We start from the raw sequence: 56,338 nt of genomic DNA on the forward strand, positions 1-56,338 counted from the left end.
GGTGAGCGTGATGACCCGCACGTCCATCACGGCGGCGACCGCGTCGCGTGTGCCGATGGTCTCCGGGAAGTGGTAGCCGGTGTCGAGGAACACCACGTCCACGCCGGGCATGGCGCGTGCGGCGAGGTGCGCGACCACGGCGTCCTCCATCGAGGAGGTCACGCAGAAACGGCCGCCGAAGGTGCCGGCCGCCCACTGGAGGATCTCCAGGGCCGGGGCCTCCTCCAGTTCGCGGCCCGCCCGCTCGGCGAGCGCGGCCAGTTGGAGGGGTGTCGTGGTCGCGGATATCGGGGTGATGGTGGTCATGAGAGCTGATCCCCTTCGCCGTCGTGGCGCTGAAGTCCCCGGGCGAGCAGCCCGAGGAACTTCAGTTGGAAGGCGCGATTGCAGGCCGCGCATTCCCAGCAGCCGTGCCCCTGCTCGCCGGGCCGCAGGTCCTCGTCCCCGCAGTAAGGGCAGTAGAAGGGCGCCGCACGCTCGCTCACGAGGCGGCCCTTTTCCGGTAGGGGGTGGTCCGGGTCACGACAGCGCCTCCGCGTCCGCGCGGGCGGCCCAGGTCGCGAAGCGTTCGCCGTCCTCGCGGTCCGCCTGGAAGCGGCGCAGTACGCGCTCGACGTAGTCCGGCAGTTGCTCCGAGGTGACCTTCAGCCCGCGGACCTTGCGGCCGAAGCCGGCCTGGAGACCGAGCGCGCCGCCCAGGTGGACCTGGAAGCCCTCGACCTGCCGGCCCTCCTCGTCCACGACGAGCTGGCCCTTGAGGCCGATGTCGGCGACCTGGATGCGGGCGCAGGCGTTCGGGCAGCCGTTGAGGTTGATGGTGACCGGCTCGTCGAAGTCCGGCAGCCTGCGCTCCAGTTCGTCGACGAGCGAGGCGCCGCGCGCCTTCGTCTCGACGATCGCGATCTTGCAATACTCGATCCCCGTGCAGGCCATCGTGCCGCGCCGGAAGGGCGAGGGGTGGACGACGAGGTCCAGCGCCTCCAGGCCCGCCACGAGCGAGTCGACCCGGTCCTCGGCGATGTCCAGCACCAGCATCTTCTGCTCGACGGTGGTGCGCAGCCGCCCCGAGCCGTGCTCCGCCGCCAGTTCGGCGATCTTGGTGAGGACGGTGCCGTCGACCCGGCCCACGCGCGGGGCGAAGCCCACGTAGAACAGGCCGTCCTTCTGGCGGTGCACCCCGACGTGGTCGCGCCAGCGCTCCACCGGCTCCGCCGGGGCCGGGCCGTCCACCAGCGCGCGGTGCAGGTACTCCTCCTCCAGCACCCGCCGGAACTTCTCCGCGCCCCAGTCGGCGACCAGGAACTTCAGCCGGGCCCGGGTGCGCAGCCGCCGGTAGCCGTAGTCGCGGAAGATCGACAGCACGCCCACGTGCACGTCCCCGACCTCCTCCAGCGGCACCCAGGCGCCCAGCCGTACGCCGATCTTCGGGTTGGTCGACAGGCCGCCGCCCACCCACAGGTCGAAACCCGGTCCGTGCTCGGGGTGTTCGACACCGACGAAGGCGACGTCGTTGATCTCGTGCGCCACGTCCAGCAGCGGGGAGCCCGAGACCGCCGTCTTGAACTTGCGCGGCAGGTTCGAGAACTCCGGGTTGCCGACGACCCGGCGGTGGATCTCCTCGATCGCCGGGGTGCCGTCGATGATCTCGTCCTCGGCGATGCCCGCGACCGGGGAGCCGAGCACGACGCGCGGAGTGTCCCCGCACGCCTCGGTCGTGGAGAGGCCCACGGCCTCCAGCCGCCGCCAGATCTCCGGGACGTCCTCGATCCTGATCCAGTGGTACTGGATGTTCTGCCGGTCCGTCAGGTCCGCGGTGCCGCGCGCGAACTCCTGCGACACCTCGCCGATCACCCGCAGCTGCTCGGTCGTCAGCCGTCCGCCGTCGATCCGCACCCGGAGCATGAAGTACTTGTCGTCCAGCTCCTCCGGCTCCAGCACGGCCGTCTTGCCGCCGTCGATGCCGGGCCGGCGCTGCGTGTAGAGCCCCCACCAGCGCATCCGGCCGCGCAGGTCGTTCGGGTCGATCGAGTCGAAGCCCGCCTTGGAGTAGATCGTCTCAATACGTGTCCGTACGTTGAGACCGTCGTCGTCCTTCTTGAACTGTTCGTTGCCGTTGAGCGGGGTGAAGTGTCCTACGGCCCACTGTCCTTCGCCGCGATGACGGCCGGTCTTGCGTCGAGGTGCGGCTGCGGGGGGCGTGGGGGCGTCGGCCATGGCGATACGTCCTTCGAGACGGCAGGCGGGCGGCTCCGGCCTTGCGCGTACGGGCACGCGTGCGCGGCGCTGCGCAGGCGATGACGGGGAGAGGCGGCTCGGGAAGCGGCGGGAGGAGGCGGGGCGGTGGGCGGTTCTCGCGGCGGAACCGGGACCGTCAGCGCGCCCGACAGATGGCGCTGGACATGCGGCCGAGATCGACGTGCCGTCGACTCACCAAGGCGATTCCAGCTGAAGACATGACGGAAGCGTGGCACGAGGGTCTCGGGCCAGTCCACCATTATCCGGAATGTGGACGAACGCGTCCCGTATGCCGAGACGACTGGATGGGGGAGGTGGGGCGGGAGCGACTGAGCGGGTTGGTACGGATGCGGATGCGGATGCGGCGGCGGGAGGGGAAGGGGCGTCGACGGAGCCGGGCGTTCGGGGAGCGGGGGCGCGGAGGCTGCGGGTGCCGGCCGCGGGTATGCCGCCCAGCGGCGCCCGTCCGCGCCCGCCCGTCCGTACCCGCCTGCTCGTCCGCGCCCGTCCGCCCGCCTCTGCCCCACCCCGCTCGCGCGGCCCGCTCGCGCGGCCTCGCCCGCCGGTTCCCGCCCCCGTGTCCCCGCCCCGCCGTGCTCAGAGCGCCGCGCCCGGCCAGGGGCCCGGGGTGGGGAGCGCCGGCTCCTCCTCGGTGTGGGTGCCGAAGACCGTGAAGCCCCGGCGCCGGTAGTTCTCCAGGGCGTGCGGACCGTCCTTGCTGCACGTGTGCAGCCACACCCGCCTGGTCGCCTCGCGCCCGGGATGGCGCAGCGCGAGGTCCCACGCGCGCGCGGTCGCGTACGACAGGAGGTGGCCGCCGATCCCGCGCCCCCGGAAGGCCGGGAGCAGCCCGAAGTAGACGATCTCCACGGCGCCTTCGTCCTGCCCGGCCAGTTCCGCGTAGCCGGCGGGTGTTCCCCGGTCGTACGCCACCCAGGTCTCCGTGCCCGGCCGCTCCAGCAGCTCCCGCCACTCTCGGTGGGTCCACGACAGCCGGTCGGTCCAGGTCACGTCCTGCCCCACCGCCGTGTAGAGGAAACGGCTGAACTCGGGGGAGAGGACCTCCGCTCTGGCCACCCGGACCGTGTCGGGGGCGCCCCCGGTCGAGCGCAGTTGGCCCGGGGAGGTCTGCTCAAGGGACCACGTGGTCACGGTGACGCTGCTCATGACGCCAGCGAACCACGCCGGTCCGGCCGCCCTCACTCCGCCCCCGGTTCCTCCCCGCGCGCCCGCCGCACCAGCGGGGCCACCGAGTGCGGCAGCAGGGCCGCCGGATCGCGCGGGGCGACCACCTCCACCTCGTAGCTCTCCCGGAAGCGGTACGGCCGGTGGTCGAGCACCCCGCGCAGGGTCCGCCGCACCCGGGACAGCTCCGCGCGCACCGTCACCGTCCTGCTGGGGTCGCCGAACAGGTCCACCGCGAGCTGCGCCGCCGAGCGGCCCTCCCGGCGCACCGCGAGCGCGTACAGCAGTTCGGCGTGGCGCGGGCTGAGGTCCCGGGTCCAGGAACCCGCGGACCCCGACACCGTCACGGTCGCGCGACGGGCCGCGCTCAGGTCGAGGACGACCCGCCCCGGCTCCCCGCCGCCCACCAGCTCGTCCTCCGCGAGGGCCCGCAACAGCCAGCCGCCCGGGAGTGGTTCGACCGCGCACAGGCCCAGCGAGGGCACCTGGACGCGGTCCGGCGCCGCCCCCGCGGTCAGCGAGCCGGGCAGCTGGAGCCGGTCGCACGGGGCGAGCCCGGTGACCCCGGCCACCCAGCCGTCCGGGTCGACCGCGACCGCCCGGCCGCCCACCGACCACAGGACGGGTGCCGCGACCGAACGCAGCCGCTCGACGGCCTCCAGGTGGTGGACCCGCAGCGTGGACTCCGCGAGCCGGGCCACCGAGTCCACCAGCGCGAGCGCCGCCGGGTGGAAGGTCGACCGGGGGCCGCTCAGGTCGACCACCCCCAGCAGCTCGCCGTCGCGCGGATCGTGCACGGGGGAGGCGGCGCAGGTCCAGCGGTGCAGGCGCCGCACGTAGTGCTCGCGGGCGTGCACCTGGACGGCACAGCCCGTCGCGAGCGCCGTGCCGATCGCGTTGGTCCCGGTCGCCTCCTCCGCCCACGCGGTGCCCTCCGCGAGGTGGATGCCCTGCGCGAGCCGCAGTGCCCGGTGGCTGCCGGAACGCCACAGGACACGGCCCTCGGCGTCCGTCACGACCATGACCTGCCCCGCCGTCTCGGACACGGCGGGGGCCAGGCCGCGCCCCAGCACCGGCAACACCTCCCGCATCCGCGAGGCGCGCCTGCGCCACTCCAGCGCCTCCGCCTCCAGCGGGGCGCCCTCCAGGTCCTGGCGCGGATCGAGGCCGCCGCGCCGCGCCCGGCGCCAGGACGCGTCGATGACCGGGCGGGCCGGGCCGTCCGGCCGGGGCTGCGTGGTCTGCACGGGAGGCTCCCGGGACTCGTGCCGCCGGCGCGGCCGACGGGGGTGGTGCCGGCGTGCCCGCCGACGGGAGTGCACCCCCATCCTTGCGGTGCGCGCCCTCTCGCCGCCGGGAATCGGCCACCTGATTGCAACCCTTTGCAACTCTCGCGGCCGGGGCCCGCTCCGGCCGATGCTGGGCGCGGCGTCGCTCGACGGCGCCGCGCACCCCTCACCGGGTGCGGTGAGCGGGGGTGGTGCCGTGTCGGCGCAGCATCACCCCCGTCCCCGTCCCGGCCCTCCCCCCTGTGGGCGCACCGCACAGACGGCCGGGTTCAGGACGGGAGTTCGACCCGGGCGCGTTCCACGATCGCCCCGGTCGGCAGCGGATGCGCGAGCGTCCCGAAGGCCCGGCCCCAGTCCCCGGCGAGCCGCGAGCCGCAGAACGCGTCGGCGACCTCCAAAGGCGCGTAACGCACCAGCAGCGAGCCCTGGAGCACGAGCGCCATGCGTTCCACCAGCCGCCGCGCCCGCGTCTCGATCCCCTCCAGGTCCGCCAGTTCGTGCAGCAGGTCCTTGACGGCGGCGTCCAGCCGGTGGTCGGCGCCCCTCGCCCGGCCGACCTCCGTGAGGAAGGCGTTCAGCGCCTGCGGCTCCCGGTTCAGGGCCCGCAGCACGTCGAGGGCCTGCACGTTGCCCGAGCCCTCCCACAGCGAGTTCAGCGGCGCCTCGCGCAGCAGCCTCGGCATGCCGGACTCCTCGACGTAGCCGTTGCCGCCCAGGCACTCCAGCGCCTCCGCCGCGAGCGGGGTGCAGCGTTTGGTCACCCAGTACTTGGCGACGGGCACCGCGAGCCGCAGCAGCGCCCGCTCCCGCTCGTCACCGGCCGCGGCCGCGTCGTAGGCCGCCGCGAGCCGCAGGCCGAGCGTCGTGGCCGCCTCCGACTCCAGGGCGAGGTCGGCCAGAACATTGCGCATCAGCGGCTTGTCCACGAGCGGTCCGCCGAACGCCTCCCGGTAGGTGGCGTGGTGCACGGCCTGCGCGACGGCCTGCCGCATGACCGCAGCCGAGCCGAGCACGCAGTCCAGCCGGGTCGCGGCGACCATCTCGATGATCGTGCGCACCCCCCGCCCCTCTTCGCCGACCCGTCGCGCCCAGGTCCCGTCGAACTCGACCTCGCTCGACGCGTTCGACTTGTTGCCGAGCTTGTCCTTGAGCCGCTGGATCGCGAACACGTTGCGCTCCCCGTCGGCCAGGACCCGGGGCACGAGGAAGCAGGTGAGACCGTCCGGCGCCTGCGCGAGCACCAGGAAACCGTCCGACATCGGGGCGGAGCAGAACCACTTGTGGCCGGTCAGCGCGTACTCGCCCGCGCCGGACAGCGCGCGGGCGAGCGTCGTGTTGGCGCGGACGTCGCTGCCGCCCTGTTTCTCCGTCATGCCCATCCCGAACAGCGCCCCGGCCTTGAGCGCGGCCGGCCGCAGCCCCTCCTCGTACACCCGGGAGGTCAGCAGCGGCTCCCACTGCGCGGCGAGCGCAGGTTCGGCGCGCAGCGCGGGGACGGCCGCGTGCGTCATCGACAGCGGGCAGCCGTGCCCCGCCTCCGCCTGGGTCCACACGAGGAAGCCGGCGGCCCGGCGCACATGCCCGCCCGGCCGGTTCCAGGCGCCCGTCAGGCCGGCGGACACGGCGTGTCCGAGCAGCCGGTGCCAGGCCGGATGGAAGTCCACCTCGTCGATCCGGTGGCCGTAGCGGTCGTGGGTGCGCAGCGTCGGCGGGTTCTCGTTCGCCTGCGCCCCCCATTCCTGTGCCTGGGCGGAACCGGCCGAGCGGCCCAGCTCCGTCAGCTCGGTGCGGGCCTCGTCGAGCAACGCCGGGTCCAGGTGCCGTTCGACGGCCTCCGTGAGGGCCCGGTCGGAGCCGTAGACGTCGTACCCGACCAGGGGCGGAGGCTGGTTGGTCACTGTGTGGGTGCTGGCTGCCATACGGATACGGTAAGGAGGTGCACCAGGCAAAAGAAACAGCTGCGCGGCGACGTCCCGGGCGGCTCAGGCGCGTCCGTGCGCTCTACCGCAACGTCTCCAAGCGCAGGACCGCCTGGCTGCTGATCAAGGACACCGTCAACTCCTGCATGGAGTACCGCATCCTCGGCCTCGCCGCCGAGGCCGCGTTCTTCACCCTGCTGTCCGTTCCGCCGCTGCTGCTGTGCCTGCTGGGACTGCTCGGTTACGTCGACGCGTGGACCGGCGCGGACACCATCGCGAGCGTCGAGCGCAACATCCTCGACGCCTCCCGCACGGTCCTGTCGGACCAGGGCGTGCGCGAGATCGCCGAGCCGGTCTTCGAGGACGTGACCCGGGGCAGGATCGACATCATCTCCCTCGGCTTCGTCTTCGCGTTGTGGTCCGGCTCGCGCGCCGTGAGCGTCTTCATCGACACGATCACCGTGATGTACGGACTCGACGGGGTGCGCGGCATCGTCACGACCCGGCTGCTGTCCTTCGGCCTGTTCGTCGTGGGCCTCGCGATCGGCTCGGTCGCCCTGCCGCTGCTGGTCGCCGGCCCCGACACGGTGGTCAACGTGCTGCCGTGGAGCGAGACGGCCGTCCAGGTCCTGTACTGGCCCGTCGTCATCCTCCTGTCCGTCATCTTCCTGACGACGCTCTACCACGTGTCCGTGCCGGTGCGCTCCCCGTGGATCGAGGACGTCCCCGGCTCCTTCGTCGCCCTCGCGATGTGGGTCGTGTGCAGCTTCCTGCTGCGCATCTACCTCACCTCCACCATCGAGGGCCCCACCATCTACGGTTCGCTCGCCGCGCCGGTCGCCGTCCTCCTGTGGATCGGCGTCTCGGCCTTCGCCGTCCTCGTCGGCGCCGCCGTCAACGCGGCCATCGACCGCGTGTGGCCCTCCGTGGCGACCGCCGCGGGCCGCGCCGCCAACGAACGGGCCCGCGAGGCCGAGGCCGCCGAGGTGATCGCGCGCGCCGCCGCCGTCCGGGCCGCCCGCCCCGAGGACTCCGAAGACCCCGACATGCCCTCCGAGTACCCCGAACGCTGGTCCCGCTTCCTGCCCCCGGAGGACGTCGGCTCCCGCCTGCGCACCCACGTCAAACACGCCCCGAAACACGCGAAACGGCCGCCGGGGGAGTAGGGCGCCCGCCCGTGGCACCCGGAGGGGCCGTGCCCGGATGCCACCATGGCCTCGTGGACGAAGCGAGCACCCCCTGGCCCGGCGGCGGCCCCCCGTGACCTACCGCGAACGCCCCGCCGCGCTGCCCGGGGCCGTCCTGTGGACCCGGGAGGCCGGTGGGACGCCCGCGTCCGCCCCGGCCTGCCCGGTGCTGCCGGACGGCTGCATGGATCTGCTGTGGAGCGAGGAGAGCGGGCTGCTCGTCGCGGGTCCCGACGTGCGCGCCCAGCACCCCGCCGGTACGGCCGGGGCCGCCGGTACGGCCGTGCGCTGGGCCGGTCTGCGATTCGCGCCGGGGACCGCGCCGGTTCTGCTCGGGGTGCCCGCGCGCGAACTGCTGGGGCGGCGGGTGCCGCTCGCCGAGCTGTGGCCGGCGCGCCGGGCCGCACGGCTGCGGGACCGGGTGGCGCGTGCCGGGGGGCCGGCCGCCGGGCTGGAGGCGGCCGGGCTGGAACTGGCGGCCGGTCCGGGGGTGGCCGATCCGCTGGTGGCGGCGCTCCTGGCCGGGGCGCGGGCGGGCCGGCCGCTCGACCGGATCGCCGAACGCACGGGTACCGGGCCACGGCTCCTGCACCGCAGGGCCGTCGCCGCCTTCGGCTACGGGCCGCGCACGCTCACCCGCGTCCTGCGCCTCCAGCGCGTCCTGCCCCTCCTGGACGCGGGTCTGCCCCTCGCCGAGGCCGCCGTCCGCGCCGGTTACGCCGACCAGCCCCACCTCGGCCGCGAGGTGAAGGCCCTCACCGGGTTCACCCCGGCCCAACTGCGAACCCTGCGACGGCCCGTGGCGGCCGAGCACGCATGATGGGCTTATGAGAAGACCCGCCTTGCCCGCCGCCCGCGCGGCCGCCGCCGTCCTGCTGCCCGCCGCCCTGCTCCTGCTCACCGCCTGCGGGAGCGAGCAGACCGGCGCAGGCGGGCGGGTGGAGGTGGAGCGGGCCGGGGGAGGGGCCGGCGGGGCGAGCGGGTCCGGTGCGTCCGCGGGGCCGGGCGCGGACGCCTCGCCCACCGACTCGCCCAGCGCATCCCCGGCCCCCGGTGCGGACGTCCTCGCGGCCCGTGCCGCGACCGCGCAGGTGCCTTTGGAGAAGGTCTACGTCGCCGAGGTGCCGGGGTTCCGGCTCGCCGTGCAGTCCGTGGGCCCCGTGGACGAGGACGGCTTCCAGAGTTCCGCGACCGACGCGCACGGCGCGGTCCTGCGGCTGACCGTCGACGACTTCGCCCCGCTCACCGCGGGCACCTGCTCCGCCGTGCCCCTCGGGGACGGCGCGGGCGCCGTCCGCTGCACCCCCGAGGACGGCGGCCTGTGGTACCTCACGGCGGGCGGGCAGCACGCCTACGTACGGCAACAGGGCGCCCTGCGCGTCGCCCTGGCCGCGCCCGCCCGAGCCGTGTCCCGCGCGAAACTGCGGGACGCCGTCCGCGCCGCGCACCGCGCGGACCCGGCCGAACTCGACCGGACCCTGCCCGGCGCCACGGCCTTCCCCTCGCCCGTGGAACGCGGGGACCTCCCGCCCGTCGGCGACGGCGCCCCGCTCAACGAGGTCGGCGCCTCGGGCTGAGGGACGCCGGAGGCCGCTCCGCGCTCAGGAGCCGAGCACCTCGCGTACGAAGGTGTTCGAGAAGCAGCCCTCCGGGTCCAGCTCCGCGACCAGGGCGGCGAAGTCGGGCATCCGGGGCCACAGCGCGCCCAGCGCCGAGGGGGCGATCGTGCTCACCTTGCCCCAGTGCGGCCGGGCCCCGAACGGCGCGAGCGCCTGCTCCAGCCGCCCCAGGACGGGGGCGAGCGCGGCGCCGTCCGGGAGCCACGTGAAGTGCAGGCCCACCGTGTCCCTCCCGTACGCGGGGCTCAGCCACAGCCGGTCCGCGGCCATGGTGCGCACCTCGCACACCTGGAGGACGGGCACCAGGGCCTCGCGTATCGCGGCCACCGCGCGCAGCGCCCCGGGCGCCGCCGAGCGCGGCACCAGATACTCCGACTGGAGCTCGGCGCCGTTGCTCGGGGTGAACTCGGGCCGGAAGTGCGGCAGTCGCTCGAACCACGGACCCGGCGCCCCGAACTGCGGGGTGCAGTTCTCCGCCGGCATCCCCGGCACCGGGTGCATCGCGACCTCGGCCGGGCGCGCCCACGGGAAGCGGGGCGCGCCGGTCTCCGTCCGCTTCAGCCACACCTGATCGAAGCCCGCGTGCTGCCAGCCGGTGAACAGGCTCACGCTGTGGCCCGCCCCCGTGATCGCGTCGAACTCCGCCTCCAGCACATCGAGTGCGAGCCCGCGGAACACGTCCTGCCGGACCTCGAAGGCGGGCACCAGATCGAGGGTGAGCGCGGTGGTGACACCGAGCGCGCCGAGCGAGACGACGGCGCCCTCGAAGCGCTCCCCGTCCTTGTCCCGCGACAGGGACAGCCCCTCGCCCGAGGCCGTGACCAGTTCGACGCCGCGCACGTGCGTCGCGAGGGAACCGAGCCCGTTCCCCGAACCGTGCGTCCCGGTGGCCACCGAACCGGCCACCGAGATGTGCGGCAGCGAGGCCATGTTGGGCAGCGCCAGCCCGTGCGTGTGCACGACGCGCGCCAGTTCGGCGTAGCGGACGCCGCCCCCCACGCGTACCGTCCGCGCCGCCTCGTCCACCTCGATCAGCGAGGGGAGACCGGCCAGCGACACGAGGAGGCCGTCGCGGTCGTCCGGGTCGGCGATCCGGTTGAAGGAGTGGCCGCTGCCCAGCACCCGCACCCGCCGGGCGTCCGCGACCAGCCCGCTCAGCTCGTCCACCGAGGCCGGGCGGTGCAGGACGGAAGGGGTGAAGGTGATGTTCCCCGCCCAGTTGCGCACGGGTCCGGCCACGCTGCGGGGAGCGCCGCTCACGCTGTCACTGTCGCTGCTCATACGGTGGATCATCTCACCGGCCCGCACGCCCGGCCGGGGCCTGCTCCGGTGCGGGGCCCCGGCACCCCGCGCGGGTCCGGTGGCGCCCGCGCGACCCGCCGCCCGGTTACCGTGGCCCCGCGCGGCCGCTGACCGTCGGCGCCGTACGCCGGTCCCCCGAGCCGACGGCCCGGGGCGGCCGCGCAGGACGCGGGAGGACACACGATGACCCAGCCGGCCATGGACCTCAACTCGGACCTCGCGGAGAGCTTCGGGCGCTGGCAGCTCGGCGACGACGCCGCGCTGCTCGCGATCGTCACGAGCGCCAACATCGCGTGCGGCTACCACGCGGGTGACGCCACGGTGATCCGCCGGGCCTGCGCCGACGCCGCCCGGCACGAGGTGGTGGTCGGCGCCCAGGTCGGCTACCGCGACCTCGCCGGCTTCGGGCGCCGCTTCATCGACGTACCGCCCGCCGAACTCACCGACGACGTCCTCTACCAGATCGCGGCACTCGACGGACTGGCCCGGATCTCCGGGACCCGGGTGCGCTACGTCAAACCGCACGGCGCGCTGTACAACGCGATCGTGCACCACGAGGCCCAGGCCGCCGCCGTCGTCGAGGCGGTCCGCACCTGGGACCCGGACTGCGCGGTGCTCGGCCTGCCCGGCTCCCAGTGGCTGCGCCGGGCCGCGGAGGCGGGACTGCGCACGCACCGCGAAGCCTTCGCCGACCGCGCCTACACCCCCGAGGGCACGCTCGTCTCCCGCCGCGAGCCCGGAGCTCTCCTGCACGATCCGCAGGAGATCGCCGAGCGCTGCGTGCGCATCGCGCGCGGGGAGCCCATCACCGCCGTCGACGGCTCCGAACTGCTCGTCGAGGCCGACTCCCTGTGCGTGCACGGGGACAGCCCCGGCGCGGTCCGGATCGCCGAGACGGTACGGGACCGGCTGCGCGCCGAGGGCATCGCGCTGCGCCCCTTCACGGGCGGCGCCCCTCGCGAGGGGACCCCCGCGCGCCTGCCGTAGGGACCTGATGCCGTACGCCCCCGCGCCGTAGGGGCCCGGCGCGCACCGTCGGCACCACCGGACACCGCTGGACAGGACAAGACAAGACAGGGCAAGAAAGGACATTGCCTTATGTACCCGACGCCCGCCGTGCCGCGACCGCCCTCGGCGTCCGCGCCGCCCGTCCCGCGCGTCCTGCCCTGCGCGGACCACGGACTGCTGCTCGAACTGCCGGACCTGGACGCCGTGCAGGCCCTGTACGGCGCGCTGCGCGCCGATCCGCCGCCGGGCGTGCGCGACCTCGTGCCCGCCGCCCGCACCCTGCTCGTGCACCTGGACCCGGAGGCGGACGCCGCCGCCGTCGCCCGCGCGGTGCGCGCCGTACGGCCCGGGTCAGGCGGCCGGGGGGACGGGGAACTCGTCCGCGTACCGGTCGTCTACGACGGCGCCGACCTCGCCGAGGTGGCCGGACTCGCCGGTATCGGCCCGCGCGAGGTCGTACGGCTGCACACCGCGACCGAATGGACCGTGGCCTTCGGCGGGTTCGCCCCCGGCTTCGGCTACCTCACGGGCGGGCCGCCCGAGTTGACCGTCCCGCGCCGCGCCGAGCCCCGCACCCGGGTCCCCGCCGGATCGGTCGGGCTCGCGGGGGAGTTCAGCGGGATCTACCCGCGCTCCTCGCCCGGGGGCTGGCAGCTCATCGGCCGCACCGACCTGCCCGTGTGGCGCGTCGACCGGGACCCGCCCGCCCTCCTGCGCCCCGGCGTCCGCGTCCGCTTCGAGGAGGCCGGATGACCGTCACCCCCGCTGCGGGCGCGGACGGGCCGGCCGCTCTGGAGATCCTCGCGACCGGACCGCTCGCCACCCTCCAGGACCTCGGCCGGCCGGGCCTCGCGCATATCGGCGTCGGCCGCTCGGGCGCCGCCGACCGCGGCTCCCTGACGCTCGCCAACCGGCTGCTCGCCAACCCGCGGGACGCCGCGTGCGTCGAGACCACCCTCGGCGGCCTCGCCGTACGCGCCCGGCGGGACCTCCTCGTCGCGCTCACCGGCGCCCCCTGCCCGGTCACCGTCCAGGGCCGCGCCGCCGCCCTCAACTGCCCGATCCCCCTCCCGGCCGGCGCCGAACTGCGGCTCGGGCTCCCGGCGTCCGGGCTGCGCACCTACCTCGCCGTCCGGGGTGGGCTGACCCCACCGCCCGTCCTCGGCTCGCGTTCCACCGACGTCCTGTCCGGGGTCGGCCCCGCGCCGCTCACCCCCGGGACCCGCCTGCCGGTGGGCGCGGCGCCCGCCGCGTTCCCGTGCGTCGACCTCGCGCCCGTCGCCGTTCCCGCCGGGGGCGAGTTGACGCTGCGGGTGCGGCGGGGGCCGCGCGCCGACTGGTTCACCGACGCCGCGCTCACCGCCCTGCTGAGCGACGCCTGGCAGGTCACCGCCGACAGCGACCGGGTCGGCATGCGCCTGTCGGGCCCGTCGCTCGCACGCGCGCGGACCGGGGAGCTGCCCAGCGAGGGCATGGTTCCCGGCGCCCTCCAGGTGCCGCCCTCCGGACAGCCCACCCTGTTCCTCGCCGACCATCCGGTGACCGGCGGCTACCCGGTGATCGCCGTAGTCACGCGGGAGGACGTCAACCGCGCGGCCCAGGCCCGCCCCGGTCAGCCCCTGCGCTTCACGGACGGCCGAAGGCCCGCCGTCGGCCCCGCGTGATGACCTCGGCCACGGGCGCCCTCACTTCGCGAGCATCGGCGCGGCCCCCATCACCACGACCGGGTGCAGGGCCGGGTTCAGCCGCCGCATCAGGGTGCGCAGCCGGGGCTTCGTCAGGGACACGCAGCCCTGGGTGGGGCCCCCGTGGTCCACGTGCAGCCAGATCCCGCCGCCCCGGCCCGCGCCCATCGGCCTGCGCCGGTCCCGCGGCGGGCTCCCGGGCACCCGGTTGTAGTCGATCGCCACGACATGGTCGAAGGAACCGTCCAGTGGCTCCCCCTCGAAGCCGGTGCCCGAGTCCCCGTAGACCGGGTCACGGTCGTAGGGCAGCCGGGTGCCCGGGTCGGGGTCCCGGCCGCCCGCGTCGGTGAGGGTGTAGACGCCCGAGGGGGACCGCAGGTCGTCGACGCGGTGGTACGTCGTCCACCCGAGCAGGGCGTTGCGCGCCGGCCAGGGGCCCGCGACCGGCCGCCAGCCCTTCGCCCCGCCGCGTTCGTACAGCACGGCGCTCGCCCGGTTGGAGTCGGCGGAGCGTCCGGTGACCACGAGCGCCTGCCGCGTGCCCGCAGGCAGCCGCGCCCGCGTCCGGGGCCCGAGCGCCGGAATACGCGCCGCCCCCTCCGCGGCCTCAGGCCCGGCGGCCGGGACCGCCCGCTGCCCCGACGCGCCCGAAGCGCCGGAGGCGGCGCCCGGAACGGTACGGTCCGGCGTCGGGGAGGCGTGCTCGGGAGCGGCACGGGTACCGGCGCAGCCGACGAGGAGCAGCACCTGCGCGCCCACGAGCACGGTGCGCCGCAGCCCGCGCGCACCGGGGTGTCCCTGAGTTCTCACTGCCGCGCTCCTTGAGGAAACGGGCCCCGCGGGCCCTGGGGGGAAACGGGCCCCACGGGCCCTTCGGGAGACCGGCCGTCACCGGCGGCGGGGGACCGGCCGGGGACCGGTTCCCCGCACTGTGCCCCAGACCCCGGGGCGAGACCGGGCACCGACACGGCCGCCGGGCCGGGCGGGGGCCGGGCCGGTGAGCGCCGTGGGCCCGCCCGGGTGAGCCCGCCGCCCGAACGGCCGCCGCCCGTGACCGTCCGGTCCCTCCCGGGCTGCCGGGCCCCTCGCTCCGGCCTACGGTGAGCGTGTCCGCAGTCCGAGCGGTCGCCGCCCCACCCGGCCCCGCGCGCGGTACGGGGCCGGTCCCCTCAGCCCCGGAGGCCCCGTGAAGCCCGGCACCAGTCCCCTGCAGGGCCGTACCGTCGTGGTGACCGGAGCCGCCCGCGGCCTCGGCCGGGCGCTCGCGGAGCGCCTCGCCGGGCGCGGGGCGCGCCTGGCCCTGGTCGGCCGCAACACCGACGCCCTCGGCGAGGTCGCCTCCGCCCTGCCCGTCGAGGCCGAGTGCTGGGAGGCGGACGTCACCGACCACGCCGCCCTGGAGGCCGTGGCCCGGCAGATCCGGGAACGGTTCGGGCCGCCCTCCGTCGTCGTCGCGAACGCCGGGGTCGCCGAGGGCGGGCCCTTCCTGGGCTCCGACCCGGTGACCTGGCGCCGGGTGGTCGACGTGAACCTCGTGGGCAGCGCCAACACCGCTCGCGCCTTCCTGCCCGACCTGCTGGCCTCGCGGGGCTACTTCCTCCAGATCGGCTCGCTCGCCTCCATGGGCACCTCCCCGATGATGAGCGCGTACTGCGCCTCCAAGGCGGGGGTCGAGGCGTTCGCGCACTCCCTGCGCGCCGAGGTCGCCCACGAAGGGGTCGGCGTCGGCATCGCCTACCTCAACTGGATGGACACCGACATGACGCAGGACAGCGAGAGTTACGCGGTGCTGCGGGAGCTGCGCGCCCACGAACCGGCCCCCGCCCGCAAGGTGTTCGCCGCGAGCGAGGTGGCGGACCGCATGGTGCGCACGATCGAGCGGCGCCGGGGCGCGGTCTACGTCCCCGCCTGGCTGCGCTCGGTCCAGGCGGTGCGCGGGGCGCTGCCGCTCCTCGTCCTCGCCGTCGCACGGCGCGAACTGCCCCGTATCGCACGGGAGTCACCGATCACCGCGACCGGTCTGCTCGGTGCCGGGGCCCGCGACGGGGAACCCTCGGGCCCGGCGTGAGGATTTCCTGGAGGTCTGGGAGTACGGACAGGGCCCGCGTGCCCGGGAGTTGAGGCGGCGGGAGTCCGCCAGGGCCCCCACCGCGTGTCACGGCCGCGCCGCTCCCGCTCACGCCCCGGCGGGGTCGTCGATGGCCTGCTCCGTCCAGATGGTCTTCCCGCGGGCCCGGTAGCGGCAGCCCCAGCGTTCGCTGAGCTGGGCGACCAGGAAGAGACCGCGGCCGCCCTCGTCCGTGCTGCGCGCGCGGCGCAGCCTCGGCTGGGTGTTGCTCGGGTCGGACACCTCGCACACCAGGCCCCGGTTGCGGATCAGCCGCAGCGTCAGCGGTCCGCTGCCCGCGTACCGCACCGCGTTGGTGACCAGTTCGCTCACCAGCAGCTCGGTGGAGAACCGCAGGTCGTCCAGGCCCCACTCGGCGAGCTGCGCGTCCACGTCCGCGCGCGCCCGTTGCACCGCGGCCGGATCGGCCGGGTACTCCCAGCTCGCCATGCTCCCCTCCGGTACCGCCCGGGTCCGCGCGAGCAGCAGGGTGACGTCGTCCGGCGGGCTCTGCGCGCTGGGCCGGCGCGCGATCAGGTCCGCGCCGATCCGCTCCAGCGACCGCTCGCCGTCGCACAGTTCGCGCAGGTTCTCCCGCAGCCGCTCCATGCCCGTCACCGGGTCGTGGTGCTCGCCCACGAGGCCGTCGGTGTACAGGGCGAGGACGCTGCCGGGAGGCAGGGTGAGCGAGCACACCTCGAAGGGGTTGTCGCCCACCCCGAGCGGCGGTCCGGGCACCAGCGGCGCGAAGTCCACGCTGCCGTCCGGCAGCACCACGGCGGGCGGCGGATGCCCCGCGCTCGCCATCTCGCAGACCCGGGTGACCGGGTCGTACACCGCGAACAGGCAGGACGCGCCGACCCCGTCGGGGTCCTCCGCCTCCCCCTTCATCCGCAGGACCAGATCGTCCAGCCGGGTGAGGAGTTCGTCGGGGGGCAGGTCGAGATCGGCGAGGGTCTGCACCGCCGTACGCAACCGGGCCATGCTCGCGGAGGCGGGCAGACCGTGCCCCACGACGTCGCCGACGACCAGGCCGATCCGCAGCGAGGACATCGGCACGGCGTCGAACCAGTCGCCGCCCACGCTGACGCTGCCACCGGCGGGCACGTACGCGCCCGCCGTCTCCGCCGCCGCGCTGTCCGTCGCGGCCGGCGGCAGCAGGCTGCGCTGCAGCACGACGGCGGTACGGTGCTCCCGGTTGAAGCGGAACGCGTTGTCGATGGCCAGCGCGGTGCGGGCGCACAGCTCCCGCATCAGCTTCGTGTCGGCCTCGTCGTAGGGGGTGGCGTCCCGGGTGCGGTACACGTTCGCGTACCCGAAGAGACGGCCGCGCCGGTACAACGGGCAGCCCAGCGAATGGCGCAGGCCCTCCGGCACGAGCCGCGCCACCAGCTCGGGGTCGCGGCCCAGGATGTCCCGGGAGAGCTCCCCGTCCGAGACGATGACACCGCCGACGGTGCGCGGGGCGATCTCCCTGCTCTCGGCCACCGGGGGCAGCAGCTCCCCGGGCTGGAGCAGTTCGGGCGGCCAGGGCCCGTACGCCGACTTCGCCGCGGTCCTGCGGGCCGCCTCCGTCTTCGGCCGGGCGTCGCCGAGCGGCGGATCGCGGCCCTGGAGGACGTCGTCGGGGAAGTCCACGGTGGCCATGTCGCCGAGCGCGGGCACGAGCACCTCGACCAGATCCTGCGCGACCTGCGCCATGTCGAGGGAACCGCCGATGTCGATGGCCCTGCGGTACGCCTCGGTCAGCCGGCGGCGGGTGTGCCGCCGTTCGGTGACCTCGCTCGCGACCACGGCGAGGGCGACCGGCATGCCGAGGGCGTCCTCCACACGGAAACAGGTCAGCGACAGGACGACCGGCGTGTTGTCGGAGGTGAGCCGGTACTCCGCGCCGACCACCATGGCGCCGGTCTCGGCGACCTGGGAGAGCAGGTCACGGGCGCTCGTCCCGTCCTGGACGTTCACCAGATCGCTCAGCCACTCGTCCTCGGACGACTGCGGCCGCAACTCCTCGAAGGGTTCGTTCGTGCGCAGGGGCCGCAGGTCCATGCCGAACTGGGCGAAGGCGACGCCCTCCTGCGTCAGCAGCGCCCGCCCCAGGTCCCTGTCCCGGTCGGGACCGCCCCCGCCCCCGCCCGAGGCCATCGCGAGCACCAGCACCCCCGGGGCGGAGTCCGGGCGCACGAGGCGCATCTCGGCGTCCACGACATGGCCCGAGCGGTGCCGCAGCCGCATCGTCCTGCCCCCGCCGGGCGGGCCCTGGCGCCGGTCGGGCGGCGCGGCGTCGGCGATGTAGTGGCGCGCGAGGTGCCCGGCCACCTCCTCACCCGTCCAGCCCAGCAGCTCCGTGGCCGCCCGTGACCACCACACGATCCGCCCCTGGCCGTCCAGCAGGGCCGCGGCCACGCCGTCCGTCCCGGCGGCGCCCTCGGCCGCACCGGCGGGTGGTGTCATGTCCGTCCTCCGTCACCGGCGGGGGACGGCGCCGTCCCCCGCCCGCAGTGGGTGTGGAGCCAGCATGCGCCGAACCGCACGTACGGGCACGTCGAAGACACCCGGTCGGGACCGTCCGGGGCGGGGCCTCGTGGCGGACCGGTACGAGGCGGGCCGGCGGGGCCGTTACGAGACGGACTAGTACTGCAACGGTGCTTAGCGTGCCGAGGCGTCAGCTCATGGGATGTGGCCTCGTCTTCTGTAGTGGCCGGTTCGTGCCTGGTGCGGGCGTCGGCGTCGCCAGTGAGACCAGTGCAGGACGTGGGCGACGGGGTGGTGGACGAGCCGGGTGAGGCCGGTGATCAGCCGGCGGATCCCGGGAACGGTGAGGGAGATCAGGTCTGGTGTTCGAGTGGGTCCGGCCCCTTTTCGAGGTGCTGGCCCGCAGGACAGTGAGGTAGGCGTGAGCGGCCATGGCCAGGGTGATGTGCCGGTGCCAGCCCGGGTAGCGGCGGATCTGGTAGTCGTCCAGGCCGCACTGTCCTTTCGCGGTCTGGAAACACTCCTCGATCGCCCAGCGGGCACCGGCGACGGCGATCAGCTCGTTCAGCGTGGTGCCGGCGGCCATGTGGTCTGGTGCACTGCGGGAGAGACCAGCAGCAGGGCTCCGCCAAGGTTCGAAAGCGGCGAGAGAGGTTGGCGCTTCATCTCCCGGGTGTTCCCATGCTTGAACTTCTGCCGGCTGGGTGGCTGTCCACGATCACGCTGGAACGAACTCGCAGAAGGCAGTCACGAGGTCAACCGTCTCGGAGAGTCGAGCTCTCACAGAAGTTGAGCCAGAGCCAGGTGACCATTTTTCCGAGATCCACCTTAGGTGATGCCATCCACGGCGGATTCTGCTTGGAGGAAAAGCGCTGCAGTCAGCCAGGGTTAGCTGTTCCTCCAGTGCCGCCTTGATGAGCCTGGAAGGGATTTCGCCACGCCATTTTTCTACAGATCCCACGGCTTCTGCGTCCTCAGCCGAAGAACGATATCGCATCCGGCTTTTTGCTCGTACCGTACACCGTTCCGCTGATAGTAGATGCTGCACTCGCCGACATGGCCCTTTATCTTACCCACTACTTGCACACGGGCCATGTAATAGATTCTGGAGTTTTTTCGGGGTGGTATTTTGTAGGGATTTTCGGCGTAATTTTTTAGCTTCCGGTAGTCGACATCGTCAGGGTCACCCTCGTACGCGAGGAGGGCCCTTCCTTTGCTCTCGCGTTCGTCGAATGCCACGTAACCAAGGAGATGCAAGCCATCGGGAACCTGGGAGACGTGCGCGCCGGTGATGGTTATCGGGCTCTTGCTTGCGTTGCCCATTGGGGGGAAGCCCAGGAGCCAGACCTGGCCCTTGTGTGCGTAGTTGTTGCTGACGGTGCCGTCGGCGGTCTCTTCGAGGGCGAGGGCGTGGCCTGGCTGGCGGCTGCTTGTGTCCGCCGGTGTGGAAGTGGTGCCACACCCGGCCAGGAGGAGAGCGGCCATGGAGAGGAAGGTCTTAGCGAGAGTAGAAGAGGTGTGCATTCTTCGATCCCGGCTTTCCGCCCGAGCCCCAGATCCAGTGGGTCCCACTCTTGCCTCCCGCAATGATCTTCTGATGATGGTCGCGGTTGTATTCCGTGGTGGCGCCGAAGGTGAGGCCGTAGACGCTCGCGGCGCCTGTCCACTTGATGCTGTGGCCAACATGCTGGGTGAAGCCGCTGTTCTTCGCCACCTTGGCGCGGTTTGCCTTGGAGGACTTGTTGAACTTGCTCTTGGTGTCTTTGTAGCGCACGTCCTTGCCGTATTTGGCGACGTATCCGCCACTGGGTACCTCGTACCGGCCGGCCGAGATCGTCCAGTGAGTCGAACGTGCGACACCTCCGCAGTAGTACGTGTGCTTGTACTTGGTGTACCGCAGCGGTACCTTCCACTGCTTGGCGAAGTAGGGGCCGCGGTTGTAGTACCCGGTGGTGACTCCCATGCTGCTGCCGATGGTGCGCCCTCCGGAAACGCTCCACTTTCCTCCACCGCCACTGAAAGCGGTTTCGACTGTGCCGGATAGCTTGGCGTCGTATTCGAAGCTGGCCTTCGAGTCCCAGCCGGCGTGAGCCTCGCCGACTGTGGTGTAGGCGATCTTGTGAGACACCTTGGCCTTGACCGTCCAGCAGTTTCCCGAGTCCCGGGTCAGAGGATTGCTGCTCGGCGTGACTGCCTCGACGCTGATGTCCTTGCCATTGACGATGTTGGGGTTGAAGTCTGCCGCATTCTGTCCGTCGTCGCTGCGCCACTGGGGAAGGGGGGCCTCGTCACCGCTGGCAGCGTCGGGCTCCAGGGCGTTCGCCCGTGCGTTCATCGCCGCCTGCTGGTCGGCGGAGGCTGAGGGATCCTTTGGCGTCGGCGCGTTCGGGGCAGCAGCAGGCAGCATCGCGGCGGTACCCGGGGAGGTGTCGGCGGCTGCCGCGAGAGCGAAGGTGGTGGGTGCGCCGCTGGCCGGGTCCTCGGGGGCGGCAACCATGTTCGCTGTCCCGACCAGATTGACGCCCGAAGCGGTGGTGCCAGCGATGGTGACAGTCAGGTTGAGGGCTCCGCCGTTGTTGTCGGCGATCTTCTGCAGGGCGTCGGGGAGGGGAGTCGGCAATTCGAGCGACCACTTGCCCGCAGCGTCCGTGCGTGTGGTGGCGACCGGGGTGAGAGTGCCGTCACTGTCGTCGACGGCGTTGTTGTCCGTTTCGACGGTTACCGGGAAGTTGGCTGCCGGTCGGCCGTTGGGAAGGGTGAAGGCTCCGCTGGCCTTGTTGGGGCCGGAGGCGGGCGCCGGCTCCGTGTTGTCGTCGGCCCACTCGCCGTCGCTGCTGTCAGCCTCCGGTGACCCCAGGTAGGGAAGCCGGTCGGAGTCCGTGGGCGCCAGGCAGGTGGCCGTGTCGGTGAAGACGTCGCCAAAGAGTGTGGGCCTTGACTCGTCCTCCTCCTGCGTCGTCGGAGCGAGGGGAGAGCCGGTGTATGAGGTGATGTAGCCGGTGTAGTCCTCGCCCGTGGACGTTGTATAGATGGTGCCCGGCCCAGGGCTCCAGCCATGCACGGCGTTCTTGAGCCCCGTGAGGACGGTCGTGGGCCCGCTCAGTCGGGGAACCGGCTTGTTGAGCACGGTCACCTCGCTGTAGCTGTAGTAGCTGATCGCCCCGTCCTTGAGCACGTACAGCTTGGAGCCCACCATCCACATGTCGTCGGAGGCCACAAGTGCCTGGCCGAGCACACTGGTGCCTTCAACGAAGCTGTCGGCCATGCCTACGAGGGTCAGGGTGCCGCCGCCAGTGGTGGGAGAACTCTGCTGGTAGGCGGCAATGTCACCGGTACCGCTCTGAATCAGGAGCCGGTCACCGTTGGACACGATGTTCTTCACTTTGGTGCGGATGGGGAGATTGGGATACGTCTTCACGGGCGTCAGCAGAGAACCGCCGGAGGCGGTTTTGTCCGCATAACTCTGGACGGTGTTTTTCTTCTGGTCGAACGTGTAGAAGATGCCGTTGCCAGCCGTAGTGAAGACCGCATAGGCGGGGATGGTGGCCGTCTTTTCGGTGTCCCAGAGCGGACCGTCGACGCCTCCCCCCTGTGGGTCCCAGTCCAGGTACTTGTGCAGGGAACGGGGAAGGGAGAGGGGCCATCGCATGCCACCCAGGGCATCGGGGACCGTGTACGTCGCCACACTGCTCGCGCAAGTGTTTTCCGCGGCGGCCGCAGTGCCGCCGAGCCCCTCAGGAGCGGTGAGCGTCGCCGCCGCGAGCGCAGCGCAGCTCGCCAGCGCAACTCTTCGCGGCATTCGTGGCGATTTGAGCTTGAACAAGAAAATTTCCTATCTTTGACGCTTTTCGCAGAGAGGTATTTTTAACATAAAAAAGATCACGTCAAATGCCTCATATTGGGATAAAAGGAGCGGGAAGTGCATAAGGCATCAGCTAAAAACCCGATATGTGGAGCTTCGGTCTACATGTTTGAGCAAAAGCTGAGCTAGTGGGTGCGTCAGAGTGACGTCTGCCCATGTGTGACGCGGCCGAGCCGTTTATCGTCCACACCAGCCTCAGATCAGCGGCGCAAGAGCCAGCACGGATAGTGGCCCAGCAGCGGACACGGCCCAGGAAAACGCAGTTGCCGCGCAGCGACACAACCAAATAACGAGTTGGTGCGTGATAGTGGGGGAGGCGTGTTTGGCCTGGTCGTGGCCTGTTCTCAGTTGTTGTGGGTGCGGTCGGAGACGAGGCCGGCGATGGCGCGGTAGGTGTCGGGCAGGCGGTCGCGGCGGTGGGTCCAGCGCGTCAGTTGCTTCCAGCTTTTGTGGTCGGCGAGGGCGTGTTCGACGGTGATGCGGTCGGATGAGTGGCCGTGAAGGTCGCGTTCGCATTGTTCGATCCTGCCGGGCAGTGCTCCCGGACGCGGCTTTCTGGGCGGTGCGGACCGGACCGGATCCAGCGGCTGCTGAACCGGATCGACTGGGACGCTGACGGGGTGCTCGACGATGTGCGCGAGTACGTCGAGCACCTGGCCGACCCGGGAGGCGTCCTGATCGTGGACGACACCGGATTCCTGAAGAAGGGTGCACGGTCGGCGGGCGTCCGGCGGCAGACCTCCGGTACTGCCGGCCGGACCGAGAACTGCCAGGTCGGAGTCTTCCTCGCGTACTCGGGTGAGCGGGGCCGGACCTTGATCGACCGGGCGCTCTACCTGCCGCGGTCCTGGACACAGGACCGCGAGCGCTGCCAGGAGGCGGGGATCGGCGACGAGGTCGAGTTCGCCACGAAGGTCCAGCTCGCGAGGAGGATGGTCCGCGGTGCGGTCGACGACAAGATCCCGTTCCGCTGGGTGACCGCGGACGCGGGCTACGGCTACAGCAAGGGCTGGCGCTACGAGCTGGAGCAGGCCGACATCTTCCATGTCGTGGCCACGACCCGGTACGACACCGTCGTCACCCGGCAGGCTCTGGACTACCCGCTCCATGAACTGGTCACGGACCAGCCACTACAAAAGACGAGGCCACATCCTATGAGCTGACGCCTCGGCACGCTAAGCACCCGTTGCAGTACTAGCGGGCCCGGTCTCCGCCCCGGCCGCGGGAAAAGCCGTGGTGCCCGTCGGGCGCCGCGCGCTACAGTCCGTCCGGTTCCGCAGGGCGCGGACCCGCACGGCCCCACGGCCGTCGCGTGTGAAGGATCCGGGAGGTGGACCCCATGGCTGTCGTTCCCGCGGTGGGCGTTGCCCGCACTCAGTCGTTCGTCCTGTGCTCTCCCGCGGTCCCCCCGGTGACCGGCCGGCAACCGGCCTCTCCCCGGTCGCTCGGCGGCCGGTAAGTCACCAGCCGGGGCTGCCCCTCGAAGGGTTCCCCTTGTCTTTCCCGTCCTCTCCGTCCCGTCCGTCCGTTCCCTCCACCGAGTCCACTCGGTCCCCCTCCGGGGCCTCCGGGTCCTCCCGGCCCTCTCCCGGTCCCTCCTCGTCTGCCTCCCCGTCCTTCGCGGGATCCTCCCGGGCTCTTTCCGCCCCGGCCCCCGTCGACGGGGCCGAAGCGCGGGTGCTCGCCCCCTACGGCTGGGACGCGCACTGGGCGGCGGAGTTCGTCCCGTACGCCGGACGGGGTCTGGTCCCCGGGCGCGTCGTGCGGGTCGACCGCGGCCAGTGCGATGTCGTGACCGCGCGGGGCACCGTGCGCGCCGACACGGCGTTCGTGGTGCCGCGCGATCCGCTGAGGGTGATCTGCACCGGCGACTGGGCCGCCCTCGACCCCGAGGGCGCCGACCCCCGGTTCGTCCAGGCGTATCTGCCGCGCCGCACGGCCTTCCTGCGGTCCACCTCCTCCAAACGCTCCGAGGCCCAGGTCCTCGCGGCCAACGTCGACCTCGTCCTCGTCGCGGTCTCCCTCGCGGACGAGCTCCAACTCGCCCGCCTGGAACGCTTGCTGGCGCTGGCCTGGGAGTCGGGCGCGAGGCCCCTCGTCGTCCTCACCAAGGCCGACCTCGTCCCCGACCCGGCGACCCGCGCCCACCTCGTGGCGGACGTCGCGGCGAGCGCGCCGGGCGTCGAGGTGCACGTCGTCAGCGCCGAACTCGGCGAGGGCACCGGGGAACTGGGCGCCGTCGTCCGCTCGGGCACCAGCGTGTTGCTCGGCCGGTCGGGAGCCGGGAAGTCCACCCTCGCCAACGCCCTGACCGGGGAGCACCACATGGAGGTCCAGGCCGTCCGCGACCTGGACGGCAAGGGCCGGCACACCACCACCACCCGCAACCTGCTCCCGCTGCCCGGGGGCGGTGTCCTCATCGACACCCCCGGCCTGCGCGGCGTCGGCCTGTGGGACGCGGGGCGCGGCGTCGGCCAGGTCTTCGCCGAGATCGAGCAGCTCGCCGCGGACTGCCGCTTCCACGACTGCGCGCACGAGAGCGAACCGGGTTGCGCCGTACGGGAGGCCGTCGAGGAGGGCGCTCTCGCGCCGCGCAGGCTGGACAGCTACCGCAAGCTGCTGCGCGAGAACGCCCGCATCGTCGCCAAGACCGACGCCCGGATGCGCGGGGAGATGCGCAAGGAGTGGAAGCGGCGCGGCGCGGAGGGACGGGCCGCGCAGGAGGTCAAGCGCGGCGGACCCCCCGTATCGCGCCGCCGCGGCCGGTAGGCCCCGCCGCCCGGCCCGCCCAGGACGGCCCCGCCGGTGGTGAGGGCGGGCCGGAGCCGGGCGGGCCGGATTCGGGGGCGGGTGGACGGACGGGCGCCGGGCACGGGCGACTCCGCCCCGGCCCGCCCGTCCTGCGCGAGTCGTCGCCCCCTACGAGCCCTCCCGTGAGGGGCTCACCTCCTCCGGGCCCCAGCTGCGCACCCGCTCCGGGGGTCGCGGAGGAGTTCCTCGCTCGGACGCGCGCCCACGTCGTGCGGGCCCGTCAGAAGCTCCGCGCGGCCCCGGATCTCCACGCCCCGCGCCCGCCAGGGCACTCGCTCGGGATGTCGTCGACGACCGGCGCGATCTCCGGGTTCGCCCGCAGGTCGCGCCAGTTCCCGGCCCGGCCCATCGCGTAAGCGCCGATCAGACCGTGTCGTCCAGCCGTGGGAAGAGGCCCACCGGATCGGCCTGCGGCGTGCCCCGCGGGTCGGTCGTCGCCACGCGCCCCAGCCGCTGGGAGGCGAGACGGGCGCGTTCGGCTGCGCCGGGCTTCGTCATGGTCGCCAGGCTTCCACGGGCGGCGTACGCCCGCACCGGTTCTCCGGCCGGGGACCGCGGGAGGAGGGGCGGTACGTCCGAGGGCTCAGCCCCAGATCTCCGAGCCCACCCAGGCTCCCGCGATCAGCAGGCAGCTGAACAGCTCCACCAGCACGCTCTCGCCCATCGTCCGCATCGCCGTACGGGTCGAGGCCGCCGCCTCCCCGTGGCGGCCCAGCCGCCGCCGCTCCGACAGGTACATCCCGGCGAGGAAACCGGGGATCGCGCCCAGCACCGGGATCACGACGAAGCCGAGGACCGCGCCCGCCCCCGCCCACACGACCATCCGCCGGTTCACCCCCGACCCCCGCACCCGCCGGGCCGGGAGCTGCCAGCGCAGCAGGTTGCTCAGCAGCAGGACGACGCTCGCGCCCACCAGCACGGCCCAGGACAGCGGCTTCGGGTCCTGGAGCGCCCACCACAGGATCGCGGCCCACACGAACCAGGAACCGGGGACGCCCGGGACCAGCACCCCGCACAGGCCGAGCAGCAGTACCAGCCCGACCAGCAGGAGTTCCCACGCGCCCATGGCCCCAGCCTGCGGGAGCCGGGGGCGTCCCGCAGGTCAAGGGGGCCCATGGGGGACGCAGGTCCGGGGGCCCATGGGGGACGGCGGGGACGGGCGGGCGAACGGGACCGCCCCCGAACCGGCCCGGCCGGCCCCCTGCCGGCCCGGCCTCCGAGCGGCCGTCCTCCGAGCGGCCGTCCTCCGGGCGGCCGGGCCCCGGCGCACGGCCCCCGAGCGCCCTGCGGGCCACCGGCCCCGGTTCAGCGCGTCACCCAGCCCCGCTCGTAGGCGTGCCAGCCGAGCTGGAGCCGGGTGGTGACGCCGGTCAGTTCCATGAGGCCCTTCACCCGGCGCTGCACGGTGCGCAGCCCCAGGTCCAGCTGTTTCGCGACGCTCGCGTCCGTCATGCCCGCGAGCAGGAGGGAGAGTATCTGGAGGTCCACCCGGTCCGGGGCGGAACCCACGACCTCGTCGACGGCCCCGCCCTCCCCCAGCCGCAGCGGCAGCGCCTCGCGCCACACCGCCTCGAACAGGCCGGTCAGTGACTCCAGCAGTCCGCTCGCGTGCACGACGAGGGCGGCGGGCTCCAGGGCGCGCGAGGTCAGCGGGACCATCGCGGTGGCGCCGTCGGCGATCACCAGTTTCGTCGGTACCCGGTCCACCACTCGCACCTGCTCCTCGCGGCCCATCGCCGCGCCCAGCTCGACCAGGCCGGAAGGCAGGGTCAGCACCTCGCGCTCGACCACCACGCGGAAGCGCACCCCGCGCCCCACCGCCTGCTCCTCCGCCTCGTTCTCCGTCCCGGACACCGCCATCGGCGCCCCCGTCACCAGGGCGCACACCGTGTCGGTGGCCCCGAGCTGCAACTGGAGGAAGCGCTGCGCCACCGCTGTCGTCCCGGTGACGACCTCGACGAGATCGTGCGCGGCGGTCTGCCCGGCCCGCGCCCGGTACTCCTCGGCCAGCAGCGCGGCCGACAGCTCAGCCTGCTCCAGTTCGTGCCGGCGCTGCGTCAGCAGCGCCCCGAGCGCGACCCCCGGCGGAGCCGCGACCCAGCGTTGCGGACCGGCCGAGGACTGCGCGGCCAGCCCGTGTCTCTCCAGCCGGCGCAGGGCCCGCTCGGTGTCCGCCTCGCCGAGCGACAGCCTGTGCGCGAGATCGCCCACTTCCGCGGCCCCCACCGCGACCAACGTGCGGTACGCCGTCTCATGCGCCTCGTCGAGGCCGATCGCGGCCAGCATGTCCAGCACCCCTCCCCGTAGTCCCGTCCCCTGCGGGCCGTCCGCGTCCACCACCGAAATGAGCTGGCGGAAAAGAGCCACGGCATAAACCCGCCACTTTCTATCATCGTTGTAACCGCCGATCATCTGTCATCGTGGGGTGAGGTCTTGGCCAAAGGTTGGGGCGGCGAACATCCGTGGGGGGTGCGCGCCGTCGTTCCGCCCGGCCGGACATCCCGCGTGACCCCGCCCCGCTTCACGAAGTCGCCGTAGCCGGCCTCGCCGGAGACGGCTTCGGGCGGAGTCACCTCACGTCGCCGGACGGTCCTCCCGTGGGGGGTGGGGCCGTCCGGCGTTCGTGGTTCAGGCCACGGACCCGTCGGTAACTTCCTCCCGGCCCGTTTTCCGCGGAGTCTCGCGGTGGACAATAAGGGCATGAGCCAGCAGGGGGACAGGCGCAACGGCCGCGAGGACGACTGGTGGCGGCAGTTGTACGACGAAGCGGCGCCCGACACCGGACCGGTGCGGGCCGGTGACACCCTCGACGACCGCTTCGACTCGGCGGTGCGGACCGTCGGCGAGGCGACGGGCGAGGGCGAGCCCGGGGGCGGCGAGGAGCCGGGGGACACCGACCGCGCGCGGCGGGGCGTCAGGGACGAGCCCGAGCCCGGCCCGACCGCCCGTCAGGGCCCACCGGCCCGTCAGGACCCGCCTCACGACGGGCCACTTGGCCGGGACGACCTGCTCCGCGCCGATCGACCGGCCCCCGTGACCCCGCCCACCAGCGGCGAACCCCCGATCCGCGGGGACAGCGGGGACTACGGAGGCCGCGAGGACCCGGTCCCGCCGCCCGGTGACCGGCCGGACCGGTGGTCGCCGCCCCCGCCCTGGGCCCCCGCCCCGAAGGCGGCCTCCCCGACGACCTTCCCCGCACCCGGGGGCTCCGCACCGCCGCCCCCCTCCGCCCCGGTGCGCCCGGGGAGCGCCGCTCCCTGGCCGACCGGTGAGCGACTGGGCCGCCCGTACGTGAGCGGGGCCCGCCCGTTGTCGGGACCCCCACCGGCCGAGCAGCCGCAGGCCGGGCCCCCGCCCGGCGAACGACCGGCCACGGCGCCCGCGGCCGCCGGGCCGTCCGCCCCGCCGCCACCCGGAAAACCCCCGGCGGCCGAGTGCCCCGTGACATGGCGGCCCACCACGCGCGGCACCGGGTCCGCCGACTGGTTCGGGCCGCGTCAGGGAAGCCCCGGCGGCGGGACGGCGTGGCCGGGCGCGGACCGGGGCCCGCGCCCGGCGCGAGCGGAACGCACCGATCCGGCGTCGCCCGGGGACGCGCCCACGCCGGGCACCGAGGACGAACGGGAGACGACGAAGGCTCTCCGGCCCGGCCCCGCCGTCCCGCCGCCGCCCGTGGTTTCGCCCCCGCCCGCCGCGCCGTCGCCCCAGGACGCCCCCTCCGCCCCGTCCGCCCCGGCCTCCGCGACCGACGGCCCCTCCGCGCCGGGCGGGGCCACCCGTCCCGACAGCTTCGGCGCGAGCGGCCCGTGGCCCTGGCGGCGCGGTCACGCTCCCCGCCACGCGGCAAACGCGCAGGCGCCGGACGCGGCACGCGAGGCGCCCGCACCGCCCCCGGAAGACCCGGCAGGGGACCCGTCCGAAGGCAGGGGAGGCCAGGAGCCGACCGCCGCGCGCGAGCCCGCCGTACCGACGGGGTTCGCCGCCCCGCCCGAGTCCGCCGCCCCGCCCGAGTCCGCCGCCCCGCCCGAGTCCGCCGTACCGCCCGAGCCCGCCGTACCGCCCGAGCCCGCCCCGCGGCCCCCTGCGCCGAGGCGAGAAGCGCGTACGCGAGAGACCGCCCCGCGCAGCGCGGAGGCTCCGGGCACCCCACCCGCCCCGCCGACCGTCGCGTACGTGGGTGACCGGCCGCCCACCTACGAGGCCGAGCCCACCGCGCTGCCCGAGGCGGACGCCGACGCGTTGGGGGAACTCGTTCCCGACACCGTTCTCGAAGGCGCCCGGCACGGCGGCGGCACCCTGCGCGCCGTCTCGCTGCGCGGGGACTTCGCCCGCCACCGGGGCGAGCCCCGCGGGGACGCCCTGCTCGTGGCGCGCTTCGGCAGCGGGGAGTCCGCGCTCCTCCTGGTCGCCACGGCCACCGGGGCGCGCGGCGGCGCGGGCGCGCACCTGGCCGCGGCCGACGCCTGCCGCTGGATCGGTTCCGCCGTGGGCCGCAGCCACCTGCGGCTGGGCGAGGACGTCCGGGCGGGCCGGCGCGGGGACCTCAAGTCGGGGCTGCACCGGCTCACCGACCGCAGCCTCGGCAAGCTGCGCGCGCGGGCCGCGGAACTGGGCGTCCAGCCCGAGGAGTACACCGCGAGCCTGCGCTGCCTCCTGCTGCCGGCCGACCCCCTGTGCCGCACCCGCGTGTTCTTCGGCGCCGGCCCCGGCGGGCTGTTCCGGCTGCGCGGGGGCGAGTGCCAGGACCTCGAACCGCGAGCCGGGGACGTGGCGGGGGAGCCGCTCATGAGCTACGGCAGCCCCGCCCCGCCCGAGCCGGCACCCGACCGGCTCACGATGGACCTCGGGATCGCGACCCCGCCCAGCCCCTACGAACCGGCCCCCGCGCCGCGCCGCGAGACTTTCCGCTTCCGGGCCTCCATCGCCCGGCCGGGTGATGTCCTGCTGCTGTGCACGGCGGGCCTCGCCGAGCCGCTGCGCGGCAGTCCCGAACTCGCCCGGCGGCTCACCACCCGCTGGACGGAGGCCGAGGCCCCGGGCCTGGCCGCCTTCCTGGCCGACAGCCAGACCCGGGTCAAGGGCTACGCGGACGACCGCACCCTCGCCGCCGTATGGGAGCGGTGAGCGATCCGTTTGGGAGGCGGGTACGCGGTCACTGTGACTTCATGGACCCACGGAGCACAGAAGGGGTGCGTGAGTCATGGCCAAGCAGAACGTCTCCGAACAATTCGTGGACATCCTCGTTCGCGCGGGTGTCAAACGTCTCTACGGGGTGGTCGGGGACAGCCTGAATCCGGTCGTGGACGCGATCCGCCGGAACTCCGCGATCGACTGGATCCACGTACGGCACGAGGAGACCGCGGCCTTCGCGGCGGGGGCCGAGGCCCAGATCACGGGCTCCCTCGCGGCCTGCGCCGGCTCCTGCGGGCCGGGCAACCTGCACCTCATCAACGGCCTGTACGACGCGCACCGCTCGATGGCCCCGGTCCTCGCGCTCGCCTCGCACATCCCGTCCAGCGAGATCGGCCTCGGCTACTTCCAGGAGACGCACCCCGAGCGCCTCTTCACCGAGTGCAGCCACTACAGCGAGATGATCTCCAACCCGCAGCAGATGCCCCGGGTGCTCCAGTCGGCGATCCAGCACGCCGTCGGCCAGGGCGGCGTGGGCGTCGTGACGCTGCCCGGTGACGTGGCCGCCCTCGACGCGCCGGAGCAGGCCACCGAGCAGGCCATGATCACCTCGCGGCCCACGGCGCGCCCTGGCGACGACGAGATCGAGCGCCTGGTGAAGCTCATCGACGAGGCGGGCCGCGTCACCCTGTTCTGCGGAGCGGGCACGGCGGGCGCGCACGCCGAGGTCATGGAGCTGGCCGAGAAGATCAAGTCGCCGGTGGGCCACGCGCTGCGCGGCAAGGAGCACATCCAGTACGACAACCCGTACGACGTCGGCATGAGCGGACTGCTGGGCTACGGCGCCTGCTACGAGGCGACCAACGAGTGCGACCTGCTGATCCTGCTGGGCACCGACTTCCCGTACACCCCGTTCCTCCCGGACCGGGACACCAAGATCGTGCAGGTCGACGTCCGGCCCGAACACCTCGGCCGCCGCTGCAAGCTGGACCTCGCCGTCTGGGGCGACGCGCGCGAGACGCTGCGCGCGCTCATCCCCCGGGTCAAGCCCAAGGCCAACCGCAAGTTCCTCGACAAGATGCTCAAGAAGCACGCCGACGCGCTCGAAGGGGTCGTCAAGGCGTACACCCGCAAGGTCGAGAAGCACGTCCCGATCCATCCCGAGTACGTCGCCGCCGTCCTGGACGAGGTCGCGGACGAGGACGCCGTCTTCACCGTCGACACCGGCATGTGCAACGTGTGGGCGGCGCGCTACATCACGCCCAACGGCCGCCGGCGCATCATCGGTTCCTTCCGTCACGGCTCGATGGCCAACGCACTGCCGCAGGCGATCGGCGCCCAGTTCGCCGAACCCGGCCGGCAGATCGTGTCGATGTCCGGGGACGGCGGGTTCTCCATGCTCATGGGGGACTTCCTGACCCTCGTGCAGTACGACCTGCCGATCAAGGTGGTCCTGTTCAACAACTCCTCGCTCGGCATGGTCGAACTGGAGATGATGGTCGGCGGCCTGCCCGCCTTCGGCACCACCAACAAGAACCCGGACTTCGCGGCGGTGGCCCGAGCGGCCGGCGCCTACGGGGTGCGGGTCGAGAAGCCGAAACAACTGGAGAGCGCCCTCAAGGACGCCTTCAAGCACAAGGGGCCCGCCCTCGTGGACATCGTCACCGACCCCAACGCGCTGTCCATCCCGCCGAAGATCAGCGCCGACATGGTCACCGGGTTCGCGCTCTCCGCGAGCAAGGTCGTCCTGGACGGCGGGGTCGGCCGCATGCTCCAGATGGCCCGCTCCAACCTCCGCAACGTGCCCCGTCCCTGAGCCCGCGCCGCCCCCGGCCGCTCGTCCGCCGCGAGGTCGTTGTACGCCGTCTTCCGGCCGTCCCCGACGTCGTGACCCGTGACACGCGTCGCCGGGGGCGTAACCGGGCATGGTGTCCGTATACGTGTTCGTTATACGAGGGCGTACGAACGCGGAAACGAGGGCCCGCGGAAGCGGGCCCGCACGCGGACGACACCGAGGTGCCGGACGAGGTACCGGGAGGTGTCCGAGTCGGCGGGGCGACCTGCCACGGGGGTGGAGCCGGTCATGGAGAGGCATACGGGCGGTGGTTCCGGTACCGCCCCTCGGCGCGGGACGAACCGGCGCGCGGCGCGGCGGGCACCGCGCGGCCGGCGGCTCACGCGGAAGCTGACGCGGACCGACCTGCGGGCCGTCTCCGAGGTGCGGCACGCCTTGCGCGCCCTGCTGGACGACACGGACCGCTCGGAGTGCGCCGACACGGCGGAACTGCTGACCAGCGAGCTGGTGACCAACGCCCTCGTGCACACCGCGCACGACGCGGTCGTCACCGCCACGGTCGGGCCGCGGGGCCTGCGCGTGGAGGTGCGGGACTTCACGGGCCACCGGCCCCGGCCCCGCACCCCGGTACCCGACGAGCACACGGGCGGCCGGGGCCTGGGCCTCGTGCAGTCGCTCGCCGACTCCTGGGGCGTACGGGCGCTCGGCGTCGGCAAGGTCGTGTGGTTCCAGCTCGACGACCCCGCCGGGCCCGGTGAGGCCGAGAGCACGCCGGAAGCGGACGGGCGCACGGAGGACGGCGGCGCCCCGCCCCCCTGATCACCAGGGGGGCGGGGCGCCGCCGCCGCTCACCAACGCCGGACCGGGCGCGTGGCGCGCTCAGCCGAACTGCCGCTCCATCTCCTTGAGCTTGCGCTCCAGCGAGTCGAGCCGCGGCAGCGCCTGCGTGTCGTCCTCCGCCGTCAGGTCGACGACGTCCGCTCCTTTCGGAGCACCCTTCTCAGCCTCGTCCGGCGTGGCCGACAGAGCCTGAAGGGAGGGGCGGGCGGACACCGGGGGCTGGTCCTGCCCCGGTATCGCGGGGTCCGCCTCGATCTGGGCCTGGCCCGCGGTCATCGCCTGCTGGACCTGCTGGACGTCGACCTGACGGCCGCCACCCCTGCCGCCCCAGCCCCGGCTGCCCCGGCTGATGGCCTTCAGCTGAGCCTTCTTCAGGCGCGCCTGCTCACGGTCGCGCTGACGCTCCAACTGCTTCTGCCGCTTGTCGTCCCGCACCTCGTCGACCGCCTCGTCCAGGCTGCGCACGCCCTCCAGGAGCATGAGCGACCAGGCGCCGAAGGTCTCGCGCGGCGCCCGCAGCCAGCGGACCATACGGATCTGCGGCAGCGGACGCGGCACCAGGCCCTGCTCGCGCAGCGCGGCCCGGCGGGTCTGCTTCAGCGCGCGGTCGAACAGCACCGCCGCCGACAGGGACATGCCGGAGAAGAACTGCGGAGCGCCCGCGTGGCCCGCGCCCCTCGGAGCGTGCACCCAGTTGAACCAGGCGGCGGCACCGGCGAAGGTCCACACCAGCAGGCGCGAACCGAGCGCCGCGTCACCGTGACTGGCCTCGCGCACGGCGAGCACGGAGCAGAACATCGCCGCCCCGTCCAGGCCGAAGGGCACGAGGTACTCCCAGCCGCCGCTGAGGTTCAGGTTCTGCTGGCCGAAGCCGACCAGCCCGTGGAAGGAGAGCGCGGCGGCGACCGCCGCACAGCAGAAGAGCAGCACGTACGAGGCGCTGCCGTAGATCGCTTCCTTGCGCCGGCGCCGCTCCTCGCTGCGCTCCCACGTGTCCTCGGCCGCTGCCGCCTTGGCCCCGGCCCGCTTGCCACGCGTGAGCACCGCGACCGCCACCAGCATGCCCAGGAGCAGTACGGCGCCGGGTAGCAGCCAGTCCAGCGATATGTCGGTCAGTCTCATCAGGGGTCCCTTGCGTCGCGGTAGGGCCTTTCGGTGCCATAGTGGCGCACTCCGAAAAGCCGTCAGGTGTTTTCCGGGCAATAGGGCGCCACGAGTGGGGAGCCTGCCCCCGGAAGGCGTCAACCTGCTCGAACTCTCCTGCGAAAACCGGGAGTTCAGTGCGAGACAGATTACCCGTAAGCGAGGATCGGCGGGAAATGCTTGCTATCGGGAACGTCGCGCCGCCCACCGCGCCGCCCCGCCGGTTCGCGGGAAACGGGAATCCAGGCGGGGACGGCCGGAAAGAACCTGTGTGGAAGGGGTGTTGGGAGGGTAAAGCCCGGTTGTCTCTCGTCCGGGCCACGCCCCGTCGTCACCGTTCGCGGCCGTCGCCGGTGTGACGGTTCGTGAACGGAGTGGTGACCGGGGCGCGAGGGAGGGCCGTGGCCGGGCTTTGGCCGGTGCCGTGGGGACGCGCGAAAGCCCCGCCGGGGCGGGGCCGGGCGCCGACGCGTACTCGGGGGTTCGAACGGGTGAGCGCCGGGGCGGGGTGGTCAGCCCTGCGCCGCGCGCTCCGCCACGAGGCGTTCGACCCGCTCGGTGTCGCAGGTGCGCGGGCAGGTCACGCAGGTGTCCTCGGGGCGCAGCGTGTAGAACATGCAGCAGCTCGCGCGGTCCCTCGTCTGGAGAGGCTCGCCCTGCGGGCCGGTCAGCTCGCGGAAGCCGGTACCCCCGACGTACGGCTTGGTGGAACCGGGCAGCAGTGCCTCCAGCTCCGCCATGGCGCGCTGCTCCTCGCCGAGCAGATGCCCGACGTACCACAGGCTCTCGACGATCTCGTCGGTCGCCGTGCCCCACAGCGCCCGGCCGCGCCGCCGCATCCGCGGGCCGAAGCTCTCGAAGAGCGGCAGCAGGTGGGCCGCCACGGCCGACCGCACCTCCGAGCGCAGCGCCTCCTCGTCCGGGACCACGACCGCCAGGGGGTGCCCGGCCGCCGGATCGTCGGGCAGGCACGCGAAACTCGTCGGCCGCAGGGCCATCCGGCCCCGCGCGCGGTGGAAGGAGACCTGATCCACGGTGACGCGCGGGACCCGGCGTACGAGGAACCACGGCACCGTGATCAGCAGGCAGGCCGGCCAGGCGTACCGGTGGAAGCCGAAGCTCGCGACGACGTCGGGGCGCGCCTGCTGTCCGTAGTCCCGCTCGACCTGCTCGCTGTCCCAGGACAGGAACGTGTCCAGGGCGGCGCCGCCGGCCGCGAGCGCCGCGACCTCGACCCAGCCCGGCCCCTCGGGGAGGCTCCCGTCCGCCGGCACCTCGGTGACCTGGAGCCCGGGGAAGACCTCGGCCAGCCGCGCGTAGGCGTCGGCGACCGGGGAGGGGGTGGACGGCGCGGAGAGGGCGGGCAGGCGGGCCGGAGCCGGGGCGGGAAGGGGCATGCCGAGGACCACCGAATCGGGTTCGTTTGCAGGTAAGCCTTACCTTACCCGAAGTGATCCAGATGGGAAGCGGGGGCCCGGCCGCCTATCGTGCTCACGGGGTACGCACATCTGTGCGCCCCCAGGAGCCGCCCCCAAGGCCCCCCGAGGAGAGACCGCAGTGGACCACGACCGAGGTGGACGAGAGGCACCGTCCGGCCGTCGGCCGGAGACAAAGGCGTCCGGCGCCGCCAGCCCGAGCCGGGAGCGGTCCTTCGGCGAGCACCCGGAGCGGACCGCCGCAGGCCCGCAGTGGCCGGGGTCGCCGGGGCGGCCCACGCCGGTGCCGCGGCCGCGGTATCCGGGGGACCCCCACGGCAGTCCGGCCCGCGGGGAGCATCCGCACGCGCGGCGGCCGGGCGTGGACGAACCGGCGGAGCCCTCGGGCCTCTCGGATGCCGCGGACCCCTCAAACCCCGTGGACCCGACGGGAACTTCCGGCCCGGCGGAGCCGGACCACCCCCACGGCCCCGGCCCGGCCGGTCCGCGTACGCCCCTGCGGCGTTCCTCGGTGCGCGGGCAGATCCTCAGCGCGCTGCGCTCGGCCCTCGACGCCGGTGAACTCGTGCCCGGCGAGGTCTACTCCGCCCCCCTGCTCGGTGAACGCTTCGGCGTCTCCGCCACCCCCGTCCGCGAGGCGATGCAGCAACTGGCCGCGGAGGGCGCCGTGGAGACCGTGCCCAACCGGGGCTTCCGCGTCGTCTCCCGTACCCCGCGCGACCTGAGCGAACTGTCCGAGATACGGCTCCTGATCGAACTGCCGACGGTCTCCCGGCTGGCCAGGGACGCCTCCCCGGAGCGCCTGGCCGAGCTGCGCCCGCCCGCCGAGGCCACCCTGCGGGCCGCCGAGGCGGGGGACCGGGGCGTCTACGCGGAGGCCGACCGCGCCTTCCACCGCGCGGTGCTCGCCCTGTGCGGCAACCACCACCTCGTCCGGGTCGCCGACGACCTCCATCTGCGCGGGCAGTGGCCGACGGGACAGGGGCGCGGGGTGCTGGTCGCCGACGCGGTCCAGCACGTCGCGCTCGTGGACGCGCTCGTCGAGGGCGACGTCGGCGCCGTACGCGAACTCGTACGCGGCCACTTCGCCGCGGCGGAGTGAGCACGCGGCCCCGCTCCGGCCGCCCCTGATCCCGCACGCGCGGACGGCCGGGCCGACCCCGTACGGGCGGCGACGGGGCCGACCCCGCACGCGCGGCGACTGGACCGGTCCCGCACGCGTGACGACGGTCCGGCCGTCCGCCGGCCGTCCGCCAGTCCCCGGTTCCCCGGCCCCGGCTCCGTCCCCTCCTAAGCGAGGTCGGCGGTGGGGGCGGGCAGCCGCAGGCGGGGGGCCAGCGCGGCGGGGACCTTCCCCAGCAGGAGCCACAGGCGGCGGGCCTCCGCGCGCAGGCGCGCGGCCTCGCTCTCGCCCTCCGCGTCGGCCAGCGCGGCGAGCGTCGCCGCGACGCCCACGACATAACCGAGGTCCTCCCGCAGCCGCAGGCACTGCCCGAAACCGTGCCTGGCCTCCGCCAGCTCACCGTCGCGCAGCGCGAGTTCGGCGAGATGGTGCCAGGTGTACGACTGGAGCAGCAGGTCGTGGTGGGCGGTGGCCCCCGCGTGCGCCCTGCGGTACGCGGCCCGCGCCGACTGCGGGGCGCGGGCCAGATGCTCCGCGATCAGTCCGCGCCGGAAGTCCAGCAACGGGCGCCGCGCCGAACCGGGGGCCAGCAGGGCGGCGGCCCGGCCCAGCGCGCTGCTCGCCTCGTCGGCCCGGTCCCGGATGCCGAGGAGGGTGGCCGCGTAGGCGAGGTGCCCGCGTTCACAAGCGGCCGCGCCCCGGGCGTCGTCGTCGCGGGCCAGCGCCTCCGCCGTCCGCAGCCCGTCCTCCGCCTGCTCCCAGCCCTCGCCCGTGTACAGACAGCCCTCGACGAGCAGGGCGGCGCGCCGCAGCGCGGGCTCGGGCCCCGGAAGGTCCTCCAGCAGGCACGCGGCCTCGCTCCAGCAGCCGCGCGCACGCAGCCGCCACACCGAGTTCTCCACGGACGCCGCCCGGTCCCCGGGCGTGGACGTCGATACGGAATCAGGCATGGCGGTGTCCGCCACCTTCTCCTCCTCAAGCGCGCCGGCGAGCTCTGGGCGAATCCCAGCACGGATAGCCGGTCGCGCCAAGAGGGCGGGTGAAACTTTTCACAAGACGGTCGGCGGGTCGTACCGCCCCGGGATTCAGGGGCGCGACAGCCGCCGCGTCCCCCACCTGCGCGGGGAGCACGGAACCCCCGGGTCCGGCTGCTCCGTCCGGGGGAGACGCGGACCGGACGCGTCGGCCGGTGCGCGGACCCGGGCGCGGCGGCGGAAGGCTCAGCTCATCCGCAGGGCGAGGAAGAAGTCGAGCTTGTCCTCCAGACGCGACAGGTCCCTGCCGGTGAGTTGCTCGATCCTGCCGACCCGGTAGCGGAGGGTGTTCACATGCAGATGCAGCCGGGTCGCGCAGCGGGTCCAGGACCCGTCGCTGTCCAGGAACGCCTCCAGGGTCGGCACCAGCTCGGCCCGGTGGCGGCGGTCGTACGCGCGCAGCGGGTCGAGCAGCCGCGCGGTGAAGGCGCGGCGCACGTCGTCGGGGACGAAGGGCAGCAGCAGGACGTGCGAGGCCAGCTCCTGATGACCGGCCGCGTTGACCGGCCCGGGACGCGCGGCCGCGACCCGGCGGGCGTGCCGGGCCTCTTCGAGGGCGCCGCGCAGCGCCTCGGCGGAGTGCACGGCGGCGCTCACCCCGAGCGTGAGCCGGCCCTCCTCGCCGAGTCCGGCGCCCAGCGGCTCGCTCACCTCGTCCAGCAGGGTCTGCGCGAGCAGACCGGACTCGGAGCCGTCGTGCTCGGCGGCGACCGCGGGCAACGGGACGAGGGCGACCGCCTCGTCCCCGAGCTGGGCGACAGCAGTCCGGTCGCCGTTGTCCTGCCCCGCGCCCGGCGGACCGCTCAGGATCTCCTCCAGCAGAGCCTGAGCGGGCCGCCCGTCGGTGTCCGGCTCCCCGGCCCACTCGACCCGGGCGACGATCACCTGCCAGTGCGGGGCGGCCCCCGCGCCCGGCATCAGGACCGGCGCCGCGACCCGCAGCCGGGCCGCGGTCTCGGCGGCCGGGGCCCCGCTCTGCACCAGCTCCAGGATCTCGCCGGCCAGCCGCCGCCGTACGGTGCGCGCCGCCTCCCTGCGGTCCCGTTCGACCGCGATGAGCTGGGTCACCCCCTCCAGCAGCTCCCCGCGCTCCCGCGGCCAGTCCGCAGCGTCCGCCGCCACGGCCAGCAGCCACTGGGTCAGCTCGGCGTGGCGCCGTCCGGGCCCGGTGACCGGGTCGGGCAGGGCGCCGGAGGGCCGTACTGGGAACAGCGAGTACACCGTCCCGTCGACGGTGAGCCGGTGCGGGCCCAGACGTCCGGTCCGTACGGCCGTGAGGTGCCCGGCCGCGAGCGCCGTCCGCGTCTCGGGGCTCAGCCCGGCCGAGGCGGCGAGCTGCGAGCCGGCCACCTCGCGGCCGGTCGCCGACAGGACCCAGGCGCGCAGATCGAGATCGCTGCCGAGCAGGTCGAGCACGGCTCCCGGGCCGCCGCCCGCCGGTCCCGCCGTCATGAGCCTGCGGTGCCGGTCGACGACCGCCGCGAGATCCCCGGCGCGCTCTCCGGACACCTGTCGTACGACGTGTTCGGTGATGGCCGCGAAGGCCACCCGCTCGCTCACCGAGAACAGCGGCAGCCGGTGGCGCGCGCAGGCCGCGACCAGATCCTCGGGGACCGGACCGAGCTCTGCCTCGCCCGCCGCGAGGGCGACGACCCCCGCCTCGGCCAGGATGCGCGCGAAGGACTCCGAGTCCTCGGGGCCGTGCCGCCAGGCGAGCCCGGTCAGGACCAGCTCCCCGCCCGACAGGTAGCGGCTCGGGTCGCGCAGATCGGTCGTCATGACCCCGCGCACCGTGCGCTCCAGTTCCTCCGCCCCGCCGAGCAGCCGCAGCCCCAGCGCGTCGGTCTCCAGCAATGCGCGCAGCCGCATGTCCTCGCCGCCGATCCGTCTAGAAAAGATGTCCGTGTCCCCGCCCCACCCCGGCAAGGTCACCGCGACCGGTGTCGCCTGGGGTTTCCCCGGGGAAACAGTGAGGTTAACCGGCCCCGCTGTTCATATGAATCTACAAGACCATGGGGCTGGCCAGCGAACTCCTTCATGGATTCGGTGACTGCCCTCACCCGTGCCCGCCCCGCTTCACTGGACCCACCGTGGCGCGGGTCACACCGCCGCCCTCCCGCCCCCCGCGGCCCACCGCCCCGCCCGCGTACCCCTCCGGTACCTGTCCGCACCTCCGGAACGACCCGCAAGACGACGCGTACGGCCGGGAAGCCCCCGCGCGCGGTACGCGAGGCCCGTCCGTACGCCCGTCCCGACCGGAAGAGAGCCGTCATGGACTTCCTTCGCCCCGCCGACTGGGAGGAGGCGCTGGCCGCGAAGGCGGAGCATCCCGGCGCCGTGCCCCTCGCGGGCGGCACCGACGTCATGGTCGAGATCAACTTCGACCACCGCAGGCCCGAGCACCTGCTCGACCTCGGCCGGATCACCGAACTCGCCGAGTGGGAGGAGGACGGGGATACCGTACGGCTCGGCGCGAGCGTGCCGTACGCGCGCGTCATGACGGACCTGAGGGCCCAGTTGCCCGGCCTCGCGCTCGCCTCGCACACCGTGGCGTCCCCGCAGATCCGCAACCGGGGCGGGGTCGGCGGCAACCTCGGCACCGCCTCCCCGGCCGGGGACGCGCACCCCGCGCTGCTCGCCTCGGGCGCCGAGGTCGAGGCGGCCTCCGTGCGCGGCACCCGCCTCATCCCGATCGACGACTTCTACACCGGCGTCAAGCGCAACGCGCTCGCCCCCGACGAACTGATCCGCGCCGTGCGCGTCCCGAAGGCGCGCGGACCGCAGCAGTTCTCGAAGGTCGGCACCCGCAACGCCATGGTCATCGCGGTGTGCGCCTTCGGCCTCGCCCTGCACCCCGACACCCGCACCGTGCGCACCGGTATCGGCTCCGCCGCCCCCACCCCGGTCCGCGCCAGGGACGCCGAACTGTTCCTCGACTCCGTACTGGAGGAGGAGGGCTGCTGGGACAGCGGCCGGGCCCCCGGCGCCGCCGCCCTCAAGGAGTTCGCGCAGCTGTGCTCGGCCGCCTGCAACCCCATCGACGACGTACGCGGCAGCGCGGGCTACCGCCGGCACGCGGTCGGCGTGATGGCCCGCAGGACACTCACCTGGGCCTGGGAGGCCCACCGCACCGGACACCGGCAGGGAGGCGCGGCATGCGCGTGAACTTCACCGTCAACGGACGCCGTCAGGAGGCGGACGACGTGTGGGAGGGCGAGTCCCTGCTGTACGTGCTGCGCGAACGGCTGGGCCTGCCCGGCTCCAAGAACGCCTGCGAGCAGGGCGAGTGCGGCTCGTGCACGGTGCGGCTCGACGGCGTGCCGGTGTGCGCCTGCCTGGTCGCGGCCGGGCAGGCCGAGGGGCGCGAGATCGTCACCGTCGAAGGGCTCGCCGACCACGCGGCGCGCCGTACGGCCGAGGAGACCGGCCGGGCGGCCGGGGGCGTGCCGCTCGACGCGGCCCGCCGCTGGCAGGCGCGCCCCGACGATCCCGCGGTCCTCCCGCTCTCGCCCGTGCAGCAGGCGTTCGTCGACGCGGGCGCCGTCCAGTGCGGCTTCTGCACCCCCGGACTGCTGGTCGCCGCCGACGAGATGCTGGAGCACAACCCCTCGCCGACCGACGCGGACATCCGCGAGGCGCTGTCCGGCAACCTGTGCCGCTGCACCGGCTACGAGAAGATCCTCGACGCCGTCCGGCTGGCCGCCGCCCGCCAGGAGACCGCGAAGGAGGCGATCTGAGTGCGCCCCACCCGACCCCGGTCCGAAACCGCCGCGGCCGCTCGTGAGACCCCGGCCGCCCGCAGGACCCCGCCGGCCGGCACCCCGACCGGACTGACCCAGAACCAGGGCACCGGCACGCGCGGCGGCATCGGCGAGTCCACCCTGCGGCCCGACGGCGTCCTGAAGGTCACCGGCGAGTTCGCGTACGCCTCCGACATGTGGCACGAGGACATGCTGTGGGGCCACACCCTGCGCTCGCCCCTCGCGCACGCCGAGATCCGCTCGATCGACACGGCGCAGGCCCTCGCGACGCCCGGCGTGTACGCGGTCCTCACCTACGAGGACCTGCCGACCGAGGTCAAGCACTACGGGCTGGAGATCCAGGACACCCCGGTCCTCGCGCACGGCCGGGTGCGCCACCACGGCGAGCCCGTCGCCCTCGTCGCCGCCGACCACCCGGAGACCGCGCGCCGCGCCGCCGCGAAGATCAAGGTCGACTACGCCGAACTGCCGGTGGTCACGGACGAGTCGAGCGCCACCGCTCCCGGCGCACCGCTGATCCACGAGAACCGCGCGGACCACCACATCGGCCACGTCCCGCACCCCAACATCGTGCACCGCCAGCCCGTCGTGCGCGGGGACGCCGACGCGGCGGCCGCCCGCGCCGACGTGACCGTGCGCGGCGAGTACGTCTTCGGCATGCAGGACCAGGCGTTCCTCGGCCCCGAGGCGGGGCTCGCGGTGCCCGCACCGGACGGGGGAGTGGAGCTCTACATCGCGACCCAGTGGCTCCACTCCGACCTCGGGCAGATCGCCCCGGTCCTCGGCCTGCCGCCCGAGAAGATCCGGATGACCCTCTCCGGGGTGGGCGGCGCCTTCGGCGGGCGCGAGGACCTGTCGATGCAGATCCACGGCTGCCTGCTCGCGCTGCGCACCGGCAAGCCCGTCAAGATGGTCTACAACCGCTTCGAGTCCTTCTTCGGCCACGTCCACCGCCACCCCGCGAGGCTCCAGTACGAGCACGGCGCGACCCGCGACGGGAAACTCACCCACCTCAAGTGCCGCATCGTGCTGGACGGCGGGGCCTACGCCTCCTCCTCCCCGGCCGTCGTCGGCAACGCGGCCTCCCTCGGCGTGGGCCCGTACGTCGTGGAGGACGTCGCCGTCGAGGCCGTCGCGCTCTACACCAACAACCCGCCGTGCGGGGCGATGCGCGGCTTCGGCGCCGTCCAGGCGTGCTTCGCCTACGAGGCGCAGATGGACAAGCTCGCGGCGGCACTCGACATGGACCCGGTCGAGTTCCGCCGCCGCAACGCGATGTCCCAGGGGGACCTGCTGCCCACCGGCCAGGTCGTGGACTCCCCGGCCCCGGTCGCCGAACTCCTGCGCCGCGTCAAGGCGCGGCCGATGCCGCCGCAGCGGCAGTGGGAGTCCACCGAGGGCGTCGACGTACGGCAGTTGCCCGGCGGACTGTCCAACACCACGCACGGCGAGGGCGTCGTCCGGGGCGTCGGCTACGCGGTCGGCATCAAGAACGTCGGCTTCTCCGAGGGCTTCGACGACTACTCGACCGCCCGGGTACGCCTGGAGAACCTCGGAGGCCAGGCCGTCGCGACGGTGCACACCGCGATGGCCGAGGTCGGGCAGGGCGGCGTCACCGTGCACGCCCAGATCGCCCGCACCGAACTCGGCGTCACGCAGGTCACGATCCAGCCCGCCGACACGCGGGTCGGCTCGGCCGGTTCCACCTCCGCCTCGCGGCAGACCTACGTCACCGGGGGCGCCGTCAAGCACACCTGCGAGGCCGTCCGGGCCAGGGTGCTCGACCTCGGACGCGCCAGGTTCGGCACCTACCACCCCGCGTGGGCCACCGCCGAACTCCTGCTGGAGGAGGGCAAGGTGGTGACGGACGGCGGGGAGGTGCTCGCGAGTCTGGCCGAGGTCCTGGGCGAGGAGGTGATCGACATCGAGAAGGAGTGGCGCCACCGGCCCACCGAACCCTTCGACCTGCGCACCGGCCAGGGCAGGGGCCACGTCCAGTACTCCTTCGCCGCACACCGCGCCGTGGTGGAGGTGGACACCGAACTCGGCCTCGTCAAGGTCGTGGAACTGGCCTGCGCGCAGGACGTCGGCAAGGCGCTCAACCCGCTCTCCGTGCAGGGCCAGATCCAGGGCGGCACGACGCAGGGCCTCGGTATCGCCGTCATGGAGGAGATCCTCGTCGACCCGGTCACCGCGAAGGTGCGCAACCCCTCCTTCACCGACTACCTCATCCCGACCATCCTCGACACGCCGACCATCCCCGTCGACGTCCTCGAACTCGCCGACGAGCACGCCCCGTACGGGCTGCGCGGCATCGGCGAGGCGCCCACCCTGTCGTCCACCCCGGCCGTACTCGCCGCGATCCGCGCGGCCACCGGCCTCGAACTGAACCGCGTCCCGGTCCGGCCCGAGCACCTGACCGGCACGGGGGGCTGAGGACGGGCGGGCGGGCCCCCGGCCCGCCCGCGAGCCGTCCCGCCCCCCCTCCGTCCGACCCCGTCCCCCCGTTCCCGAGGAGACCGCGCATGCTGGACATCGCCGACGTACTGCACGGCTGGGCCCGACAGGGGCGCGCCTTCGCGGTCGCCACGGTCGTCTCCGTGACCGGCAGCGCCCCGCGCCGGCCCGGCGCGGCGCTCGCCGTGGACGAGAACGGCTCCGTGACCGGCTCGGTCTCCGGGGGCTGCGTCGAGGGCGCCGTCTACGAACTGTGCCGCCAGGCCCTGGGCGACGGACGCACCGTCCTCGAACGCTTCGGCTACAGCGACGAGGACGCCTTCGCGGTCGGTCTCACCTGCGGCGGCGTCATCGAGGTCCTCGTCACCCCGGTGCGCCCCGGCCAGGAGCCGTACGCCCGCGCGCTGGAGACCGCCGCCGGGGGCGGGACGACGGCGCTGGCCCGGATCGTGGACGGGCCGCCCGAACTGCTCGGCGCGGCCCTCACCGTGGACGCCGGGGGCCGGTCCGGCGACGGCTTCGGCGGCCCCGGGGCGCTCGACCGCACGGCCCGGCGCGAGGCGGCGGCGCTGCTCGCGGCGGGCCGCACCGGCCGCGTCACCATCGGCGCGGACGGCTCGCGCTGCGGACGCCCGGTGACCCTGCTCGTCGAGTCCAGCGTGCCGCCGCCCCGGCTCATCGTCTTCGGGGCGATCGACTACGCGGCGGCGCTCGTCAGGGCCGGCGCCTTCCTCGGCTACCGCGTCACGGTGTGCGACGCGCGCCCCGTCTTCGCGACCCCCGAACGGTTCCCCGGCGCCGACGAGGTGGTGGTCGAGTGGCCGCACCGCTACCTCGGGGCGACCGCGACCGACGAGCGCACCGTGCTGTGCGTCCTCACGCACGACGCCAAGTTCGACGTCCCGCTGCTACGGATCGCGCTGCGCCTGCCGGTCGCCTACGTCGGCGCGATGGGCTCGCGCCGCACCCACCTGGACCGGCTGCGCCGCCTGCGCGCGGAGGGGATGACGGAGACCGAACTCGCCCGCCTGCGCTCACCGATCGGCCTCGATCTCGGGGCCAGCACCCCGGAGGAGACCGCGCTGTCGATCGCGGCGGAGATCGTGGCCGTGCGCAACGGCGGCACCGGAGCACCCCTGACCGGTGCGCACCGCCCCATCCACGCCACCCGGCCACCGCTGGGCGCCCGGCGCAGCGCGGCGTACTGAGAGCCGTGCGGAGCGGGGCCGGATGCCAGGGTCCACCGGCGACCCCGCACCGCGGGTGTCCCAAGCTCCGCCGCGGTGGGCGAAGTTCGGGCCGGAGTGGGCGGCCGGGACGCGCGGACGCGGGGGCGCGCGGCCGGGGAGACGGTCGCGGCCCGGCGGCTACGCCCGTTCCCGCAGCTCCACGTAGCGCCCCCGCAGTCGCGCACCGTCCGCCGCCGACCAGCCGGCGTCGACGTGGCCCAGGACCGGCGGCGTCACACTCTCCGACTCGTTCCCGGTCAGGACGCGGTGGAAGCGCAGTACGGGCCCGGGAGCGCCGTCGCCTCCGGTGAGCAGGACGTCGGTGCCCTCGGGCCCCGAGACGACGGAGGAGATCTCCGCGCCCGCGCTCGCGGCGAGCGCCTCCGGGACGGGGGCGGGACGCCGCGCCAGCACCGACGGGTCCGGGGTGTCGCTCTCACTCTGCGCCTGCGGTGCGGCCTCGCCCCGCAGCAGGGCGAGCACCTGGGCGACCAGCACGGGGTCGTGCGTCCCGTCGTACACCCAGCGCTTGCCGAGGACCCCGTGCTCGGCCGTGCCGATGAGACCGGCCTCGGCGCCGTCTAGCGGAGCCGCGCGGTACGTGAACGGCACGTGGTAGATGACGGGTTCGGGGCCCGAGGAGTCGGAGGCCGCCATGAACTCGATCCCGACCTCCCCGGCCGGGTCGTCGAGGCGGAACCCTCCGGCCTTGACCGGGGCGGCCGCCTCCGGCCCGGGGCCCCGGTACCAGGGCTGACGGGGCAGCCACCCGGCCAGCAGCTCCACCTTGGTCGGAGTCAGTGTCGTACGGTGAACGACCGCCATCGCGGAAAACCTTTCGTAGACCCGGGCGCCTCACGAGGCACGCCGCCCACATCCTGCCAGCCGCCGCACCACCCCGCCCGTGTCATTCCGTCAGCACGAGCCACTGCCGCCCGTCGACGAGTTCCCGGACGACGTCGAGGTGCCCGGCGTGACACGCGGTCTCCGCCACGACGTGCAGCACCACCTCGCGCACGGAGTGCAGGCGGTCGTCACCGAACAGGTCCTCGTGCCACCACGCGGGAGGGGTGAGCGCGGTACGGGCCGCGAGGACCGCGTCGGCCGAGGCGCACTCCGCGCGGTAGAGGCCGAGGACGCCCGGCGTGTCGTCCCCGGGGGCGAGCCGCCAGGCGTTGTCCTTCCCGGTGGAGGCCAGCACCTGGGCCACCACCTCCTCCTCACCCGCGACGACCCCCCGGAACCAGAACCGCTCGACATCCAGCGCCAGATGCCGCACCAGCCCGAGCGGACTCCATCCGGAGGGCAGCACCGCGCCGTGCAGCGCCTCCTCGTCCAGCCCGTCGAGAGCCTCCAGGACGTGCCGCCGCTGGGCTCTCAGCACATCGAGCAACACCCCGACCTCGGTATCCGACCCGGCCGGCCCGCCGGCCTGAGCGCTCCTCGTGTCCACAGCGACATCCCCTCTCGGTCCACCAGCACGTGTCCGTTCCGGGTGCCGCACCAGGCGGCACCCGCAACCCACCGTAGGACGGGGCACTGACAGCGGGGCGGCGCCGGGCACGGCCCCCGAGCCCCCGGGTTTACAGGAACTCCGCTCCGGTGGGCCGGGGCCGACTCGGCCGCGAGGCGGCGGCGCCCGGCGAGTCCGGACCGCGACAGCCGCGGCGGCCGGGCGTCCTCGCCCGCGACGACGTCGCCGACGCGCGTGACGTACTGGTCCCGGCCGTGCGCCACCACGCGACGCCGGCGCGGTACGCGCGCCGGCTGAGGTGACGACCCGGCCCGCCCCGCGCGCCATGCCCCCCGACACGCCCCCGAGGACCGTTCCTGTCCGCGAGACGTCCTACCGTGCCGTCATGAAGACGTCAGCCGCCTCCGTCCTCGGTGACCGTGCGCTCGGCCGGGCCCTGCTCGCCCGGCAGTTCCTGCTGGAGCGGGTGTCGCTGTCCACGGCAGAGGCCCTGAGCCGGCTGATCGGGCTTCAGGCGCAGAACGTGAGACCGCCCTACGGGGCGCTCGCCGCCCGGCTCGACGGGTTCGGGCCCGCGGAGCTGTCCGGGGCCATGGAGCGGCGCGAGGCGGTGCGGCTGGTCACGATGCGATCGATACTGCACACGCACACGGCGGCCGACGCGCTCGCCCTCGCCCCGTTCACCCTGCCCGTGCGCCACCGCGAACTGGCCCACTTCCGCAAGGGGCTCGTCGGGGTCGACCTCGACCGGCTCACCGCGGTCAGCCGTGCGCTGATGCTGGAGGAGCCGCGCACGCCCGCGCGGTTGAGGGACGCGCTCGCACCCTTGTGGCCCGAGGCCGACCCGCGCGCCCTCTCGGTCGCGGCGCGGTGCCTTCAGCACCTCGTCCAGGTCACTCCGCGCGGGCTGTGGGGCCGAAGCGGTGGCGTGGCGCTCACGCCGCTCGATCACTGGCTCGGCGGGCAGGTGCCCGAGGGGGGGGCCGCCGCGCGGGACGTCGTGCGGCGGTACCTCGGCGCCTTCGGGCCCGCCTCCGTGAGGGACGCGCAGCGCTGGTCGGGGCTCACCGGGCTGCGGCCCGTCTTCGAGCAACTCCGGCCCGAACTGCTCGTGTTCCGCTCCGAGAAGGGCACCGAGCTGTTCGACCTGCCGGACGCGCCCCGGCCCGATCCCGACACCCCCGCGCCGCCCCGCCTGCTGCCCGAGTTCGACAACGTCCTGCTCTCGCACGCCGACCGCGCCCGGATCGTGCCGGCCGCCCACAAGGGCCGCACCTGGAAGGGCAACCGCGCCTTCCCGGTGCTTCTCGTCGACGGACGGGTCGCCGGGGTGTGGGAGCCGCGCGACGCCACCGTCACCGTACGGGCCTTCGCCCCGCTCGACCGGCGGGCGCGCGAGGCGACGGCCGCCGAGGCGAGCCGTCTGCACGCGGTGCTCGCCCCGGCGGCGGAGGACGGCGCCGCCTTCGACGTCCGCTTCGAGCCCGCGCCGGGGTGACCTGGGCGCGGCGGCCCCTGCCTGACCGTTCGGACAGGCCCTACGGCAGCAGCCCCGCGCGGCGTGCCCTGGCCACCGCCTCCCCGCGCGTGTGCGCCCCCAGCTTGCGCATCGCGGAGCGCAGGTACGCCTTGACGGTCTCGGGGCGCAGGCCCAGCTGCCGGGCCGCCAGGGCGTTCGTCGCCCCCTCGGCCACGCGGCCGAGGACGTCCAGTTCGCGCGGGGCCAGCGCCGCCCCGGCCCCCGGCCCGTGCGGCGTGCCCGCCCCCGCCAGCCGCGCACAGGCCGCGAGGAGCTCCGCGCGCAGCGGCCCCTCCTCCAGACGGGGCGCGAGGGCCCGCAGCTTCCCGTGCGCCGCGCGGACCTCCTCCCACGCGGCGGCCGAGTCCACCGGTTCGCGGGCCGCCGCGAGCAGGGCGCGGACCTCGTCCCGTACGACGAGGGACTGTTCGACGTCGCGGGCCGCCTCGACCGCGGCGTGCAGCGTCCGGTCGCCCAGCGGCTCGGCCGAGCGCAGCGCCCCGTACAGCACGGCCCGCACCCGGCGCCGTACGACCACGGGCACCGCGAGCACGGCGCGCAGCCCCTCCGTCGCGACCGCCACGTCGTACTCGTGGCTGATGGAGCGCGCGAGGCGGTAGTCGGTGACCGCGCACGGACGGCCCAGGGCGACCGCCTTCCCGCCCAGGCCGTTGCCCGCCGACACCGCGAGGCCGTCCAGCGCCGCCGTGCCCGTACCGCTCAACTCGCCGATACGCACCCGGCGCCCGCCCCGCAACGGGCCCCCGAAGGCCACGGGCAGTCCCGTGGCGCGGCGCAGCCGCAGCAGGGCCGCCCGGATGTCGCCCGCGTCGCCGGGGTCCGCCCGGCCCGTGACCGGGGTGTGCGCCGCCATGTGTGCCTCCGTCCGCCACCGTGCCGGGAAAAGTACGCCGCCACCCCCGAACAGGGGTAGTGAGACCCACGTCACGCGTACACGATGGTAAGGAGAGGTCTGGCAATCAGGAGGACACATGACGGCAACACCCCCCGAAGGACCCGCGGAGCGGGACGCCGCGTCCCGAGGCGAGGTGGCCGGACCCGGCGGCGGACCGCGGGCGACCGGCGCCTCCGCTTTCCAGGAGCCCGCGGCGACCAGGGAGTTCCGGGCCGCCCGCGACTTCCTCGTGGCGCACCGGGAGGACTACCGCGCCGCCTGTGAGGGCTTTTGCTGGCCGCGCCCCGAACTGTTCAACTGGGCCCTCGACTGGTTCGACCGGATCGCCGAGGGCAACGACCGTACCGCCCTGCACATCGTGGAGGAGGACGGCGCCGACACCGAGGTCTCCTTCGCCGAGATGTCCCGCCGCTCCTCGCGGGCCGCCAACTGGCTGCGCGAGCAGGGCGTAGGGCCCGGGGACCGCGTCCTCATGATGCTCGGCAACCAGGCCGAGCTGTGGGAGCTGATGCTCGCCGCGATGAAGCTGCGCGCCGTCGTCATCCCCGCCACGCCCCAGCTCGGCCCCGTCGACCTGCGTGACCGCGTGGAGCGGGGCGAGGTCCGGCACGTCGTCGTCCGGTCCGGGGACACCGCGAAGTTCGACGAGGTGCCCGGCGCCTACACCCGGATCGCGGTCGGCGCGCCCCGCCCCGGCTGGCTCTCCCACGCCGACGCGGCCGCGGCCCCCGAGGCGTTCACCCCCGACGGGCCGACCCGCTCCGACGAGACGCTCGTGCTGTACTTCACGTCCGGTACGACGGCCCGGCCCAAGCTCGTCGAGCACACCCACCTCTCGTACCCGGTCGGCCACCTGTCCACGATGTACTGGATCGGGCTGCGCCCCGGCGACGTGCACCTCAACATCTCCTCGCCGGGCTGGGCCAAACACGCCTGGTCGAACTTCTTCGCCCCGTGGAACGCCGAGGCGACCGTCTTCCTCTTCAACTACACGCGGTTCGACGCGGCCCGCCTCATGACCGAGATGGACCGCGCGGGCGTCACGAGCTTCTGCGCCCCGCCCACCGTGTGGCGCATGCTCATCCAGGCCGACCTGAGCGCGCTGCGCACCCCGCCGCGTTCCGTCGTCGCGGCCGGCGAGCCACTGAACCCCGAGGTCGTCGAGCACGTCAGGCGCGCCTGGGGTGTGACCGTCCGGGACGGCTTCGGGCAGACCGAGACCTCCGTGGCCGTGGCCAACACCCCGGGGCAGCCCGTCAGGGCCGGCTCGATGGGCCGGCCAAGCCCCGGCTTCCGCGTCGAACTCCTCGACCCGGTCACGGGCGAGTCGGGCGCCGCCGAGGGCGAGATCAGCCTGGACCTGTCCGCCCGGCCGGTGGGCCTCATGAACGGCTACCACGGCGACCAGGAACGCACCTCCGCCGCGACCGCGGGCGGCTTCTACCGCACCGGTGACATCGGCGCGCGCGACGCCGAGGGCTACCTGACGTACATCGGCCGCGCCGACGACGTGTTCAAGGCCAGTGACTACAAGATCAGCCCCTTCGAGCTGGAGAGCGCGCTGCTGGAACACCCGGCCGTCGCCGAGGCCGCCGTCGTGCCCGCCCCGGACTCGCTGCGGCTGAACGTGCCGAAGGCGTACGTCGTCCTCGCCGAGGGCTGGGAGCCGGGCGCCGACACCGCGAAGCTGCTGTTCGAGCACTCCCGCGCGGTCCTCGCGCCCTACAAGCGGCTGCGCAGGCTGGAGTTCGGCCCGCTGCCCAAGACGGTGTCCGGCAAGATCCGCCGGATCGAGCTGCGCGAGGCGACCGCCGCCGGTTCCGACGCCGAGTACCGTGAGGAGGATTACCGATGAGCGCCGCCACCGGGGCGGGGGCCGTGACGGGCCCCGCGCTCTCCTACGCGCACGGCACCGCCGGGGCACCGCTGCTGGGCGACACCATCGGCGCCGATCTGGCGCGCGTCGTCGCCGGTTTCCCCGAGCGGGAGGCGCTGGTGGACGTGCCCTCCGGGCGCCGCTGGACCTACGCCGAGTTCGGCGCGGCCGTCGGGGAGGTGGCGCGCGGGCTGCTCGCCCGGGGCGTCCTCAAGGGCGACCGGGTCGGGGTCTGGGCCGTCAACTGCCCCGAGTGGGTGCTGCTCCAGTACGCGAGCGCCCGTGTGGGCGCGATCCTGGTGAACATCAACCCGGCCTACCGCTCCCACGAACTGGCCTATGTGCTGCGGCAGTCGGGCACCGGGCTGCTCGTCGCCTCGCCCCGGCACAAGGGCACCGACTACCGCGCGCTCGTCGAGGAGGTGCGTGCGGAGTGTCCCGGACTGCGCGAGGTGGTGTACATCGGGGAGCCCTCCTGGGACGCGCTGACCGCGGCCGGGGCCGGGGTGTCCGAGGACGAACTCGCCGCCAGGGAAGCCGGCCTGTCCTGCGACGACCCGGTGAACATCCAGTACACCTCGGGCACCACCGGCTTCCCGAAGGGGGCCACGCTCTCCCACCACAACATCCTCAACAACGGCTACTGGGTGGGGGAGACGGTCGGCTACACCGAGACCGACCGGGTGTGCCTTCCCGTCCCGTTCTACCACTGCTTCGGCATGGTCATGGGAAACCTCGGGGCCACGTCGCACGGCGCCTGCGTGGTGATCCCCGCGCCCTCCTTCGACGCGCGCGCCACACTGGAGGCCGTGGCCGCGGAGCGCTGCACCTCCCTGTACGGGGTGCCCACGATGTTCATCGCCGAGCTGAACCTGCCCGGCTTCGCCTCCTACGACCTGTCGACGCTGCGCACCGGCATCATGGCGGGCTCGCCCTGCCCCGTCGAGGTCATGAAGCGGGTGGTCGCCGAGATGCACATGGCGGAGGTGTCCATCTGCTACGGCATGACCGAGACCTCCCCGGTCTCGGTGCAGACCCGCCGCGACGACGACCTCGAACGCCGTACCGCCACCGTCGGCCGGGTCCTGCCGCACATCGAGGTCAAGGTGGTCGACCCGGTCGGCGGGGCGACCGTCCCGCGCGGCGCGACCGGTGAACTGTGCACCCGGGGCTACTCGGTCATGCTCGGCTACTGGGAGGAGCCCGAGCGCACCGCCGAGGCGATCGACGCGGGCCGCTGGATGCACACCGGGGACCTCGCGGTGATGCGGGAGGACGGGTACGTCGAGATCGTCGGCCGGATCAAGGACATGATCATCCGGGGCGGGGAGAACGTCTACCCGCGCGAGATCGAGGAGTTCCTCTACACGCACCCGAAGATCGCCGACGTCCAGGTCGTCGGCGTGCCGCACGAGCGGTACGGGGAGGAGGTCCTGGCCTGCGTGGTCCCGCGCGATCCGCAGGACCCGCCGGGCCTCGCCGAACTCCAGGAGTTCTGCCGCGACCGGCTCGCCCACTACAAGATCCCCAGCCGGCTGGGCGTACTCGACTCCTTCCCGATGACGGTCTCGGGAAAGGTCCGCAAGATCGAACTGCGCGAGCGGTACGGGTCGGCGGACGCCGCCGCGCCCCGGGCCGAGGAGCCCGGGACGCGGCGGTGACAGCGGGTCCCGGGCGTCTCGCGCCGCCCGGGACCGGACCGGCCGCCGGATCTCAGCCCGCGAGGTTCCACACGGCGTACGCCACGGCGTCGCTGTGCCGGTCGAGCGCCGTGTCGTTGATGTTGGTGAGCGTGTCGCAGGAGCGGTGGTAGCAGGCGTCGAAGGCCTTGCCCGCCGTCCCGCCCCACTGGGCGGCCTGCTTGGTGGTCTTGATGTAGTCGGCCCCGCTGAACAGGCCGCCCACGGGTATGCCCGCGTTCTTGAACGGGGCGTGGTCGGAGCGGCCGTCGCCCTCCGTCTCCGGCTCGGTCACCACGCCGAGGCCGGTGAAGTACTGCTTGAAGGTCTTCTCGATGGCCGGGTCGTCGTCGTAGACGAAGTAGCCGGGGTTCGGGGAGCCGATCATGTCGAAGTTCAGGTAGCCGGAGATCGTGGCGCGCTGGGCGGTCGTCAGCTTGCTGACGTAGTTCTTCGAGCCGACCATGCCCAGTTCCTCGGCGCCCCACCACGCGAACCGCAGGTGCTTGGCGGGGTGGAAGCCGGTGCGGGACACGGCCAGCGCGGTCTCCAGTACGGCGGCGGAGCCCGAGCCGTTGTCGTTGATGCCGGGGCCCGCGGTGACCGAGTCGAGGTGGGCCCCGGTCAGCAGGACCTTCCCGGTGTCCCCGCCCGGCCAGTCGGCGATCAGGTTGTAGCCGGTCGCGCCGCCCGAGGTGAACTGCTGGATCGAGGTGGTGAATCCGGCCGCGTCCAGCTTGCCCTTGATGAGGTCGAGCGAGGCCCGGTAGCCGGGCCGGCCGTGGGCGCGGTTGCCGCCGTTGGCGGTCGCGACGTCCTGGAGGGCCTTGAGGTCCGCCTTCACGGCGGTGACGGAGATGTCGGGGGCCGCGGCCACCGCCTGTGCCGAGGCGCCCGCCTGCGCGGCCGGTCCCAGCAGGAGGGCGAGGACACCGCCCAGCGCGGCGAGTGGGAGGGCGGCCCGGCGGCGGGCGCGCGGGGGGTGCGGGCGGCGGGTGGTGTTCCGGCGCATGGGGACTCCGGTGGTGTGGGGAGTGGGACGGGACACGGCATCGTCCGCGTATTGTCGGTGTCCGGTCAAGAATGAACTTTCGGTCAACCTGAGTGACCGAAAGTGGAGTTGAGGGTGCGGGGGAGTGCGGCGCCCGAGGGGTGGCGGGCTCCGGGTGGCTTCTCTCGGCCAACCGAGTGATCTTCCGCCGAAGTGGACGGGGTGGGGCGGCCGGTGCCGCTGATCATGGGCGCGTGAATCTTCGACTTCCCCCTGCCGCGGGCCCCCGACGCCGGGGCCTGCCCCTCGCCGCCGGCCTGCTCTCGCTGTCCGCCCTGCTCGCCCCGGCCGGCCCGGCCCACGCCGACGGTGCCGCGTGGTGGTCCACGACCCCGGCGGAGCGAGGCACGAGCGCCTACCTCGACGCCGTCCGGGACGAACCCCGCGCGCTGGGGCGCTTCTTCGCCGCCCTGCCGAAGGGCGGCGATCTGCACAACCACCTGTCCGGGGCCGTCTCCACCGAGTACCTCGTCGAGCTGGCCGCCGAGGACGGGCTGTGCGTGGACACGGCGACGTACACGGCCCTCGCGGCGCCGTGCGGGCCCGGCGCCCGCCCGGCCGCGGAAGCCCGGACGGACCACCGGTTCCGGGACCGCGTCGTGCGGGCCTGGTCGATGCAGGACTTCCCGGCCGGAGGCAACGGGCACGACCACTTCTTCGACACCTTCGGCAAGTTCGGCGAGGTGACCTCGCGCCATCGCGGGAAGCTGCTCGCCAACGTGGCCGACACCGTGGTGGCGCAGAACCAGTTCTATCTGGAGACCCTCGTCACCCCCGCCTCGGACGGCGCGAAGAAGCTCGCCGCCGAGGTCGGCTGGGACCAGGACCTCGCGGCGCTGCACCGCAAGCTCACCGCGGCGGGCCGCCTCGACCGGCTCGTGACCGAGGCGGGCCGCGAGTCGGACGAGGCCGACGCCGAGTTCCGCGCCACCGAGCACTGCGGAGGCGCGCAGGCGCGTCCCGCCTGCGGACTGACGGTGCGCTGGGTCTCCCAGGTGTCGCGCGGCAGCGCCCCGGAGCGCGTCTTCACGCAGATGGCGCTCGGTATGCGGCTCGCCGAACGCGACCACCGTTTCGTCGCCGTCAACCTCGTGCAGCCCGAGGACGGGGAGCGGGCGCTGGCCGACTACCGCCTCCAGATGCGGATGCTCCACTACCTGCGCGGCGTCTATCCGAAGGCGCATGTCACCCTGCACGCGGGCGAGTTGTGGCCCGGCCTCGTCAAGCCCGAGGACCTCGCCTTCCACATCCAGGAGGCCGTGGACGTCGCCGGGGCCGAGCGGATCGGCCACGGCGTGGACCTCGTCCACGAGGACGGCTGGCGCCGCACGGCGCGCACCATGGCGGCCCGGGAGATCGCCGTCGAGGTGCCCTTCAGCAGCAACGCGCAGATCCTCGGCATCAAGGGGGACGACCATCCCTTCGCCACCTACCGGCGCTTCGGGGTGCCCGTCGTGCTCGCCACCGACGACCCCGGCGTCTCGCGCATCGACATCGGTCACGAGTACGCCTACGCCCACCGGACCTACGGCCTCGGCTACCCCGAGCTGAAGGACCTCGCCCGCGCCTCCCTGGAGTACGCGTTCCTGCCCGGTGCCAGTCTGTGGGCCGGCAACCCCACCCGGCAGGGGTGGTCCCCGGTCGCCGCCTGCCGCGGTGCGCGGCCCGGCGTCTCGGAGCCGGGGCCCGGCTGCCGTGACCTGCTGGCCGCCAGCCCGAAGGCCGCCGTCGAATGGCGCCAGGAGGCGGCCTTCCGCCGCTTCGAGGCGAGGTTCGGCATCCGTCGCTGACCCGGCGGCCCCGCCCGTCCCTACCGAGCAGCAGGCCGCCGGTCCCTCCGTGGGACCGGCGGCCCCTGTCGTTTCACGCCATGCGCGGCGGTTCGTATCCGGTCATTTCAGCAGAAAAAGTCGATCACGAGGCTGGATTCCCCTATTAACTTAGGTTAGGTTAACCTCAGCGACGTGATCGTGACTGCACTCGACCGAGAAGACAGCCCGGAGCGGCGGCCCACGCCCGCGCCCGCTGCCGCCGGGCACCTGGCGCAAGGCTCCGGGGCCGAGGCCGCCGAGCCCGCGACGGGCCTCGACGCGCGCGGTATGACGGTGGCTTACGAGGGCACCGACGTCGTGCACGCGGCCGATCTGCGTCTCCCACGCGGCAAGGTCACCGCCCTGATCGGTCCCAACGGCAGCGGCAAGTCCACCCTGTTGCGCTCGATCGCCCGGCTGCACCGCGCCCGCGCCGGCAGTGTCACGGTATCGGCCCAGGACAGCGAGGAGGTCGACGCGCTCGCCCTCTCCCGCACCGAGTTCGCCCGCCGGATCACGCTGCTCGCGCAGAGCCGTACCGCGCCCGCCGGGCTCAGCGTCCGCGAGGTGGTCGGCTTCGGACGGCACCCCTACCGGCACCGGTTCCGCGGCACCGACCCCGAGGGCCCGCGCCTGGTCGAGCACGCGCTGTCCGTCACCGACACCACCGAACTCGCCGACCGCGGCGTCGAGAACCTGTCCGGCGGCCAGTTGCAGCGCGTCTGGTTCGCCTGCTGCCTCGCCCAGGACACCGACGTCCTCCTGCTCGACGAGCCCACCACCTACCTGGACCTGCGCTATCAGGTCGAGATCCTCGATCTGGTCCGCGACCTGGCCGACACGCACGGCGTGACCGTCGGGGTCGTCCTGCACGACCTCGACCAGGCCGCCGCCGTCGCCGACCGCGTCGTCCTGCTGAAGTCCGGCCGCGTCGTCGCCGCCGGCACCCCCGCCGAGGTGTACGAGGCCGAACGGCTCACCGACACCTACGGCATCCGTATCGAGGTCGCCCACGACCTTGCCACCGGCATCCCCCGTACCCGCGCGGTGGGCAGACACCACCTCCGCACCGAAAGGCCCTGAAGACCCTCATGAACAGCAAGCGTTTGGCCTGGCCCGTGATCGCCGTCGCCTCGGCGGTCGCCCTCGCCGCCTGCGGCAGCACCGAGGCGCCGAAGAAGGAGGCGAAGGCCGACTCCTCGCTCACGGTCACCGACGCCACGGGCAAGAAGGTGAAGCTCGACGGCCCCGCCAAGCGGGTGGTGGGCACCGAGTGGAACGTCGTCGAGTCGCTCGTCACGCTGGGCGTCGACCCGGTGGGCGTCGCCGACGTCAAGGGCTACTCCGCGTGGGACAAGGCGGCCCCGCTGCGCGGCGGCG

At 73.9% G+C, this 56,338-nt stretch carries 47 protein-coding genes and 2 pseudogenes (2 of these 49 cut by a window edge); 24 read left to right on the plus strand and 25 right to left on the minus strand.

All coding sequences use genetic code 11. The annotated features are described in order from the left end of the window. From ACFYMP_RS12355 to ACFYMP_RS12385, 7 genes are all read right to left on the minus strand, one after another. Positions 1 to 306 carry the beginning of a phosphoadenylyl-sulfate reductase gene (locus tag ACFYMP_RS12355; RefSeq protein WP_388854828.1) on the minus strand. 414 nt of this gene lie to the left of the window's left edge, so 306 of the gene's 720 nt are visible here — the first part of the coding sequence; it begins with the start codon at positions 304 to 306; the stop codon falls past the left edge of the window. Further along, positions 303 to 485, minus strand: coding sequence for a hypothetical protein (locus ACFYMP_RS12360; RefSeq protein ID WP_363146602.1), 183 nt, complete (start codon positions 483 to 485; stop codon positions 303 to 305). The genes ACFYMP_RS12355 and ACFYMP_RS12360 overlap by 4 nt, the downstream gene beginning before the upstream one ends. Before the next feature lie 34 nt (positions 486 to 519). Continuing rightward, positions 520 to 2,214 carry a nitrite/sulfite reductase gene (locus ACFYMP_RS12365; protein ID WP_388854832.1) on the minus strand — a complete coding sequence of 565 codons (1,695 nt, stop codon included), beginning with the start codon at positions 2,212 to 2,214 and terminating at the stop codon, positions 520 to 522. A gap of 157 nt (positions 2,215 to 2,371) precedes the next feature. Continuing rightward, the gene (locus tag ACFYMP_RS12370) at positions 2,372 to 2,455 is read right to left on the minus strand and encodes a putative leader peptide (protein ID WP_363146733.1); all 84 of its coding nucleotides are present in this window, start codon (positions 2,453 to 2,455) and stop codon (positions 2,372 to 2,374) included. 377 nt (positions 2,456 to 2,832) lie between these two features. After that, positions 2,833 to 3,402, minus strand: a complete 570-nt coding sequence (locus ACFYMP_RS12375) for a GNAT family N-acetyltransferase (RefSeq protein ID WP_388854835.1) — start codon at positions 3,400 to 3,402, stop codon at positions 2,833 to 2,835. A 32-nt stretch (positions 3,403 to 3,434) separates the two neighbouring features. After that, positions 3,435 to 4,748, minus strand: coding sequence for a GAF domain-containing protein (locus tag ACFYMP_RS12380; protein ID WP_388854838.1), 1,314 nt, complete (start codon positions 4,746 to 4,748; stop codon positions 3,435 to 3,437). A 230-nt stretch (positions 4,749 to 4,978) separates the two neighbouring features. After that, positions 4,979 to 6,628, minus strand: coding sequence for an acyl-CoA dehydrogenase family protein (locus ACFYMP_RS12385; protein ID WP_388854841.1), 1,650 nt, complete (start codon positions 6,626 to 6,628; stop codon positions 4,979 to 4,981). Between the two features lie 17 nt (positions 6,629 to 6,645). On the opposite strand from ACFYMP_RS12385, the gene ACFYMP_RS12390 reads away from it, so the two are divergent. The 3 genes from ACFYMP_RS12390 to ACFYMP_RS12400 all read left to right on the plus strand — a co-directional run bounded on the left by ACFYMP_RS12390 (position 6,646) and on the right by ACFYMP_RS12400 (position 9,392). Further along, a complete protein-coding gene (locus ACFYMP_RS12390) occupies positions 6,646 to 7,794 on the plus strand; it encodes a YihY/virulence factor BrkB family protein (RefSeq protein WP_388854844.1) in 1,149 nt (382 codons plus the stop codon). 94 nt (positions 7,795 to 7,888) lie between these two features. Then, positions 7,889 to 8,635 carry a helix-turn-helix domain-containing protein gene (locus ACFYMP_RS12395; RefSeq protein WP_388854847.1) on the plus strand — a complete coding sequence of 249 codons (747 nt, stop codon included), beginning with the start codon at positions 7,889 to 7,891 and terminating at the stop codon, positions 8,633 to 8,635. A 7-nt stretch (positions 8,636 to 8,642) separates the two neighbouring features. After that, positions 8,643 to 9,392, plus strand: a complete 750-nt coding sequence (locus ACFYMP_RS12400; RefSeq protein WP_388854850.1) for a hypothetical protein — start codon at positions 8,643 to 8,645, stop codon at positions 9,390 to 9,392. A gap of 24 nt (positions 9,393 to 9,416) precedes the next feature. On the opposite strand, the gene ACFYMP_RS12405 is transcribed toward ACFYMP_RS12400, so the two are convergent. After that, positions 9,417 to 10,715 (minus strand): FAD-binding protein, encoded by a 1,299-nt coding sequence (locus ACFYMP_RS12405; RefSeq protein WP_388854853.1) that lies wholly within the window; start codon positions 10,713 to 10,715, stop codon positions 9,417 to 9,419. Between the two features lie 204 nt (positions 10,716 to 10,919). Between ACFYMP_RS12405 and ACFYMP_RS12410 the strand changes: the two genes are divergently transcribed. From ACFYMP_RS12410 to ACFYMP_RS12420, 3 genes are all read left to right on the plus strand, one after another. Beyond that, positions 10,920 to 11,723 carry a LamB/YcsF family protein gene (locus ACFYMP_RS12410; protein ID WP_388854856.1) on the plus strand — a complete coding sequence of 268 codons (804 nt, stop codon included), beginning with the start codon at positions 10,920 to 10,922 and terminating at the stop codon, positions 11,721 to 11,723. Between the two features lie 111 nt (positions 11,724 to 11,834). Further along, the gene (pxpB, locus tag ACFYMP_RS12415) at positions 11,835 to 12,497 is read left to right on the plus strand and encodes a 5-oxoprolinase subunit PxpB (protein WP_388854860.1); all 663 of its coding nucleotides are present in this window, start codon (positions 11,835 to 11,837) and stop codon (positions 12,495 to 12,497) included. Then, the gene (locus ACFYMP_RS12420; RefSeq protein ID WP_388854863.1) at positions 12,494 to 13,408 is read left to right on the plus strand and encodes a biotin-dependent carboxyltransferase family protein; all 915 of its coding nucleotides are present in this window, start codon (positions 12,494 to 12,496) and stop codon (positions 13,406 to 13,408) included. The genes pxpB and ACFYMP_RS12420 overlap by 4 nt, the downstream gene beginning before the upstream one ends. 21 nt (positions 13,409 to 13,429) lie before the next feature. Here ACFYMP_RS12420 and ACFYMP_RS12425 read toward each other — a convergent pair whose 3' ends face one another. Continuing rightward, positions 13,430 to 14,239: a L,D-transpeptidase family protein gene (locus tag ACFYMP_RS12425; RefSeq protein ID WP_388854867.1), complete on the minus strand. Its 810-nt coding sequence runs from the start codon at positions 14,237 to 14,239 to the stop codon at positions 13,430 to 13,432. 376 nt (positions 14,240 to 14,615) lie between these two features. Here ACFYMP_RS12425 and ACFYMP_RS12430 point away from each other — a divergent pair, with 376 nt between their 5' ends. Next, positions 14,616 to 15,497, plus strand: coding sequence for an SDR family oxidoreductase (locus ACFYMP_RS12430; protein ID WP_388854870.1), 882 nt, complete (start codon positions 14,616 to 14,618; stop codon positions 15,495 to 15,497). 108 nt (positions 15,498 to 15,605) lie between these two features. On the opposite strand, the gene ACFYMP_RS12435 is transcribed toward ACFYMP_RS12430, so the two are convergent. From ACFYMP_RS12435 to ACFYMP_RS12455, 5 genes and pseudogenes are all read right to left on the minus strand, one after another. Continuing rightward, positions 15,606 to 17,990, minus strand: a complete 2,385-nt coding sequence (locus ACFYMP_RS12435) for a SpoIIE family protein phosphatase (protein ID WP_388854873.1) — start codon at positions 17,988 to 17,990, stop codon at positions 15,606 to 15,608. Between the two features lie 211 nt (positions 17,991 to 18,201). Beyond that, positions 18,202 to 18,591 (minus strand): annotated as a pseudogene (locus ACFYMP_RS12440) (IS701 family transposase); the annotation flags it as partial. 368 nt (positions 18,592 to 18,959) lie between these two features. Then, on the minus strand, positions 18,960 to 19,496 hold the full coding sequence (locus ACFYMP_RS12445) for a hypothetical protein (protein WP_388854876.1): 537 nt from the start codon (positions 19,494 to 19,496) through the stop codon (positions 18,960 to 18,962). Positions 19,497 to 19,509: 13 nt separating this feature from the next. After that, complete coding sequence (locus ACFYMP_RS12450; protein WP_388854879.1) at positions 19,510 to 21,834, minus strand: hypothetical protein; 2,325 nt, start codon at positions 21,832 to 21,834, stop codon at positions 19,510 to 19,512. 383 nt (positions 21,835 to 22,217) lie between these two features. Next, complete coding sequence (locus ACFYMP_RS12455) at positions 22,218 to 22,526, minus strand: hypothetical protein (protein ID WP_388854882.1); 309 nt, start codon at positions 22,524 to 22,526, stop codon at positions 22,218 to 22,220. Between ACFYMP_RS12455 and ACFYMP_RS12460 the strand changes: the two are divergent. Both ACFYMP_RS12460 and rsgA read left to right on the plus strand, forming a co-directional pair. Beyond that, positions 22,428 to 23,012: pseudogene (locus tag ACFYMP_RS12460) on the plus strand (IS701 family transposase); the annotation flags it as partial. The gene ACFYMP_RS12455 and the pseudogene ACFYMP_RS12460 sit on opposite strands and share 99 nt — an antisense overlap. Before the next feature lie 538 nt (positions 23,013 to 23,550). Further along, complete coding sequence (gene rsgA / locus ACFYMP_RS12465; protein ID WP_388854885.1) at positions 23,551 to 24,642, plus strand: ribosome small subunit-dependent GTPase A; 1,092 nt, start codon at positions 23,551 to 23,553, stop codon at positions 24,640 to 24,642. A 405-nt stretch (positions 24,643 to 25,047) separates the two neighbouring features. Here rsgA and ACFYMP_RS12470 read toward each other — a convergent pair whose 3' ends face one another. The 3 genes from ACFYMP_RS12470 to ACFYMP_RS12480 form a co-directional block, all read right to left on the minus strand. Beyond that, entirely contained in the window at positions 25,048 to 25,182 is a 135-nt protein-coding gene (locus ACFYMP_RS12470) for a pyridoxamine 5'-phosphate oxidase family protein (protein ID WP_388854888.1), read from the minus strand. Positions 25,183 to 25,267: 85 nt separating this feature from the next. Continuing rightward, positions 25,268 to 25,750 carry a DUF456 domain-containing protein gene (locus ACFYMP_RS12475; protein WP_388854891.1) on the minus strand — a complete coding sequence of 161 codons (483 nt, stop codon included), beginning with the start codon at positions 25,748 to 25,750 and terminating at the stop codon, positions 25,268 to 25,270. 239 nt (positions 25,751 to 25,989) lie between these two features. Beyond that, a complete protein-coding gene (locus ACFYMP_RS12480) occupies positions 25,990 to 26,970 on the minus strand; it encodes a helix-turn-helix domain-containing protein (protein WP_388855168.1) in 981 nt (326 codons plus the stop codon). Positions 26,971 to 27,384: 414 nt separating this feature from the next. Here ACFYMP_RS12480 and ACFYMP_RS12485 point away from each other — a divergent pair, with 414 nt between their 5' ends. The 3 genes from ACFYMP_RS12485 to ACFYMP_RS12495 all read left to right on the plus strand — a co-directional run bounded on the left by ACFYMP_RS12485 (position 27,385) and on the right by ACFYMP_RS12495 (position 32,428). Then, a complete protein-coding gene (locus tag ACFYMP_RS12485) occupies positions 27,385 to 29,808 on the plus strand; it encodes a protein phosphatase 2C domain-containing protein (protein ID WP_388854894.1) in 2,424 nt (807 codons plus the stop codon). A 76-nt stretch (positions 29,809 to 29,884) separates the two neighbouring features. After that, positions 29,885 to 31,630 carry a pyruvate dehydrogenase gene (locus ACFYMP_RS12490; RefSeq protein ID WP_388854897.1) on the plus strand — a complete coding sequence of 582 codons (1,746 nt, stop codon included), beginning with the start codon at positions 29,885 to 29,887 and terminating at the stop codon, positions 31,628 to 31,630. Between the two features lie 267 nt (positions 31,631 to 31,897). Next, complete coding sequence (locus ACFYMP_RS12495; protein WP_388854900.1) at positions 31,898 to 32,428, plus strand: ATP-binding protein; 531 nt, start codon at positions 31,898 to 31,900, stop codon at positions 32,426 to 32,428. 60 nt (positions 32,429 to 32,488) lie between these two features. Here ACFYMP_RS12495 and ACFYMP_RS12500 read toward each other — a convergent pair whose 3' ends face one another. Both ACFYMP_RS12500 and ACFYMP_RS12505 read right to left on the minus strand, forming a co-directional pair. Further along, positions 32,489 to 33,571 carry a DUF2637 domain-containing protein gene (locus ACFYMP_RS12500; protein ID WP_388854903.1) on the minus strand — a complete coding sequence of 361 codons (1,083 nt, stop codon included), beginning with the start codon at positions 33,569 to 33,571 and terminating at the stop codon, positions 32,489 to 32,491. A 533-nt stretch (positions 33,572 to 34,104) separates the two neighbouring features. Next, positions 34,105 to 34,989 (minus strand): (2Fe-2S)-binding protein, encoded by an 885-nt coding sequence (locus tag ACFYMP_RS12505; RefSeq protein WP_388854906.1) that lies wholly within the window; start codon positions 34,987 to 34,989, stop codon positions 34,105 to 34,107. A gap of 457 nt (positions 34,990 to 35,446) precedes the next feature. Here ACFYMP_RS12505 and ACFYMP_RS12510 point away from each other — a divergent pair, with 457 nt between their 5' ends. Continuing rightward, positions 35,447 to 36,130, plus strand: a complete 684-nt coding sequence (locus tag ACFYMP_RS12510; protein WP_388854909.1) for a GntR family transcriptional regulator — start codon at positions 35,447 to 35,449, stop codon at positions 36,128 to 36,130. A 188-nt stretch (positions 36,131 to 36,318) separates the two neighbouring features. Here ACFYMP_RS12510 and ACFYMP_RS12515 read toward each other — a convergent pair whose 3' ends face one another. After that, positions 36,319 to 37,101 (minus strand): hypothetical protein, encoded by a 783-nt coding sequence (locus ACFYMP_RS12515; RefSeq protein ID WP_388854913.1) that lies wholly within the window; start codon positions 37,099 to 37,101, stop codon positions 36,319 to 36,321. Between the two features lie 270 nt (positions 37,102 to 37,371). Beyond that, positions 37,372 to 39,054, minus strand: coding sequence for a PucR family transcriptional regulator (locus tag ACFYMP_RS12520; protein WP_388854916.1), 1,683 nt, complete (start codon positions 39,052 to 39,054; stop codon positions 37,372 to 37,374). 402 nt (positions 39,055 to 39,456) lie between these two features. Here ACFYMP_RS12520 and ACFYMP_RS12525 point away from each other — a divergent pair, with 402 nt between their 5' ends. The 4 genes from ACFYMP_RS12525 to ACFYMP_RS12540 all read left to right on the plus strand — a co-directional run bounded on the left by ACFYMP_RS12525 (position 39,457) and on the right by ACFYMP_RS12540 (position 44,611). Then, positions 39,457 to 40,350: an FAD binding domain-containing protein gene (locus ACFYMP_RS12525; protein ID WP_388854919.1), complete on the plus strand. Its 894-nt coding sequence runs from the start codon at positions 39,457 to 39,459 to the stop codon at positions 40,348 to 40,350. Beyond that, positions 40,341 to 40,922, plus strand: a complete 582-nt coding sequence (locus ACFYMP_RS12530; protein ID WP_388854922.1) for a (2Fe-2S)-binding protein — start codon at positions 40,341 to 40,343, stop codon at positions 40,920 to 40,922. Before ACFYMP_RS12525 ends, ACFYMP_RS12530 begins: the two co-directional genes overlap by 10 nt. A 93-nt stretch (positions 40,923 to 41,015) precedes the next feature. Beyond that, a complete protein-coding gene (pucD, locus tag ACFYMP_RS12535) occupies positions 41,016 to 43,382 on the plus strand; it encodes a xanthine dehydrogenase subunit D (protein ID WP_388855171.1) in 2,367 nt (788 codons plus the stop codon). Positions 43,383 to 43,471: 89 nt separating this feature from the next. Further along, positions 43,472 to 44,611, plus strand: coding sequence for an XdhC family protein (locus tag ACFYMP_RS12540; protein ID WP_388854925.1), 1,140 nt, complete (start codon positions 43,472 to 43,474; stop codon positions 44,609 to 44,611). 159 nt (positions 44,612 to 44,770) lie between these two features. Here the strand turns inward: ACFYMP_RS12540 and ACFYMP_RS12545 are convergent, their stop codons facing one another. Together ACFYMP_RS12545 and ACFYMP_RS12550 are read right to left on the minus strand one after the other, a co-directional pair. Next, positions 44,771 to 45,457: a 1,4-alpha-glucan branching protein gene (locus ACFYMP_RS12545; RefSeq protein ID WP_388854928.1), complete on the minus strand. Its 687-nt coding sequence runs from the start codon at positions 45,455 to 45,457 to the stop codon at positions 44,771 to 44,773. Between the two features lie 82 nt (positions 45,458 to 45,539). Further along, a complete protein-coding gene (locus ACFYMP_RS12550; RefSeq protein ID WP_388854931.1) occupies positions 45,540 to 46,028 on the minus strand; it encodes a DinB family protein in 489 nt (162 codons plus the stop codon). A 206-nt stretch (positions 46,029 to 46,234) separates the two neighbouring features. Here ACFYMP_RS12550 and ACFYMP_RS12555 point away from each other — a divergent pair, with 206 nt between their 5' ends. Continuing rightward, complete coding sequence (locus ACFYMP_RS12555) at positions 46,235 to 46,408, plus strand: hypothetical protein (RefSeq protein WP_388854934.1); 174 nt, start codon at positions 46,235 to 46,237, stop codon at positions 46,406 to 46,408. 83 nt (positions 46,409 to 46,491) lie between these two features. Then, a complete protein-coding gene (locus ACFYMP_RS12560) occupies positions 46,492 to 47,604 on the plus strand; it encodes a winged helix DNA-binding domain-containing protein (RefSeq protein WP_388854937.1) in 1,113 nt (370 codons plus the stop codon). Between the two features lie 40 nt (positions 47,605 to 47,644). Here ACFYMP_RS12560 and ACFYMP_RS12565 read toward each other — a convergent pair whose 3' ends face one another. Beyond that, complete coding sequence (locus ACFYMP_RS12565; protein WP_388854940.1) at positions 47,645 to 48,499, minus strand: response regulator transcription factor; 855 nt, start codon at positions 48,497 to 48,499, stop codon at positions 47,645 to 47,647. A gap of 118 nt (positions 48,500 to 48,617) precedes the next feature. On the opposite strand from ACFYMP_RS12565, the gene ACFYMP_RS12570 reads away from it, so the two are divergent. Both ACFYMP_RS12570 and ACFYMP_RS12575 read left to right on the plus strand, forming a co-directional pair. Then, the gene (locus tag ACFYMP_RS12570; RefSeq protein ID WP_388854943.1) at positions 48,618 to 50,396 is read left to right on the plus strand and encodes an AMP-binding protein; all 1,779 of its coding nucleotides are present in this window, start codon (positions 48,618 to 48,620) and stop codon (positions 50,394 to 50,396) included. Beyond that, positions 50,393 to 52,078, plus strand: a complete 1,686-nt coding sequence (locus tag ACFYMP_RS12575) for an AMP-binding protein (protein ID WP_388854946.1) — start codon at positions 50,393 to 50,395, stop codon at positions 52,076 to 52,078. Before ACFYMP_RS12570 ends, ACFYMP_RS12575 begins: the two co-directional genes overlap by 4 nt. Positions 52,079 to 52,130: 52 nt before the next feature. Here ACFYMP_RS12575 and ACFYMP_RS12580 read toward each other — a convergent pair whose 3' ends face one another. Then, a complete protein-coding gene (locus ACFYMP_RS12580) occupies positions 52,131 to 53,108 on the minus strand; it encodes a M28 family metallopeptidase (protein WP_388854949.1) in 978 nt (325 codons plus the stop codon). Positions 53,109 to 53,341: 233 nt separating this feature from the next. On the opposite strand from ACFYMP_RS12580, the gene ACFYMP_RS12585 reads away from it, so the two are divergent. The 3 genes from ACFYMP_RS12585 to ACFYMP_RS12595 all read left to right on the plus strand — a co-directional run. Next, entirely contained in the window at positions 53,342 to 54,937 is a 1,596-nt protein-coding gene (locus tag ACFYMP_RS12585) for an adenosine deaminase (RefSeq protein WP_388854952.1), read from the plus strand. A 309-nt stretch (positions 54,938 to 55,246) separates the two neighbouring features. After that, complete coding sequence (locus tag ACFYMP_RS12590) at positions 55,247 to 56,041, plus strand: ABC transporter ATP-binding protein (RefSeq protein ID WP_388855174.1); 795 nt, start codon at positions 55,247 to 55,249, stop codon at positions 56,039 to 56,041. An 8-nt stretch (positions 56,042 to 56,049) separates the two neighbouring features. Then, on the plus strand, positions 56,050 to 56,338 hold the start of the coding sequence (locus ACFYMP_RS12595; RefSeq protein ID WP_388854955.1) for an iron-siderophore ABC transporter substrate-binding protein. It continues 686 nt past the right edge of the window; 289 of the gene's 975 nt are visible here — the first part of the coding sequence; it begins with the start codon at positions 56,050 to 56,052; its stop codon lies off the right edge, out of view.

Origin of the sequence: Streptomyces sp. NPDC007088 (assembly GCF_042869355.1) — a bacterium.
Lineage (GTDB): Bacteria > Actinomycetota > Actinomycetes > Streptomycetales > Streptomycetaceae > Streptomyces.

Excerpts from the sequence above, each read along its gene's own strand:
- ACFYMP_RS12580 (WP_388854949.1), bottom strand. The coding sequence starts at position 53,108 with ATGCGCCGGAACACCACCCGCCGCCCGCACCCCCCGCGCGCCCGCCGC.
- ACFYMP_RS12540 (WP_388854925.1), top strand. The coding sequence starts at position 43,472 with ATGCTGGACATCGCCGACGTACTGCACGGCTGGGCCCGACAGGGGCGC.
- ACFYMP_RS12490 (WP_388854897.1), top strand. The coding sequence starts at position 29,885 with ATGGCCAAGCAGAACGTCTCCGAACAATTCGTGGACATCCTCGTTCGC.
- ACFYMP_RS12520 (WP_388854916.1), bottom strand. The coding sequence starts at position 39,054 with ATGCGGCTGCGCGCATTGCTGGAGACCGACGCGCTGGGGCTGCGGCTG.
- pxpB (WP_388854860.1), top strand. The coding sequence starts at position 11,835 with ATGTACCCGACGCCCGCCGTGCCGCGACCGCCCTCGGCGTCCGCGCCG.
- ACFYMP_RS12400 (WP_388854850.1), top strand. The coding sequence starts at position 8,643 with ATGAGAAGACCCGCCTTGCCCGCCGCCCGCGCGGCCGCCGCCGTCCTG.
- ACFYMP_RS12470 (WP_388854888.1), bottom strand. The coding sequence starts at position 25,182 with ATGACGAAGCCCGGCGCAGCCGAACGCGCCCGTCTCGCCTCCCAGCGG.
- ACFYMP_RS12590 (WP_388855174.1), top strand. The coding sequence starts at position 55,247 with ATGACGGTGGCTTACGAGGGCACCGACGTCGTGCACGCGGCCGATCTG.
- ACFYMP_RS12365 (WP_388854832.1), bottom strand. The coding sequence starts at position 2,214 with ATGGCCGACGCCCCCACGCCCCCCGCAGCCGCACCTCGACGCAAGACC.
- ACFYMP_RS12405 (WP_388854853.1), bottom strand. The coding sequence starts at position 10,715 with ATGAGCAGCGACAGTGACAGCGTGAGCGGCGCTCCCCGCAGCGTGGCC.
- ACFYMP_RS12505 (WP_388854906.1), bottom strand. The coding sequence starts at position 34,989 with ATGCCCCTTCCCGCCCCGGCTCCGGCCCGCCTGCCCGCCCTCTCCGCG.
- ACFYMP_RS12515 (WP_388854913.1), bottom strand. The coding sequence starts at position 37,101 with ATGCCTGATTCCGTATCGACGTCCACGCCCGGGGACCGGGCGGCGTCC.
- ACFYMP_RS12375 (WP_388854835.1), bottom strand. The coding sequence starts at position 3,402 with ATGAGCAGCGTCACCGTGACCACGTGGTCCCTTGAGCAGACCTCCCCG.
- ACFYMP_RS12410 (WP_388854856.1), top strand. The coding sequence starts at position 10,920 with ATGACCCAGCCGGCCATGGACCTCAACTCGGACCTCGCGGAGAGCTTC.
- ACFYMP_RS12495 (WP_388854900.1), top strand. The coding sequence starts at position 31,898 with ATGGAGAGGCATACGGGCGGTGGTTCCGGTACCGCCCCTCGGCGCGGG.
- ACFYMP_RS12420 (WP_388854863.1), top strand. The coding sequence starts at position 12,494 with ATGACCGTCACCCCCGCTGCGGGCGCGGACGGGCCGGCCGCTCTGGAG.
- ACFYMP_RS12435 (WP_388854873.1), bottom strand. The coding sequence starts at position 17,990 with ATGACACCACCCGCCGGTGCGGCCGAGGGCGCCGCCGGGACGGACGGC.
- ACFYMP_RS12485 (WP_388854894.1), top strand. The coding sequence starts at position 27,385 with ATGAGCCAGCAGGGGGACAGGCGCAACGGCCGCGAGGACGACTGGTGG.
- ACFYMP_RS12525 (WP_388854919.1), top strand. The coding sequence starts at position 39,457 with ATGGACTTCCTTCGCCCCGCCGACTGGGAGGAGGCGCTGGCCGCGAAG.
- ACFYMP_RS12565 (WP_388854940.1), bottom strand. The coding sequence starts at position 48,499 with ATGGCGGCGCACACCCCGGTCACGGGCCGGGCGGACCCCGGCGACGCG.
- ACFYMP_RS12575 (WP_388854946.1), top strand. The coding sequence starts at position 50,393 with ATGAGCGCCGCCACCGGGGCGGGGGCCGTGACGGGCCCCGCGCTCTCC.
- ACFYMP_RS12560 (WP_388854937.1), top strand. The coding sequence starts at position 46,492 with ATGAAGACGTCAGCCGCCTCCGTCCTCGGTGACCGTGCGCTCGGCCGG.
- ACFYMP_RS12530 (WP_388854922.1), top strand. The coding sequence starts at position 40,341 with ATGCGCGTGAACTTCACCGTCAACGGACGCCGTCAGGAGGCGGACGAC.
- ACFYMP_RS12380 (WP_388854838.1), bottom strand. The coding sequence starts at position 4,748 with ATGGGGGTGCACTCCCGTCGGCGGGCACGCCGGCACCACCCCCGTCGG.
- ACFYMP_RS12445 (WP_388854876.1), bottom strand. The coding sequence starts at position 19,496 with ATGGCCGCTCTCCTCCTGGCCGGGTGTGGCACCACTTCCACACCGGCG.
- ACFYMP_RS12500 (WP_388854903.1), bottom strand. The coding sequence starts at position 33,571 with ATGAGACTGACCGACATATCGCTGGACTGGCTGCTACCCGGCGCCGTA.
- ACFYMP_RS12475 (WP_388854891.1), bottom strand. The coding sequence starts at position 25,750 with ATGGGCGCGTGGGAACTCCTGCTGGTCGGGCTGGTACTGCTGCTCGGC.
- ACFYMP_RS12545 (WP_388854928.1), bottom strand. The coding sequence starts at position 45,457 with ATGGCGGTCGTTCACCGTACGACACTGACTCCGACCAAGGTGGAGCTG.
- ACFYMP_RS12570 (WP_388854943.1), top strand. The coding sequence starts at position 48,618 with ATGACGGCAACACCCCCCGAAGGACCCGCGGAGCGGGACGCCGCGTCC.
- ACFYMP_RS12480 (WP_388855168.1), bottom strand. The coding sequence starts at position 26,970 with ATGCTGGCCGCGATCGGCCTCGACGAGGCGCATGAGACGGCGTACCGC.
- ACFYMP_RS12385 (WP_388854841.1), bottom strand. The coding sequence starts at position 6,628 with ATGGCAGCCAGCACCCACACAGTGACCAACCAGCCTCCGCCCCTGGTC.
- ACFYMP_RS12370 (WP_363146733.1), bottom strand. The coding sequence starts at position 2,455 with ATGTCTTCAGCTGGAATCGCCTTGGTGAGTCGACGGCACGTCGATCTC.